General features: G+C 67.2%; 51 protein-coding genes (1 of these 51 only partly in view). 12 read left to right on the top strand and 39 right to left on the bottom strand.

The genetic code is table 11. The annotated features are described in order from the left end of the window. The 3 genes in view from QMX82_RS09365 to QMX82_RS09355 are tightly spaced (at most 46 nt apart) and all read right to left on the bottom strand, a layout consistent with a single transcriptional unit that may run on beyond the window. Positions 1 to 749 carry the 5' portion of a sugar ABC transporter substrate-binding protein gene (locus QMX82_RS09365; protein WP_282282640.1) on the bottom strand. 178 nt of this gene lie to the left of the window's left edge, so 749 of the gene's 927 nt are visible here — the first part of the coding sequence; the start codon lies at positions 747 to 749; its stop codon lies off the left edge, out of view. A gap of 46 nt (positions 750 to 795) precedes the next feature. Next, entirely contained in the window at positions 796 to 1584 is a 789-nt protein-coding gene (locus QMX82_RS09360) for a TIM barrel protein (protein WP_282282638.1), read from the bottom strand. Positions 1585 to 1588: 4 nt separating this feature from the next. After that, the gene (locus tag QMX82_RS09355; protein ID WP_187979605.1) at positions 1589 to 2605 is read right to left on the bottom strand and encodes a Gfo/Idh/MocA family oxidoreductase; all 1017 of its coding nucleotides are present in this window, start codon (positions 2603 to 2605) and stop codon (positions 1589 to 1591) included. A gap of 182 nt (positions 2606 to 2787) precedes the next feature. Between QMX82_RS09355 and QMX82_RS09350 the strand changes: the two genes are divergently transcribed. After that, on the top strand, positions 2788 to 4773 hold the full coding sequence (locus tag QMX82_RS09350; protein WP_282282632.1) for a sigma-54-dependent Fis family transcriptional regulator: 1986 nt from the start codon (positions 2788 to 2790) through the stop codon (positions 4771 to 4773). Positions 4774 to 4854: 81 nt separating this feature from the next. Here QMX82_RS09350 and QMX82_RS09345 read toward each other — a convergent pair whose 3' ends face one another. From QMX82_RS09345 to cydP, 7 genes are all read right to left on the bottom strand, one after another. After that, a complete protein-coding gene (locus QMX82_RS09345) occupies positions 4855 to 6816 on the bottom strand; it encodes a methyl-accepting chemotaxis protein (RefSeq protein ID WP_282282630.1) in 1962 nt (653 codons plus the stop codon). Positions 6817 to 7251: 435 nt separating this feature from the next. Then, positions 7252 to 9219, bottom strand: a complete 1968-nt coding sequence (locus tag QMX82_RS09340) for a methyl-accepting chemotaxis protein (RefSeq protein ID WP_282282628.1) — start codon at positions 9217 to 9219, stop codon at positions 7252 to 7254. 216 nt (positions 9220 to 9435) lie between these two features. Next, positions 9436 to 9732, bottom strand: a complete 297-nt coding sequence (locus tag QMX82_RS09335) for a cyd operon YbgE family protein (protein WP_282282658.1) — start codon at positions 9730 to 9732, stop codon at positions 9436 to 9438. After that, positions 9719 to 9835 (bottom strand): cytochrome bd-I oxidase subunit CydX, encoded by a 117-nt coding sequence (gene cydX / locus QMX82_RS09330; RefSeq protein ID WP_208691610.1) that lies wholly within the window; start codon positions 9833 to 9835, stop codon positions 9719 to 9721. The genes QMX82_RS09335 and cydX overlap by 14 nt, the downstream gene beginning before the upstream one ends. 25 nt (positions 9836 to 9860) lie before the next feature. Further along, positions 9861 to 11000 carry a cytochrome d ubiquinol oxidase subunit II gene (gene cydB / locus QMX82_RS09325; RefSeq protein ID WP_282282625.1) on the bottom strand — a complete coding sequence of 380 codons (1140 nt, stop codon included), beginning with the start codon at positions 10998 to 11000 and terminating at the stop codon, positions 9861 to 9863. A 10-nt stretch (positions 11001 to 11010) separates the two neighbouring features. Beyond that, the gene (locus QMX82_RS09320; protein WP_282282622.1) at positions 11011 to 12624 is read right to left on the bottom strand and encodes a cytochrome ubiquinol oxidase subunit I; all 1614 of its coding nucleotides are present in this window, start codon (positions 12622 to 12624) and stop codon (positions 11011 to 11013) included. A gap of 33 nt (positions 12625 to 12657) precedes the next feature. Next, a complete protein-coding gene (gene cydP / locus QMX82_RS09315; protein ID WP_017641416.1) occupies positions 12658 to 12801 on the bottom strand; it encodes a cytochrome oxidase putative small subunit CydP in 144 nt (47 codons plus the stop codon). A 260-nt stretch (positions 12802 to 13061) separates the two neighbouring features. On the opposite strand from cydP, the gene QMX82_RS09310 reads away from it, so the two are divergent. Further along, complete coding sequence (locus QMX82_RS09310) at positions 13062 to 13322, top strand: hypothetical protein (RefSeq protein WP_282282621.1); 261 nt, start codon at positions 13062 to 13064, stop codon at positions 13320 to 13322. Positions 13323 to 13378: 56 nt separating this feature from the next. Further along, positions 13379 to 14380: a dipeptidase gene (locus QMX82_RS09305; RefSeq protein WP_282282620.1), complete on the top strand. Its 1002-nt coding sequence runs from the start codon at positions 13379 to 13381 to the stop codon at positions 14378 to 14380. A gap of 33 nt (positions 14381 to 14413) precedes the next feature. Here the strand turns inward: QMX82_RS09305 and QMX82_RS09300 are convergent, their stop codons facing one another. The 6 genes from QMX82_RS09300 to QMX82_RS09275 all read right to left on the bottom strand — a co-directional run bounded on the left by QMX82_RS09300 (position 14414) and on the right by QMX82_RS09275 (position 23138). Beyond that, a complete protein-coding gene (locus tag QMX82_RS09300) occupies positions 14414 to 15601 on the bottom strand; it encodes an NAD(P)/FAD-dependent oxidoreductase (RefSeq protein WP_282282619.1) in 1188 nt (395 codons plus the stop codon). A 190-nt stretch (positions 15602 to 15791) separates the two neighbouring features. Then, positions 15792 to 18260 (bottom strand): PAS domain-containing protein, encoded by a 2469-nt coding sequence (locus QMX82_RS09295; protein ID WP_282282618.1) that lies wholly within the window; start codon positions 18258 to 18260, stop codon positions 15792 to 15794. A gap of 219 nt (positions 18261 to 18479) precedes the next feature. Next, complete coding sequence (locus QMX82_RS09290) at positions 18480 to 19928, bottom strand: amidase (protein ID WP_282282617.1); 1449 nt, start codon at positions 19926 to 19928, stop codon at positions 18480 to 18482. Between the two features lie 21 nt (positions 19929 to 19949). Beyond that, a complete protein-coding gene (locus QMX82_RS09285) occupies positions 19950 to 21167 on the bottom strand; it encodes an MFS transporter (RefSeq protein WP_282282616.1) in 1218 nt (405 codons plus the stop codon). A gap of 10 nt (positions 21168 to 21177) precedes the next feature. Beyond that, positions 21178 to 22104, bottom strand: a complete 927-nt coding sequence (locus QMX82_RS09280) for a SphA family protein (protein ID WP_282282615.1) — start codon at positions 22102 to 22104, stop codon at positions 21178 to 21180. 65 nt (positions 22105 to 22169) lie between these two features. Continuing rightward, positions 22170 to 23138, bottom strand: a complete 969-nt coding sequence (locus tag QMX82_RS09275; RefSeq protein WP_282282614.1) for a helix-turn-helix domain-containing protein — start codon at positions 23136 to 23138, stop codon at positions 22170 to 22172. Between the two features lie 180 nt (positions 23139 to 23318). Here QMX82_RS09275 and QMX82_RS09270 point away from each other — a divergent pair, with 180 nt between their 5' ends. Beyond that, entirely contained in the window at positions 23319 to 24311 is a 993-nt protein-coding gene (locus tag QMX82_RS09270; RefSeq protein ID WP_282282613.1) for a dienelactone hydrolase family protein, read from the top strand. A gap of 279 nt (positions 24312 to 24590) precedes the next feature. Then, positions 24591 to 25040, top strand: coding sequence for a DMT family transporter (locus tag QMX82_RS09265; protein ID WP_133860994.1), 450 nt, complete (start codon positions 24591 to 24593; stop codon positions 25038 to 25040). A gap of 127 nt (positions 25041 to 25167) precedes the next feature. On the opposite strand, the gene QMX82_RS09260 is transcribed toward QMX82_RS09265, so the two are convergent. The 6 genes from QMX82_RS09260 to QMX82_RS09235 all read right to left on the bottom strand — a co-directional run bounded on the left by QMX82_RS09260 (position 25168) and on the right by QMX82_RS09235 (position 30534). Beyond that, positions 25168 to 26070 carry an allantoinase PuuE gene (locus QMX82_RS09260; RefSeq protein ID WP_282282612.1) on the bottom strand — a complete coding sequence of 301 codons (903 nt, stop codon included), beginning with the start codon at positions 26068 to 26070 and terminating at the stop codon, positions 25168 to 25170. Positions 26071 to 26122: 52 nt separating this feature from the next. Then, entirely contained in the window at positions 26123 to 26992 is an 870-nt protein-coding gene (locus QMX82_RS09255) for a MurR/RpiR family transcriptional regulator (protein WP_158890436.1), read from the bottom strand. A 36-nt stretch (positions 26993 to 27028) separates the two neighbouring features. Then, positions 27029 to 28264: a cysteine desulfurase-like protein gene (locus QMX82_RS09250; RefSeq protein ID WP_282282611.1), complete on the bottom strand. Its 1236-nt coding sequence runs from the start codon at positions 28262 to 28264 to the stop codon at positions 27029 to 27031. Between the two features lie 20 nt (positions 28265 to 28284). Continuing rightward, the gene (locus QMX82_RS09245; RefSeq protein ID WP_133860990.1) at positions 28285 to 29019 is read right to left on the bottom strand and encodes an amino acid ABC transporter ATP-binding protein; all 735 of its coding nucleotides are present in this window, start codon (positions 29017 to 29019) and stop codon (positions 28285 to 28287) included. Then, positions 29016 to 29693 carry an amino acid ABC transporter permease gene (locus QMX82_RS09240; protein ID WP_133860989.1) on the bottom strand — a complete coding sequence of 226 codons (678 nt, stop codon included), beginning with the start codon at positions 29691 to 29693 and terminating at the stop codon, positions 29016 to 29018. The genes QMX82_RS09245 and QMX82_RS09240 overlap by 4 nt, the downstream gene beginning before the upstream one ends. A 64-nt stretch (positions 29694 to 29757) precedes the next feature. After that, entirely contained in the window at positions 29758 to 30534 is a 777-nt protein-coding gene (locus tag QMX82_RS09235) for a transporter substrate-binding domain-containing protein (RefSeq protein WP_133860988.1), read from the bottom strand. A 507-nt stretch (positions 30535 to 31041) separates the two neighbouring features. On the opposite strand from QMX82_RS09235, the gene QMX82_RS09230 reads away from it, so the two are divergent. Then, entirely contained in the window at positions 31042 to 32274 is a 1233-nt protein-coding gene (locus QMX82_RS09230) for a glutamate carboxypeptidase (protein ID WP_282282610.1), read from the top strand. A 64-nt stretch (positions 32275 to 32338) separates the two neighbouring features. On the opposite strand, the gene QMX82_RS09225 is transcribed toward QMX82_RS09230, so the two are convergent. After that, on the bottom strand, positions 32339 to 33301 hold the full coding sequence (locus tag QMX82_RS09225) for an endonuclease (protein WP_282282609.1): 963 nt from the start codon (positions 33299 to 33301) through the stop codon (positions 32339 to 32341). A 231-nt stretch (positions 33302 to 33532) separates the two neighbouring features. On the opposite strand from QMX82_RS09225, the gene QMX82_RS09220 reads away from it, so the two are divergent. Next, positions 33533 to 33727: a hypothetical protein gene (locus QMX82_RS09220; RefSeq protein ID WP_208691592.1), complete on the top strand. Its 195-nt coding sequence runs from the start codon at positions 33533 to 33535 to the stop codon at positions 33725 to 33727. Positions 33728 to 33866: 139 nt separating this feature from the next. On the opposite strand, the gene QMX82_RS09215 is transcribed toward QMX82_RS09220, so the two are convergent. The 5 genes from QMX82_RS09215 to QMX82_RS09195 all read right to left on the bottom strand — a co-directional run bounded on the left by QMX82_RS09215 (position 33867) and on the right by QMX82_RS09195 (position 38794). Further along, positions 33867 to 34121 (bottom strand): DUF2790 domain-containing protein, encoded by a 255-nt coding sequence (locus QMX82_RS09215; protein ID WP_282282608.1) that lies wholly within the window; start codon positions 34119 to 34121, stop codon positions 33867 to 33869. A gap of 165 nt (positions 34122 to 34286) precedes the next feature. Further along, entirely contained in the window at positions 34287 to 35459 is a 1173-nt protein-coding gene (locus QMX82_RS09210; protein ID WP_282282607.1) for an MFS transporter, read from the bottom strand. Positions 35460 to 35536: 77 nt separating this feature from the next. Continuing rightward, positions 35537 to 36025, bottom strand: a complete 489-nt coding sequence (locus tag QMX82_RS09205) for a DUF3237 domain-containing protein (protein ID WP_187979585.1) — start codon at positions 36023 to 36025, stop codon at positions 35537 to 35539. A 41-nt stretch (positions 36026 to 36066) separates the two neighbouring features. Beyond that, positions 36067 to 37401 (bottom strand): alginate export family protein, encoded by a 1335-nt coding sequence (locus QMX82_RS09200; protein ID WP_282282606.1) that lies wholly within the window; start codon positions 37399 to 37401, stop codon positions 36067 to 36069. Between the two features lie 130 nt (positions 37402 to 37531). Further along, positions 37532 to 38794 (bottom strand): serine hydrolase domain-containing protein, encoded by a 1263-nt coding sequence (locus QMX82_RS09195; RefSeq protein WP_442969378.1) that lies wholly within the window; start codon positions 38792 to 38794, stop codon positions 37532 to 37534. A 144-nt stretch (positions 38795 to 38938) separates the two neighbouring features. Between QMX82_RS09195 and QMX82_RS09190 the strand changes: the two genes are divergently transcribed. From QMX82_RS09190 to QMX82_RS09175, 4 genes are all read left to right on the top strand, one after another. Continuing rightward, positions 38939 to 39559 carry a TetR/AcrR family transcriptional regulator gene (locus QMX82_RS09190; RefSeq protein ID WP_208691587.1) on the top strand — a complete coding sequence of 207 codons (621 nt, stop codon included), beginning with the start codon at positions 38939 to 38941 and terminating at the stop codon, positions 39557 to 39559. Between the two features lie 385 nt (positions 39560 to 39944). Next, positions 39945 to 40295 carry a CidA/LrgA family protein gene (locus QMX82_RS09185; RefSeq protein ID WP_133860978.1) on the top strand — a complete coding sequence of 117 codons (351 nt, stop codon included), beginning with the start codon at positions 39945 to 39947 and terminating at the stop codon, positions 40293 to 40295. Next, the gene (locus tag QMX82_RS09180) at positions 40288 to 40971 is read left to right on the top strand and encodes an LrgB family protein (protein WP_187979580.1); all 684 of its coding nucleotides are present in this window, start codon (positions 40288 to 40290) and stop codon (positions 40969 to 40971) included. The genes QMX82_RS09185 and QMX82_RS09180 overlap by 8 nt, the downstream gene beginning before the upstream one ends. 188 nt (positions 40972 to 41159) lie before the next feature. Continuing rightward, entirely contained in the window at positions 41160 to 41381 is a 222-nt protein-coding gene (locus tag QMX82_RS09175; protein WP_133860976.1) for a hypothetical protein, read from the top strand. A 140-nt stretch (positions 41382 to 41521) separates the two neighbouring features. Here QMX82_RS09175 and QMX82_RS09170 read toward each other — a convergent pair whose 3' ends face one another. From QMX82_RS09170 to QMX82_RS09120, 11 genes are all read right to left on the bottom strand, one after another. Then, positions 41522 to 41767 (bottom strand): hypothetical protein, encoded by a 246-nt coding sequence (locus QMX82_RS09170; RefSeq protein WP_208691586.1) that lies wholly within the window; start codon positions 41765 to 41767, stop codon positions 41522 to 41524. A 396-nt stretch (positions 41768 to 42163) separates the two neighbouring features. Then, the gene (locus QMX82_RS09165) at positions 42164 to 43753 is read right to left on the bottom strand and encodes a gamma-glutamyltransferase family protein (RefSeq protein ID WP_282282591.1); all 1590 of its coding nucleotides are present in this window, start codon (positions 43751 to 43753) and stop codon (positions 42164 to 42166) included. Positions 43754 to 43764: 11 nt separating this feature from the next. Next, the gene (locus QMX82_RS09160) at positions 43765 to 44637 is read right to left on the bottom strand and encodes an ABC transporter permease (RefSeq protein ID WP_282282589.1); all 873 of its coding nucleotides are present in this window, start codon (positions 44635 to 44637) and stop codon (positions 43765 to 43767) included. Further along, positions 44634 to 45581 carry an ABC transporter permease gene (locus tag QMX82_RS09155; RefSeq protein ID WP_158890471.1) on the bottom strand — a complete coding sequence of 316 codons (948 nt, stop codon included), beginning with the start codon at positions 45579 to 45581 and terminating at the stop codon, positions 44634 to 44636. Before QMX82_RS09155 ends, QMX82_RS09160 begins: the two co-directional genes overlap by 4 nt. 2 nt (positions 45582 to 45583) lie before the next feature. After that, positions 45584 to 47086 (bottom strand): ABC transporter substrate-binding protein, encoded by a 1503-nt coding sequence (locus QMX82_RS09150; RefSeq protein ID WP_208691583.1) that lies wholly within the window; start codon positions 47084 to 47086, stop codon positions 45584 to 45586. Further along, positions 47083 to 48171: an ABC transporter ATP-binding protein gene (locus QMX82_RS09145; RefSeq protein ID WP_133860970.1), complete on the bottom strand. Its 1089-nt coding sequence runs from the start codon at positions 48169 to 48171 to the stop codon at positions 47083 to 47085. Before QMX82_RS09145 ends, QMX82_RS09150 begins: the two co-directional genes overlap by 4 nt. Next, positions 48168 to 49154, bottom strand: a complete 987-nt coding sequence (locus QMX82_RS09140) for an ABC transporter ATP-binding protein (RefSeq protein WP_133860969.1) — start codon at positions 49152 to 49154, stop codon at positions 48168 to 48170. The genes QMX82_RS09145 and QMX82_RS09140 overlap by 4 nt, the downstream gene beginning before the upstream one ends. Next, complete coding sequence (locus QMX82_RS09135; RefSeq protein ID WP_282282575.1) at positions 49151 to 49873, bottom strand: FadR/GntR family transcriptional regulator; 723 nt, start codon at positions 49871 to 49873, stop codon at positions 49151 to 49153. Before QMX82_RS09135 ends, QMX82_RS09140 begins: the two co-directional genes overlap by 4 nt. 554 nt (positions 49874 to 50427) lie before the next feature. Beyond that, positions 50428 to 51789, bottom strand: coding sequence for a CitMHS family transporter (locus tag QMX82_RS09130; RefSeq protein WP_282282573.1), 1362 nt, complete (start codon positions 51787 to 51789; stop codon positions 50428 to 50430). A gap of 86 nt (positions 51790 to 51875) precedes the next feature. Then, complete coding sequence (locus QMX82_RS09125; RefSeq protein WP_282282572.1) at positions 51876 to 52580, bottom strand: RraA family protein; 705 nt, start codon at positions 52578 to 52580, stop codon at positions 51876 to 51878. Further along, on the bottom strand, positions 52577 to 53473 hold the full coding sequence (locus tag QMX82_RS09120) for a DUF1932 domain-containing protein (RefSeq protein WP_282282570.1): 897 nt from the start codon (positions 53471 to 53473) through the stop codon (positions 52577 to 52579). Before QMX82_RS09120 ends, QMX82_RS09125 begins: the two co-directional genes overlap by 4 nt. Positions 53474 to 53687: 214 nt before the next feature. On the opposite strand from QMX82_RS09120, the gene QMX82_RS09115 reads away from it, so the two are divergent. Beyond that, positions 53688 to 55619: a sigma 54-interacting transcriptional regulator gene (locus tag QMX82_RS09115; RefSeq protein ID WP_282282568.1), complete on the top strand. Its 1932-nt coding sequence runs from the start codon at positions 53688 to 53690 to the stop codon at positions 55617 to 55619. Positions 55620 to 55896 lie beyond the last annotated feature (277 nt).

The following is a 55896-nucleotide window of genomic DNA, read 5'->3' as shown; positions in this document are numbered from 1 at the left end:
GCCGCCTGACCATCAGGTAGACCATCCACCCCCACCACCGGAACCTGACCCTTGCCCATTCCGGCCTGTTGCAGCGCCATGGCGGCGCCGATGGCCATCTCGTCGTTGTTGGCGACAATGGCGTCGAAATGGGTCCCGGCGGTCAGCCAGTTGCTGGTCAGGTCCATGCCCTTGCTGCGGTCCCAGTCCGCGTTCTGCTGGGCGATCACCTTGATGTCGGGATAGGCCTTGAGCGCTTCCTTGAGGCCTTCGGAGCGGCCGCGGGTGGCGTTCTGGGTCAGCTCGCCCATGATCAGGGCGATGCTGCCCTTGCCGTTCAGCTGCTTGGCGATGAACTGCCCCTGCAACTGCCCGGCCTGCAGGTCGTCCGAGGCCACGGCGACCACCCCGGCGGGCAGCTTGGGATCGTCCGGGCGCCGGTTGACGTACACCAGCGGAACCTTGGCCGTGGTGGCGGCGCGGGTAATGTTGACGGTGGCGGCGGTGTCCACCGGCAGCACGATCACGGCGTCCACGTTCTGCGCCAGGAAGCTCTGCACCTGGTTCAGCTGGCGAACGACGTCGCCCTGGGCATCCTCAAATTGCAGGCTGATCTTTTCCGCCTTGCCCGCCTCTTCCAGATTGCGGCGGACATAGGTCATGAAGTTGTCGTCGACCTTGGCGATGCTGACTCCGATACGGTAGTCGGCGAGGGCCAGGGGGGGCAGGGCGAAGGCGAAGGCGGCGCACAGCAGGTTGCGAAGCAGCATGTTCAGTTCCTCTTGTTGTTATGCGAGCGGAAGCATCTATCGGGGACTACAGGGTGAAGGCCGTTCTGAAGCGCTCCAACGCACGCTCGGTATCACCTTCGGCAGCCCAGCCTTCGAGGCCGACCACACCGCGATAGCCGAGCCCGGCGAGGGCCCGGGCAATGGCCGGGTAGTGAATCTCGCCGGTCCCCGGCTCACAACGCCCAGGGACATCGGCTACCTGGATTTCCCCGATCGCCGACCCGGCCCGACGGATCAGCTCGATCAGGTTCCCTTCGCCGATCTGGGCATGGTAGAGGTCCAGGTTGAGCCGCAGGTAGGGACTGGCGACCGCCTCGATCAGGGCCAGGGTGTCTTCGGCGCGGGCGAAGGGCACACCGGGATGGTCCACCGCGGTATTGAGGTTCTCCAGCAGGAAGACCCGGCCGGCGGACTCGCCCAGGCGGGCGATCTCGGCGAGGGTGTCGCGCGCCGCCAGCCAGTGGTGGCCACTCACCTCGGCCAGTGGCTTGACCGGCAGGCCGCGCGGGTCCAGGCCGGTGCCATGCAGATTGAGCGAAGGGCAGGCCAGGCGCTCGGCCACGGCCAGGGATTCCCGGGCACTGGCAAGCAGGGCGGCATGGCCTTCGGCGCTCACCAGGTCGCCTGAGACATAGCCGGTCATGGAGGTGAAGCGCGCGCCGGTGGCGGCCAGGGCGTCGATGTCGTGACGCGTCCAGTCCCAGATCTCCACGGCGAAGCCCAGGGCGTGCAGGCGGCGGACCCGCTCGACGAAGGGCAGATCGAGAAAGACCATTTCGGCGCTGACGGCCAGGATGAAGGGCGATGAGGTCATGGCTTCACTCCGCGACGGCGACCGGCTGGCCGGTCTGCACCGATTCGATGGCGGCCAGGGCGATGGCCAGCGCCGCCCGGGCATCGTGGCCGCCCACCGGCACCGGGGTGCCCTCGCGCACGGCATCGACGAAGGCGCGCAGTTCGGCCAGGTAGGCGTCGCGCAGCAACTCGGCGTCGGAGCGCTGGGTGGTCTGGCTGATGCCTTCGGCGCCGTAGCAGACCAGCTCGCTGGTCCGGGCGTCCCCGGCGGTCAGCATGCCCGCGCTGCCGAATACCTCGCCGCGCACGTCGTAGCCGTACACCGCCTGGAAGTTGGCCTCGGCGGTGGCAATGGCGCCGTTGTCGTAGCGAATAGTCACCACGGCGGTGTCCAGTAGGCCGCGGTCACGGAAATCGGGGCGCACCAGGGCGTCGGCCACCGCGTAGACCTGCACGGCGCGGGCGTCCGGATTGAAGAAGTTGAGGGTGTCGAAGTCGTGGATCAGGGTCTCGAGGAAGATGGTCCAGGGCTTCACCGCCGCCGGATTGTGCAGCGCCGGATCGCGGGTAAGGGAGCGCAGCAGTTGCGGTGTGCCGATCCGCCCCTGGACGATCAGCTCCCGAGCGCTGCGAAAGCTGTTGGCGAAACGCCGGTTGAAGCCCACCTGCAGGGCCACGCCAGCCTCCGCGCAGGCAGCGATGGCCCGGTCGGCCTCTTCCAGGGTCACGGCCATGGGTTTTTCGCAGAACACCGGCTTGCCGGCGCGGGCGGCGGCCACCACCAGCTCGGCATGGCTGCGGGCCGGGGCGACGATGACCACGGCCTCGACGGCGGGGTCTTCGATCAACGCCTGGGGGTCGGTGTGGATATGGGCGACGTCCAGGGTCTCGCCAAGCCGGGCAGCGGCGCCGGGCGCCGGATCGGCCAGGGCGACCAGCCGCGCGCCATGCAGGTGCCGAGCGAGGGCGGTGGCATGGAAGGTACCCATGCGACCGGTACCGATGAGGCCGAGGGCGAGGGAGGGGTTCGTCTGGGGCATGAGGCGTTCTCTTGTGGTTGTTATAGGCGTGGGCGATGCGCCCGACAGGGAGGGAGCAACCGCCATGCCAGGGCAGGAAAGGCAGCCAGGTCGCGGGCTGCAGGACTTGCCAGCCCGCATTTATGTCTATAAAAAAGACATGTCCAGCTGGACATGTCCAAAGGCTGGACGAGGAGCCGAAGATGCAGGAGCAGGTCGCCCCGAGCGAGCTGACGCGGGAATTGCAATTCGTCAGCGAGCTGCAGCGGCCGTCGGTCGCCGCAGGTGTTCAGCGCGAGCTGGATGCCGCCTGGACGGACTGCCTGGCGGGGGCCGCTGAACTGGTCCCGGTGCGGCCGGTGATCCGGGCGTCCTGGCTGCGCAGCCGCGCGGCGGGCATCGTCGCGGAGGAATTCCACTACGAGTTCGTCGAGTCGCAGGAGCTGGCCCGCCGGCTGCAGCGGCAGCGCGAGCTGCTGGACATCGCCGCGCCGGTCATGGCCGAGCTGTTGCGCTACAACCCGGACGGGCACCTCAACCTGGCGGATGCCGAGGGCGTGACCCTGGCCGCCTGCGGGCTGGATCTCACCCCGCTGGGCAGTCGTCTGCTGGAGTCGGTGCAGGGCACCAACTGCACCGGCCTGGCCCTGCGCGAGCAGCGGCTGGTGTTCGTCCTGGCGGGCGAGAATTTCAAGCGCGAGCTGCGCGAGCGGCGGATGCACTGCGCCTCGGCACCGGTCCGCGACACCCAGGGACGGCTGCTCGGCGCCCTGACCCTCACCGCGGCGGTGGGCAACTTCCACTGCCATACCCTGGGCACGGTCCAGGCCGCGGCCGATGCGATCTCCCGCCAGCTGGCGCTCACCGCGCTGCTGGACGAGCAGCAGCGGGTGCTGGAGGTCCTCAACGAAGGCGTCATCCTGCTCGATGACGACCGCTGCATCCGTAGCCTGAACGGCTATGCGCGGCGCCTGCTGCAGCTCGACGATCCACAGCGGGAGCGCCCCTTCGCCAGCCTCATCACCCAGGACACCGACCTCGACCTCTGGCTGGATCGTCGCTGGGAACGCCAGGACCGCGACCTCACCCTGTTGCTACCAGACGGCAGCGGTTTGCCGTGCCTGGCCTCCGCCGCGCCCATCGCCCAGGGCGGCTGGGTGCTGTCGCTGCGAGAGAACCGCCGCATCCGCGAGATCACCCGCCAGCTGCTGGGCACCCGGGCGCGTTACAGCTTCAACGATATCCAGGGTCGCTCGCCAGCCTTGCAGAACGCCTTGCGCGTGGCTCAGGCAGCCAGCCACAGCGAAGCCACGGTGCTGGTACTGGGAGAAAGCGGGGTAGGCAAGGAGCTATTCGCCCAGGCGATCCACAACGCCAGTGTCCGTCGCCATGGCCCCTTCGTTGCGGTGAACTGTGGCGCCATTCCACGCGACCTGGTGCAGAGCGAGCTGTTCGGCCATGTCGAGGGGGCCTTCACCGGGGCTGCGCGTGGCGGTGCGGCGGGAAAGTTCGAGCTGGCTGATGGTGGCACGCTGTTTCTCGACGAGATCGGTGACATGCCCCTGGAGGCCCAGGCAAGCCTGCTCCGGGTGCTGCAGGAGGGCGAGGTGACCCGGATCGGTGCCAAGAAGGCCCAGGCGGTGGACGTCCGCGTCATCGCGGCCACCCATCGCGATCTCGCCCAGGCCGTGACCGGCGGGAGCTTCCGTGAGGATGTCTTCTACCGCCTCAACGTGCTTCCCCTGCAGGTACCGCCATTGCGAGAGCGTCGCGAAGACATTCCGCTGCTGGTGGCTACTCTGCTCAAGGCGCTGAGCCGTCACCTGGAGCGACCGCCGCTGGCCATCGCGGACGAAGCGCTGACCTTGCTGCTGGCCCATAGCTGGCCCGGCAACGTGCGGGAGCTGGAGAATGTCATCGAGCGAGCGGTCAACCTGGCCCAGGGGCCGCTCATACAGCCGGGGGATCTGCCTCCCTCGTTGGTCGCCAACACGCTATCCACGGATACCGAGGGCGAGCGCCTCACCCCCCTTGAAACGGGTCAGCGGGACCTGATCCGTGCCACCTTGCAGCAGACCCGCGGCAACCTTCGTCAAACCGCGACCCAGCTCGGGATCTCGCGTGCCGGGCTCTATGTGAAGCTGCGCCGCTACGCCTTGAATCCGGCGGATTTCCGGCCAGGACGCTAAAGCCCGGCAGCACCCGACCGCAGCGCGCCAGGTGCTGGCGAGCGCGTTCCGGCCTGCCGCTCGCTGGCAGCCCCGGCAGCATCAGGCCACGTGGAAGCGACTCACCAGCGCTTGCTGCTGTTCGGCCAGGCGGGCCAGTTCGCGGCTGGTGACGGCGGTCTGCTCGGCACCGGCGCTGACCTGGATCACCAGCTCATGGATGTCGCTGACGTTGCGGCTGATCGTTTCGGCGACCTGGCTCTGCTGCTCGGTGGCCGAGGCGACCTGGATGGTGCGGTCGTTGATCAGGGTCACGCCTTCGGCGATCTCGCCCAGCAGTTCGCCGGCGCGCAGCATGTTGCCGGCGCCGGACTGCACCTGGCCGAGGGTTTCCTGCATGGCCTCGGCGGCGCGGTCGGCGCCGCGCTGCAGATGGCTGATCATCTGCTGGATGCTGCCGGTGGATTGCTGGGTCTTTTGCGCCAGGGAGCGCACCTCGTCGGCCACCACGGCGAAGCCCCGCCCGGCTTCACCTGCGCGGGCGGCTTCGATGGCCGCGTTCAGCGCGAGCAGGTTGGTCTGCTCGGCGATGCCGCGGATGACGTCCAGCACCAGGGAAATGGCGTCGCTCTCCTGCTTGAGTTCGACGATGATCTGCGCGGTACGCTCGGCCTGGCTCGACAATCCCTGCACCAGGCCGATGGTGGCCTGCAATTCGCGGCGACCCTGACGGGCGTTGGCCTCCACCTGGCGCGAGCCCTCGGCGGCTTCGCTGGTACTGCGGGCGACGTCCTTGACCGTGGCGCTCATCTCGGCGATGGCGGTGACCACCTGATCGGTACCCAGGCGCTGCTGGGCGACGTTCTGGCTGGTCTCGATGGCCACGGTCGAGGCCTCTTCGGCGGCGGTGGCAACCTGCAGGGTTGCCGCCCCGATCTCCTGGATGACCTGGCCGAGTTCCTGGCTCATCAGATTGAGGTGGCCGGTGATGGTGCCGAATTCGTCCCGGCCCTGGTAGGGGCAGCGGGCGCTGAGGTCGCGGGTCGCCAGGCGGGTGAGGGTGCCGTTGATCTGCTCGACCGCCTGCCTGATGGTGCGGATGACCAGCCACGCCAGCACCGAAACGGCCAGCAGCAATACCAGCATCAGCCCGAGGGTGGTGCGGAGATCGCGGCTGGCGCCGGCGCGGGCCAGTTCGGTGGTGGCGACGATGGCTGCGCCCAGCTTCGTTTCCAGCGTGCCCAGCTGATCGATGCGCCGGGTAGCCAGGTCGAACCAGGTGTCCGGCGGCACATTCAGCGGTCTACCCGGCGTCGTGAAGAGCGCACGTCGCTGTAACTGGGCCAGCTCCAGGGCACCGGGCTGCTGGAGGATGTTGTCGAACCGCTGGACGACCTCGGGTGCGGACCTCTGCCTGAAGGCGTCGGCGTAGGCGGTGAATTCGCCAAGATTGCGCGCGATCTGCACCAGTATCGGCAAGTCCAGCCGATTCCTGCTGAAGGCTATCCCCAGCAGCGCGCGCTCGCGGCCAGCCCGTTCCTTCAGTTCGACGAACAGATTCAGGGCATTCAGGGCCCGTTTGAGCGCCGGATCGTTAACCTCGGCTTCGAGCTTGCCGTTGTAGCCGATCAATGCCTGGATCATCTCGGTGTAGGCGGCACTGGACTGGGTCCCGCTGACCGTGAGGCCGTTCACCTTGGTGCGCACCCTGGGCAGGCCGTCGAGGAGCTTCAGCACGGGTTGCAGGGCGGTATCGTCGCCGGCCACGAGTCCGCGCAAGGCGTTTCGGGCCTGGTCGCTGGCCTGGCGATAGGTCCGCAGGTCGTCGCGCAGGGCCGTGCCGTCACTGCTGAGAAAGGCGCCGCTGGCGTCTCGTTCATGCTGCAGGCGGGTGATCAGGACGCTGACGCCCTGCGCCGTGGCGCTGGCGGTCACGGTGTGATCCAGGTTCTCCAGCATCTGGTAGCGCTGCGTGAGGAAGAGGCCGCAGATCAGCAGAAAACCGGTCAGGGGCAGGAGCAGGATGAGCAGCAGCTTGGTGCTCAGGGAGACGTTCTTCAGCATCGGTCAGTCCTTTGAGAGAAGACCATCGCGCCTGCTGGGACGCGACGGTTCAGTTCCAGAAGAGGTCACCGCGCAGGCATCGCCGGCTAAAAGGATCAGGTGATCAAGGTGGGCTGTCGACGCCAGAAACACCCGGGTCGCAGCGGCCTGCGGATGACCGCTAAAAACGCCTGCAAGTAGCGTGCTAGAGCGGTAGAAGGCTTAGGATGCCGGCGCGAATGGCGGCTGCGCCGCCGCAGACGACTGACGTCCGGATGGAGCGCGGTGAGCGAGGCGGAGCAGTGACGGGCAGGAAGGCAGCGGACGCCCAGCGGCAGGCGACTGGGCTGCGCGGAGAGGATGTCGCAGGACGGGAACGGCCGGCTGCAGCGCAGGGACGGCGGGGGAGGACCTGGATCGGTCCTCCGTTCTGGCGATCGAGGGCCCGGGTGGGCGTCAAGCCACCCGGAAGCGGCCGACCAGCGCCTGCTGCTGTTCGGCCAGGCGAGCCAGTTCGCGACTGGTGACGGCGGTCTGCTCGGCGCCGGCGCTGACCTGGATCACCAGGTCGTTGATGTCATTGACGTTGCGGCTGATCTCTTCGGCGACCTGACTCTGCTGCTCGGCGGCCGAGGCGACCTGGATGTTGCGGTCGTTGATCAGGATCACGCCCTCGGCGATCTCGCCCAGCAGCTCGCCGGCGCGGACCACGCTGCTGGCGCCGGTCTGTACCTGGCTGAGGGTCTCCTGCATGGCCTGGGTGGCGCGGTCGGAGCCGCTCTGCAGATGGCTGATCATCTGCTGGATGCTGCCGGTGGATTGCTGGGTCTTCTGCGCCAGGGAGCGTACCTCGTCGGCCACCACGGCGAAGCCCCGACCGGCTTCACCGGCGCGGGCCGCCTCGATGGCGGCGTTGAGGGCCAGCAGGTTGGTCTGCTCGGCGATGCCGCGGATCACGTCCAGCACCGAGGAGATGGCGTCGCTCTCGTGCTTGAGTTCGCCAATGATCTCCGAGGTCCGCTCGGCCTGCACTGACAGCCCCTGCACCAGGCCGATGGTGGCCTGCAATTCACGACGACCCTGGCGGGTGTTGCCCTCGACCTGCCGCGAGCCTTCGGCGGCTTCGGTGGTGCTGCGAGCGACGTCCTTGACCGTGGCGCTCATCTCGGCGATGGCGGTGGCGACCTGATCGGTGCCCAGGCGCTGCTGGGCCACATTCTGGCTGGTCTGGATGGCGACGGCCGAGGCCTCTTCGGCGGCGGTGGCGACCTGCACGGTGGCCGCGCCGATCTCCTGGATCACCTGGCCCAGCTCCTGGCTCATCAGGTTGAGGTTGCCGGTGATGGTGCCGAACTCGTCCTTGCCCTGATAGGCGCAGCGAGCGGTGAGGTCGCGGGTGGCAAGGCGGGTGAGGGTCGCGTTGACCTGCTCGACCGCCTGCTTGATGTTGCGGATGATCACCCAGGCGAGGGCCGAGACGGCCACCAGCACCAGCAGCACCAGACCGAGGGTGATCCAGAGGTCGCGACTGGCCTTGGCGCGGGCCTGCTCGGCCTGGGCGCCGACGCTGGCGCCGAGGTCCGCCTCGACCTTGCTCATCAGATCGATGCGCTGGGTGGCCAGGTTGAACCAGTCTTCCGGCTTGACGCCCAGGGCCTCGCCCAGGGGAACGGAGAAGGCCAGTTGCTGGAGGCGGCTGACTTCCTGGGCGCTGGGTTGCTTAAAGGTGTCGTCGAGCTGGCGGATGAAGTCAGGCGTGGCCTTGCGCTCGAAGGCGTCGGCATAGGCGGAGAATTCGCCGAGGTTGCGGGCGAAGCGCGACAGCAGACCGGCGTCGAAGCGATTCTGGTTGAAGGCCAGGCCCAGCAGCACGCGCTCGCGGCCGGCGCGCTCCTTCATCTCGACGAACAGGTTGAGGGCGCCCAGGGCGCGCAGGATGGCCGGATCGTCGACTCCGGCTTCCAGCGAATGGGTGTAGCCGATCAGCGTCTTGATCAGATCGGTATAGGCCGCACCGGACTGGGTGCTGTTGAGCGCCAGGCCGTCGACCCTGGTGCGCAGATCGGCCAGGCCGTCCAGGGCGCGCAGCAGGCTCTGGATAGCGGCATCGCTGCCGCTGCCGCTGGCCAGGGCCTTGAGCGCGCCATGGGCCTGGTCGCTGTCCTGGCGGAAGGTCTTGAGCTTGTCCTGCATGGACTTGCCGCCGCTGCCCAGGAAGACGCCGCTGGCGCCGCGTTCACGCTGCAGGCTGGTGACCACGGCGCTGATGCGCTGGGCCGTGGCACTGGCGGTCACGGTGTGCTCCATGTCCTTGAAGGTTTCGTAGCGATCGGCGGTGTAGAGGCCCGAGATCACCAGGAAGCCAGCCAGGGGCAGGAGCAGGATCAGCAGGAGCTTGGTACTTAAGGGGGCATTCCTGAGCATCGTGGACTTCTCTGAGGCGTTCAGCGGGTACGCCGGCGGCAAGCGAAGAGCCGGCGCGGGCAAGATCGATTCCGGTTATGTCGGCACCCGCAGGCGAACCTTGATAGTCAGATTATTCATCGGCGGGAGTGAAGCGGCGCGAGGCGCGCGGCCAGGCGGTACGGCGGCTGATGAAGACGGCGCCCGGCTAGACCGGGCGCTATCGTCAGACGTCAATCAGCCCAGTCGCGCCTGGAAGAGCAGGGCGTAGCCGAGCATCAGCAGCGGCCAGCCCAGCACCGGGCCGAACACCAGGCGCCAGAGCCACAGGCGTGGTACGAAGCCGACGCCATGGACCAGTCCGGCGGAGACGCCGAGCATGACCGCCATCAGCAAGGGATGGCTGTAGTGGCCGCTGGCATCGAGCATCAGCCCCGGATGGATCAACAGCAGCAGGGCCAGGGGCGCCGCCAGCAGCAGGGACAGCGTGCGCCCCAGCGGATGGACGCGGGGCAGGGCTTCAGCTTGCGGCATCGTCATGGACGTCCAGCTCCCGGGTGCTTTCCAGCCAGAGGGCGTTGATGATGCCGAAGCTCGCGGCGAGCAGGACGCCGAGGATCCAGGTGAAGTACCACATGGCAGGTCTCCTTGAGAGGGGCCGATCAGTAGAGCCCGTGGGGGTTGGCGTCGATGAAGCGGTCATCGACCTTGCCCCACATGCACACGTAGCTCCACAGGGTGTAGGCCAGGATGAGTGGCACGAAAATGGCCGCGGCGACGAACATGATGCCCAGCGTCTTGTGGCTGGAGACGGCGTCCCAGACGGTCAGGCTGGAGGCTGGGTCCAGGCTCGACGGCAGCACGAAGGGAAACAGCGCGCAGCCGGCGGTGGCGAGGGTGCCGACGATGGCCAGGGCCGTGCCGGTAAAGGCCAGGCCGGCCTGGCGCCAACTGCTGCCGAGCAGGGCCAGGACGCTGCCGAGCACGGCCACGACCGGGGCGATCAGGGTCAGCGGCTGGGTATGGTAATTGGCCAGCCAGCCCGGATTGCCGGCGGTCACCAGCTTGTGCAGCGGATTCAGGGCGCTGCCCGGATCGCCCTGGCTGACCAGCACATAGCCATCGAAGCCATAGGCCAGCCAGACACCGGCCAGGCCGAAGGTAGCGAGATGGAGCAGGGCGCTCAGGCCAGTGGCGCGACGGGCGCGCTCGCCCAGCGCCTGGTGGGTGCGCAGCATCAGCCAGCTGCCACCATGGGCGCAGAGCATGGCCAGGCTGACCAGGCCGCAGAGCAGGGCGAAGGGGTTGAGCAGGGCGAAGAAGCTGCCGCGGTAGGTGGACCTCAGGGTGTCGTCGAGCTGGAAGGGCAGGCCCTGGAAGAGGTTGCCGAAGGCCACGCCGAACACCAGCGCCGGGACCAGGCTGCCGGTGAACAGGCCCCAGTCCCAGGCGTTGCGCCAGCGGCTGTTGTCCAGCTTGCTGCGGTAGTCGAAGCCGACCGGGCGCAGGAACAGGGCGAAGAGCACCAGCAGCAGCGCCCAGTAGAGGCCGGAGAAGGCGGTGGCATAGACCATCGGCCAGGCGGCGAAGAGGGCGCCACCGGCGGTGATGAACCAGACCTGGTTGCCGTCCCAGTGCGGCGCGATGCTGTTGATGGCGGCGCGGCGCTCCTTGTCGGTCTTGCCGATCAGGGGCATCAGGATCATGGCGCCCATGTCGAAACCGTCGGTGAGGGCGAAGGCGATCAGCAGCACGCCGATCAGCACCCACCAGGTGAGCTTGAGCACTTCATAGTCGAACATGGCGGTCTCCTCAGACGTTGACCGGAGCGGCGGGCCTGGCCACGGCGGCCTGGCGCAGGGCGTCGCCTAACTGGGCAGCGCGTTCGTGGTAGTAGCGGCCACTGTGCAGGCTGCTCGGGCCGAGGCGAGCGAAGCGGATCATCAGGTACAGCTCCACGATCAGCAGGAGGGTGTAGAAGGTCACCAGGGCGCCGATGGAGCCGAGCAGATCGCCCGCGGCCAGGGTCGAGGCCGACAGGTGGGTGGGCAGCACCTCGCTGATGGTCCAGGGCTGGCGACCGTGCTCGGCGACCCACCAGCCGGTCTGGGTGGCGATCCAGGGCAGCGGCAGGCTGAACAGCGCCCACTTCAGCAGCCAGGGCTTCTTCAGCTCGTTGCGGCGGGTCGAGGCCCAGAAGGCGCAGATGAACAGCGCCAGCATCAGCACGCCGCTGGCGACCATGAGGCGAAAGGTCCAGAACAGGCTGGCGACGCCGGGAATGGTGTCCCGCGCGGCCTGGCGCACCTGCTCGGGGGTGGCGGTGGCGGGGTCGTTGACGTACTTCTTCAACAGCAGGCCATAGCCCAGGTCCTGCTTGTGGGCGTCGAAGGCGGCGCGGGTGGCGGCGGAATCGTCGCCGGCGCGCAGGCGTTCCAGCAGGGCGTAGGCCTGGGCGCCATTGCGGACGCGGGCCTCGTATTGGCTGACCAGGTCCTTGATGCCGGTGACCTGCTCGGTGGTGGAGCGGGTGGCGATCAGGCCCATCAGATAGGGGATCTTCACCGCATAGTCGGTGCGCATCTCCTGTTGATTGGGGATGCCGAACAGGGTGAAGGAGGCCGGCGCTGCCTCGGTGTCCCACTCGGCTTCGATGGCGGCCAGCTTGACCTTCTGCACCTCGCCCACGCGATAGCCGGATTCGTCGCCCAGCACGATCACCGAGATGACCGCGGCAGTACCGAAGGCGGCGGCCACGGCAAAGGAGCGCCGGGCAAAGCCGATGTCGCGACCCTTGAGCAGGTAGTAGCTGGAGATCGCCAGCACGAAGATGGCGCCGGTGACGTAGCCCGAGGCCACGGTGTGGACGAACTTCACCTGGGCCACGGGGTTGAGCAGCAGGGCGCCGAAGTCGACCAGCTCCATGCGCATGGTCACGTAGTTGAACTCGGCGCCGACCGGATTCTGCATCCAGCCATTGGCCACCAGGATCCACAGGGCGGACAGATTCGAGCCCAGGGCCACCAGCCAGGTGACCAGCAGGTGCTGACCCCTGGACAGGCGATCCCAGCCAAAGAAGAACAGCCCGATCAGGGTGGATTCCAGAAAGAAGGCCATCAGGCCCTCGATGGCCAGGGGCGCGCCGAAGATGTCGCCGACATAGTGGGAGTAGTAGGCCCAGTTGGTGCCGAACTGGAACTCCATGGTCAGGCCGGTGGTGACGCCCAGGGCGAAATTGATGCCGAACAGCTTGCCCCAGAACTGGGTCATGTCCTTGTAGACCTGTTTGCCGGTCATCACATAGACCGACTCCATGATCCCCAGGATCACCACCAGCCCCAGGGTCAGGGGCACGAAGATGAAGTGATACAGCGCGGTCATGCCGAATTGCAGGCGTGACAGGTCCACGACGGATTCCGAGATCATCCCGGCAATCTCCTCAAGCTAAAGGAAAGGGTGCTAGTCCAGCAGGTGGGCGCTGACCGCCTGGGTGGCGTCGGGCGGGACCGTGGGGGCGCTGAACCAGAGGCTCTTGATCACCATCAGCAGCGCCAGCTTGATCAGCAGAATGACCAAGAGTTCTTTGACCAGGCGTCCGTTCATGGCGACCTCGCGAGCCGTGGCGCCGCTCCGGGGCGGAGTGGCGGCTACCTGCAGGATGCGCCTGCTGGCCCTGGGCAGAACTGATCCAGATCAATTGGCCAGTGGCCAGCGCCTGGGGCAGGTTGTCGCAGCCGTTCAGGTCGGGTTCAGAGGGGTTAAGACAGCGTTAAGACGCCTGGGCGCAAGGTGGAGCCGTGACTGACGCCGGACCGCGTTCCGCGGCGACGCCAGCCCCCGTGTTCAAGACAGGAGAATCCACCATGAACGTCTTCAACAAGATGGCCGCACTCGCCCTGCTCAGCACCGCCAGCTACACCGCCATGGCTGCCGAGATCAACGAAAGACGCGCCCAGGCCGCGCCGCAGCCGGCCGTCGCCGAGGCGGACGTCAGCCGCAGCCAGAACGTGACCCCGGCGGGCTGGGACCAGGTGCTCGATCCCCATGCCTATGGCCAGGTCTCGGTGCGCTATCAGGCACGGCGCGTGGATCCGGCGCTGTTGCGGGGCGTGACGTTCGGCTAGCGGCCGGGTCCGCATGCTATGTTGAACCCCTCGAGACGGGTGGAGGAGAGACGAAGATGCAGACGCTCGCAGCCAGGGACGCGGGACTCAAGCCGCTACGCTGGGAGGCGCATGCCTGCCTGCCGCTGGTGCCGGGGCAGGACATGTCCGGCTTGAGTCGCTATCACGAGGCCGGCTTCCATCACGTGTCGATCAACGTCGGCATGGACATGACACCGTTCGCGACGGTGCTGCGCACCCTCGCCGGCTTTCGCGCCTGGCTCGCCCGGCATGACGCGCACTTCTGTCTCGTCGGCGCGGTGGCCGACCTGCAGCGTGCGCGCGAGCAAGGCAAGCTGGCGGTTTCCTTCGATCTCGAAGGCTCGACCATGCTGCTCGACGACCCGGCGATGGTCGGGCTGTATGCCTCCCTCGGGGTGCGCCAGATGCTGCTCGCCTACAATCGCGACAACGCCTGCGCCGGGGGCTGCCACGGCGCAGGCGGCGGTCTGACGGCGCTGGGTCGCGAGGTGGTGGCGGCCGGCAATGCGGCGGGCATCACCCTCGACTGCGCCCACGCCAGCGAGCGCGCCAGCCTGGAGATCATGGCGGTCTCGACGCGGCCGGTGATCTTTTCCCACACCAATATCAAGGCGCTGCATGACCATCCCCGGACGATCAGCGACGAGCAGATCCGTGCCTGTGCCGACCAGGATGGGGTGATCGGCCTGACCGGGCTAGGCATCTTTCTGGGTGATCCCGCGGCCTCGGTGGCCAGCTATGTCCGCCAGATCGACTACCTGGCGGAGCGGGTCGGGACCCGACATATCGGCATAGGATTGGATACCGAGCTGTGCCCGGCCGACCATGATCTTCACGCTGGCGTCGACGCTGAAGACTGGTGGCCCGCACGCCACTATGGACAGCCGCACGGTCATACCCAGCTGCAACCCGAGGCGCTGCCTGAACTGGTCAGCCAACTGGCGGGTCGGGGCTACACCACCGCTGACATAGACGCCATCCTGGGCGGGAATTTCCTGCGCATCGCGAGCCAGACCTGGCCGTCTGCGGTTGCCTGAGGCCAGGCGCAAGGCGCTTTTACGGCGCCTGGCCTAGACGTACTGCGCCGCCGCATAGCCGGAGGCCCAGGCCCACTGGAAGTTGAAACCGCCCAGATGGCCGGTGACGTCCAGTACCTCGCCGATGAAGTACAGGCCGGGTGACTTGAGCGACTCCAGGGTCTTGGACGAGACCTCGCGGGTGTCGACGCCGCCCAGGGTGACCTCGGCGGTGCGATAGCCCTCGGTGCCCGCCGGGACCAGTTGCCAGTCGTGCAGCCGCGCGGCGATGGCCTTGAGTTCGTCGGGCGTGTACTGCTTCAGGGGCTTGGACTGGAACCAGCTGTCGGCGAGCAGGGTGGCCATCTTCTTGGTGAACAGCTCGCCGAGCAGCGTCTTGAGTTCGCTGTTGGGGCGCGCCTGGCGCTGCTCGGTGAGCCACTGGGCCAGGTCGAGGTGGGGCAGCAGGTCGATGCTGAGGCTGTCGCCGGGTTGCCAGTAGGAGGAGATCTGCAGGATCGCCGGACCGCTGAGGCCGCGGTGGGTGAACAGCAGGTTCTCGACGAAGCTCTGGCCGTTGCAACTGATCCGGCAGTCTTCCACCGCCGTGCCGGACAGGGCGCTGCAGAATTCCTTGAGCTGCGGATCGGTGATCGTGAAGGGCACCAGGCCGGCGCGGGTCGGCAGCAACTGATGGCCGAACTGGCGGGCGACCTGATAACCGAAGCCGGTGGCGCCCAGGGTCGGGATGGACAGGCCACCGGTGGCGATCACCAGGGATTCGCCGCGCACCGGGCCCAGGCTGGTCTGCAGCTGATAGCCGCCCGGGTCGAGGCGGGTGATCTCCTGCACCGAGGTCTCCAGGCGAATGTCGACGCCGCCTCGCTCGCACTCGTCCAGCAGCAGGGCGAGGATGTCGCTGGCCTTGTTGTCGCAGAACAGCTGGCCGAGCTTCTTCTCGTGATAGGGCACGCCGTGCTTGGCCACCAGGGCGATGAAGTCCCACTGGGTATAGCGTGCCAGCGCCGACTTGCAGAAATGTGCGTTCTGCGAGAGGAAGTTGGCGGGTTCGCAATAGAGGTTGGTGAAGTTGCAGCGGCCGCCGCCGGACATGAGGATCTTCTTGCCGGCCTTGTTGGCGTGGTCGAGCACCAGGACCCGGCGCCCGCGCGCGGCGGCGCTCAGGGCGCACATCAAACCGGCCGCGCCGGCACCGATGATGATGACCTGGGTCTCGAACACTGTGACTCCTTACCGATAGAAAGAGGGCCACTGGCCCGCGGCGGCGCATGTTACCCGATCGTCAGGGTAGGGTGGGGGACCGCTGTCGGTCCGCGCCGGTCTGCCGTGGCGCCCGACCCTTGGCGGGCGCAGCGGTCTGTCCGCGGCGGTCGCTGCCAGAGGGCCGCGCAGCGGGGCATCCAGCCACGCGCTAGGTGGCCAGGTGCGACTCGCACTCGGCGAGGATCTCCTGCAGCCGGCGAGACAGGGCGTCCGCCGAGTAGGGCTTGTGGATCAGCTCGAAGCCCTGGGCGCCATGGGTCGCCAGCACGTGGCTGTAGCCGGAGGTCAGCAGGATCGGCAGGCTGCGATAGAGGCGTCTGATCTCGATGGCCAGTTCCAGCCCGCTCATGCCGGGCATGACGACATCCGAGAAGACCACGTCGAACCGGCCAGGCTGGTCGGCGAGCAGGGCGAGGGCGTGCTCGGCGGTCCCGGCCAGCACCGCGTGGTAGCCGAGATCGCCCAGCAGGTCGACGGCGAAGCTGCCGACCTCGAGATTGTCCTCGACCACCAGGACGGTGACCCCGCCGCCATCAGCGGCGGCTGCCGTGTCATCCAGGGGCGGTGGCTGTCCGGTAGCCGGCGCGACCGGCAGATAGAGGTGGAAGGTCGTGCCGCGACCAACCTCGCTGGTGACCCGTACCTCGCCACCGGACTGCTTGATGAAGCCGAACACCTGGCTCAGGCCGAGACCGGTGCCCTGGCCGACTCTCTTGGTGGTGAAGAAGGGCTCGAAGATCTGTTCCAGGTGCTCGCGGACGATGCCGCTGCCGTTATCCGTCAGGGCGACGGCCACGGCCGGGAGGGCCAGGGCGGGCTGGGTGGCCGTGGCCGGAATGCTGGCGACGGTGCTGACGCTGATGGTCAGGCGCCCCGCATCGCTCATGGCGTCCCGGGCGTTCACCGCGATGTTCACCAGGGCGGTATCGAACTGGCTGGGGTCGGCATAGACCAGGCAGGGGTCGTCGCCGACCTCGAGTGTGATGCCGACCTGCGAGCCGAGCAGGGTCTCCAGCATGTCGCTCATGGCCAGGACATTGTCCCGGGCGGAAAACACCTCGGGAGCCAGGGTCTGGCGACGGGCGAAGGCCAGCAGCTGTCCGGTCAATCTGGCGGCGCGATCCACGGTGGTGGAGATCGCCTCCAGGTAGCGTTCGCGGCGGGCGTCGCTGAGGTTGGGCCGCTTGAGCAGGTCGCAGGAGGTGCGGGCGACGGTGAGCAGGTTGTTGAAGTCATGGGCCACGCCGCCGGTGAGCTGGCCGATGGCTTCCATCTTCTGCGCCTGGCGCAGGGCGTCTTCGGCGGCCGCGAGATCCAGCGTCTGCTGGCGTTGCTGGGTCACGTCGCGCACGGTGGCGTAGATCAGTTCGCCATTGCGCTTGGCATTCCAGGAAAACCAGCGGTAGGACCCGTCGCGGTGACGATAGCGGTTTTCGAAGCTGGCCAGCGCGAGGCCCTGCTTGATATCCCGGAACGCCTGGCGCGTGGCGACGAGATCGTCATCGTGGACAAAGGCCACGAACGGCTGGGCCTTGAGTTCCGCGAGCGGCCAGCCCAGGGTCAGCTCCCAGGCCGGGTTTAGGTTGACGAAGAAGCCCTCGAGATCAGCCACGCACAGCGGATCGGTGGAGCGGTTCCAGATCTGATCGCGCTCGGCGGTGCGTTCCGAGATGCGTTGCTCCAGCTGGTCGTTGAGCGCCGCGATGGCCTCGGCCCGGGCCTGCTGCGCCTGTTGGGCGAGGATGCGACTGCTGATGTCGCGGGAGATGCAGACGATCTTCACCTCGCCGGTGCCGGCCACCGCGAAGGGCGAACAGGACACCTCCCACCAGCGCGACTCGCCGCGGGCGGTGGGGCAGAAGCCTTCGACCCGGGTGGTCTGGCCGGTAGCGGCACGCCTGACGGCGTGGCGGATCTTCGCGACTTCCGCGTCGGGCCAGAACGCGGCGTACTCGCAGCCCATGACCTGGTCGAAGGACTGCAACTGGTTGAGCTCCAGGCCCTGGTCATTCATGAATTCGATATGGCCCCCGGCGGAGAGGACCTTGACGCAATCCAGGCTGGCCTGGAGCAGGCTGCGGGAAAAGCCCTCGCTGTGCAGCACGTTGCGGGCGGCCACAAAGCGACGCTGGGCGCCGATCTCCAGCGCGATCATGCCGGCGAAGAGTTCGAAAGCGGACAGGATCTCGGGGCTGCTGGGTTTGGCCGGCTGCGGATCGATGGCGCAGAGGGTGCCGAAGAAGCTGCCATCCTCCAGCACGATGGGCACCGAGATGTAGCTACGCAAGCCGTATTGCCGGGGCGTGTGATGGTCGCGATAGAGCTCGTCCAGCGCCACGTCGTCGATCACCACCGGCTGGCGATGGTCGCGGATCTCGTCGCAGATGGTCGATTTGACTTTCAGCTCGCTACCGGGCTGCAGCCCGAAGCCGATGAGGTCCAGGGTGCTGCAGGCGATCCAGCGATCGTCGGTCACCCGGGCGACGGCAGCGAAGCCCATGCCCGTCATCCGGCAGACCACGTCCAGGATCTTGGGTACCGCGGCGATCTCGGCGATGAGATCGATGTCCTGGGCCAGGCCATACGAGGGGACTGGAGTCGAGGTGAGGATGCTCATCGGGTCGCTCGTACGGTGCCCTGCCCGGGCAACGGGAAAGATGGCGAGCGACAGGCTGAAGCCTCCAGCGCTTATGCCGGAGGGCTTCGTCACAGGCCGTGCGCGGCCAGTATAGCGACCATCCAAGCGAAGCGGGTGACAGGATGCCCGCCAGTTTGCGATGGGCATCTCCCTCTCTGATTTGAGGCCGCTGGCGGGCCTTGCCGTGCGGCCCGGGCCTCAGCGACTGCCCGCCAGCGGCGGCCGCCGTCCCGCCCAGGGCTGGGCGCGCTCCAGCTGGGCGGCCAGCGCCAGCAGGGTGCCTTCCTCGCCGAAGCGCGCGGCGAAGTGGCTGCCCAGCGGCAGGCCGTTGGGTGTCCACCAGAGCGGCACCGACATGGCTGGCTGGCCACTGGCGTTGAACAGGGCGGTGAAGGGCGAGTAGCTGTGGAAGGCGGCGATGGCCTCGGCCAGCGAGCGTTCCTGGTGGTCGCCATCCAGCTCGCCCAGGCGCGGCGGTTCGCGGGTCAGGGTGGGGGTGAGGATGACGTCATGGTCGCTGAGAAAGCGTGCCAGGGTCCGGCCCAGGGCATGCAGGCCTTCCACCGCGGCAGCGTAGCGGTGGGCGGGGATGTCGCCCCGTTCGCGCAGGATCACCCGGGTACGGGCGTCCAGCTCCTCGTCGCTGACCGGGGCACCGCGCATCGCGCCGAGCACCTGCAGGTAGTGACGGGTGCTGGGGCCGATGATGTCGAACACCTGGTCGAGAAAGCGGGGCAGGTCCACCGGCAGGGTCGTCGGCTCGACGTGGTGGCCAAGGCTTTCGCACAGCCGCGCGGTGTGGCGTACCGCGGCCAGGGCGTCGGGTCCGCTGGGCCAGGGCGCCAGGTGCTCGACCAGGGCGATGCGCAACGGACGCGGATCGCGTTCCAGCAGGCTGGCGAAGGGCGCATGCTGCGCCGGTGCCGCATAGGGCGCGCCCAGGTCGGCGCCAGCGGTGGCATCCAGCAGCAGGGCGTTGTCGCGCACCGACCGGCTCATGGCGTGGGGCGTGCCCATGCCGGCCCAGCCTTCGCCGACCATGGGCCCGGACGGCATCCGGCCGCGACTGGGCTTGAGGCCGAAGATCCCGCAGCAGGAGGCGGGTACCCGCAGCGAGCCGCCGCCGTCGTTGCCATGGGCGAAGGGCACCACCCGCGCGGCGACCAGGGCCGCCGCGCCGCCACTGGAGCCACCGGCGCTGTGGCCCGGATTCCAGGGATTGGCGGTGGCGCCGAAGCGGCGCGACTCGGTGCTGTAGGAGGTGCCGAATTCCGGCGAGGTGGTGGTGCCGACGAACAGGCAGCCGGCTTGGCGCAGGCGGCTGACCAGTTCACAGTCGAAATCCGGGCGCGCTTCGCCCAGGGCCAGGGAGCCATTGGTCATGCGGGCGCCGGCCAGGGGGGTGAAGAGGTCCTTGACCAGGGTCGGCACCCCGGCGAAGGGGGCCTCGACATCGAGCGGCGCCCGGGCCGCGGCGCGGGCCTGGTCATAGAGCCGCTCGCTCACGGCGTTGAGGCTGGGCTCCACGGTATCCAGGCGCTCGATGACCGCTTCGAGCAATTCGCTCGCCGTGATCTCGCGCTGCCGCAGCAGCGTCGCCAGGCCGTGGCCGTCCTGGGTGTCCAGCAGGGATTGCAGGCTGTGCATGGAAAGATCCTCGATCAGAATTCAGGAAGCGCGCGACGGCGCAGGCAGGGCGGCCTTGCGCCGCAGCAGGGCGACGGCCGCCCAGGCCAGCGCGGCCACCAGGGCGGCGCTGGCGAGGGCACGGATGGCCAGGTGCAGATCGCCGGCGAAGGGCAGGAGTACCGCCACCACCAGGGGACTGGCGAACTGACCCAGGTAGAGGCAGCCGGTGTAGCCGCCCATGCCGCGGCCCCGGGCCCGGGCGCTCAGGGCGCCCATCACCGGTGCCATGGTGTTGGGCACCAGCATGCCGACGCCCAGGCCGTGGACGGTCACCGCCACCAGCACGGCGTCGTAGCTGCGGGCGTTCACCAGCAGCCAGAGGCCGCTGCCCATGCAGGCCAGCAGCACGGCGTTGCAGCCGGCCAGGCCCCACCGGCGGCGCAGCAGCGGCCAGAGCAGCGGGCCGCCCAGGGTCGCCAGCAGCCCCAGGCCCGCCGAGGCGCCGATCAGGGTGCTGGAGGTGATGCCCAGTTGCACCAGCAGCAGCGGACTCTGGATGGGCACCACCACGCTGAGCACCATGCCGGCGAAGACCAGCAGGTAGTTGACGATCAGGGGCAGCGGCGCACTGTGCTGGGGGCTTTCGTCGGCGCCGATGGTGACCTGGGCGCGGCTTGGTTCCCACAGCAGCCGCAGCATGAAGGGCACCAGCAGCAGCGGCAGCAGATAGAGGTAGAAGGGCGTGCGCCAGGAGTGCTCGCCCAGGGCGCCGCCAACCACATAGAACAGCGAGCCCACCAGGCTGATGGCGATGACCTGGCCATTGACGTAGGCCAGCCGCCGGCTGCCCTGCCAGTAGTCGGCGATCAGGGTCACGCAACAGGTCATCACCGCCGCCTCGGCCAAACCGAAGACCAGGCGGGTGAGGGTGATGGCCGGCAACGATTGCAGCAGCGCCGGCAGCATGCCGAGCAGGGCATAGCAGAAGGTGGCGATGATCAGCAGCCGCTTGCGCCCCAGGCGGTCGGCCAGCCAGCCGGCCAGGGGCGCGAAGAGGGCGATGGCCAGGGCCGGCCCGGTCATCGCCAGGGGGATCAGCAGGTCGGCGCGGGGTTCGATGGGACCGAATTCGGCGCCCAGCTTGGGGATGATCGGCGCGACCATCACCGAACCCATGATGGTCAGGCTGCTGCCGAGCAGGAGTACGGCGCCCTGGCGCCGGCCGGGGGTAGGGCGGGAGTAGGCGGTGGCGGTCATGGACGGATCCTCAGAAGCTGTGGGAGAGCCGCACGGCGAAGGCGTAGCCCTCGGCGCGGTTGCGGGCGTCGACTTCCTTGTAGAGGTGCACCCAGACCGGTGGCAGGCCGGGCTGGAAGAAGCTCAGCGCCGGTCCCAGCGCCAGCACCCGGGCGCGATTGCCGCGGGTAAGACCGGGGGCGTCGTCGTCGGTGAGCTGGCGGTAGTAGTAGCCGCCCAGGCCCGCGGTCCAGGGACCGAAGTGCTGACCCACGGCAAATTCGTGACGGTATTCCGTGCCGCTGCGGTAGTCGGTGGCGGGGTTACGGCTGTTGAAGTCGGTCTGGAAGCTGGACGACACCTCGAAGCCCGAATCGCTGATGTAGCTCAGGTTGAGCATCGGTGAGACGGTCCAGTGGTGGGTGCCCGGATTGACCAGCCGATTCTTGTCGTAGTCCCCGGTGGGCGCCTGCACCTGTAACCAGAAGTTCACCCCCAGGTTGCGCGAGGGCTCCCACTGCAGGATCAGCGGAATGACCTGGATGTCGGCCTGGCGGAAGAGCGTGGCGCTGTCGGCAAACACCGGCACGCCGTTGGCCTTGACGGTGAGGTCCGCGTCCATCCTGAAGAAGGGCTGGACCCCGCCGAAGCCATAGCGAGCGCCCAGGACGCGGGTATCGGTCATCTTCAGGTAGGCCAGGCCCAGGGAGAGGACGTCGATGGAAAAGTCATTGCCGTTGTCGCGACCGTGGCTGTCGCGGATGGCGGTGGCGCGATAGAAGTTGCTGCGCAGGCCCAGGGTGCCGTGGGGCGTCGGCGGCGGGGTGAAGCCGGCGCCGAAGTCGTAGACGCCGAAGGCGGTGGTGGGCGAGCCGCTTTCGGTGGCCTGGCTGGCGGCGGTCAGCCCCAGGGCGGCGAGGCCGACGGCAAGGGCGTGGAGCGGGCGGGTAACGTTCATGGAGTTCCCTCTTCTTATTGGCCACCTGAGCCTGAGGGAAAGCCGTTATCCGCCGTTAGCCAGATTCAGCACTTCTGCATGGCGGTCTTGAGGGTGGCGGAGGGCAACTGGCCGAACAGCCGCTGGTAGTCGCGGGCGAAGCGGCTGAGGTGACAGAAACCCCACCGGGCGGCGACGTCCTGCACCGATTCGGCTGCTCCCCGGCGCAGGGCGCGATGGGCCGCATTGAGACGCAGGGTGCGCAGGTAGGCGACCGGGTTGAGGCCCAGCGTTTCCTGGAAGCAGTACTGCAGCTTGCGCCGACTGGCACCGACGCGATTGCACAGTTCGAGGATGCTGGGCGGCTGGTCCGGATGCGCCAGGGCGTATTCCCGCGCCCGGCGGATCACCCGCAGGCGCGCGCTGGGGGCCAGTTCGTGGGGTTCCCCCGTATCGAGCAGGTCGAGCAGGTGCAGCAGCAGGGTGTCGCGCAGGGCGATACGCGCGGCCGGCTGCGCGAGCCAGGTCAGGCTCCCCGACTCGGGCGCGAAGAGCGCCTGGGCCAGCCGCGCCAGCGCCAGGTAGGCGCCCCCTGCCGGCAGCCGATAGCAGCCGGACAGGTCGCGCACGTCGAGAGCGCTGTGCTGGCAGGCCAGCAGGCGCGCCATCTCGGCTTCCTGCAGATTGATGCAGAGCAGATCGAGATTGGCCGGGGTACGCAGCTCCGGCAGATTGTCGCCACGCGCCACCAGCAGCTGGGCCTCGTGCAGGGTATGGCCGCCGCAGTGCAGGGCGCCGGCGTCCCGCATGGGCAGGCTGAAGGTCAGGGTGTTCCCCTGGGCCTCGCCGCTCTTGAGCATGGCCTGGTTGGAGCGATCCCGCAGCAGGCTGAGGTCGTCCAGCCAGAGATCGCTGAGTTCGCCGTGAAAGCGACCTGCCGACAGCTGATCGTATTGCATGCGCCAGCCCTCGACGCAGAGCGCATGCTCGTCGATGTCACCGGTATACCGATGCCGGATGCGCGGCGGTAACGCGAAGGAGCCGTCTTGGTGCATTTGGGAAACCTTTTGGATCGCAAGGGGCCGTTGGCACGGGAGCTACAAGTTTCGTACCTCAAGGTCGGTTCAGGCGGCAAGGTTGCCAATTTCGGCTAGTGCGGGTTCTGCTCACCGCCTCTCCGGCAGGGCGCCGCCAATTGGCTACCCTGAGAGGACCCCACAAGAAGGATGTAACCAATGCGCTACCTGCCCGCCGGATCTTTGCGCCCCGCGCTCGCGGCCCTTGCCTGCCTTGCCAGTGCCACCGTCGGTGCGACCACCTCGCCGGCAACCGATATTCCCGCTCGGCAAGAGGTGCTGACCTTCACCTCGCTGACCCTGAGCGATCAGCAATTCCTGACGGGGGACAAGGGCGGCACCGAGGTGCTGCTCGGTGGCGTGCTGTCGCTGCCGCCAGGCAAGGGCAAGGTCCCGGTGGTCATCCTTCAGCATGGCTCGGGCGGGGTGGGTGCCAACATCACCTATTGGCAGCGGCAGTTCAATCAGGTCGGTATCGCCACCTTCGCCGTGGATGGCTTCTCGGGCCGGGGCATCACCAGCACCCCCAGCGACCAGGCCCAGCTGGGGCGGCTCAATTTCGTCCTGGATGACTATCGCGCCGGCGCCCTGCTCGCGCGGCACGCGCGCATCGATCCAGGCAAGATCCTGCTCATGGGCTTTTCCCGCGGCGGGCAGGCTTCGCTCTATGCCGCCCTGGAGCGCTTCGACCGACGCTGGAAAAGCCAGGATTTCCAGTTCGCCGGCTACCTGTCGTTCTATCCCGACTGCTCGATCACCTTTCGCGAGCAGGACCAGGTCGTCGCCAAGCCGCTGCGGGTCTACCACGGCCTGGCCGACAACTACGATCCCTATTCCCGCTGCGAGGGCTATTTCGCGACGCTCAAGCAACAGGGCGCCGACCTCGGGGTGCATACCTATCCCCATGCCGAGCATGGCTTCGACAGCCCCTATGCCTGGAGTCCGGTGGTGGTCGCGCAGGGGAGCCAGACCGTGCGTGACTGCCGGATCGCCGAGAACGCCAGGGGCGAGTTGATCAACCAGCAGACCGGCAAGGTCTTTTCCTACCAGGACAGCTGCGTCGTGCTGGGGCCCAGGGTCGGGCCTGATGCGGAGGCGACCCGCCAGGCCACCCGGGATGTGTTGGAGGAGGTCAAGGCCATCGTCAAATAGGCCTGCCCCGGCGCGGCCGGGGTCTCGAGCAGGAGTACCCGGGCGGAGGAGGGCGCAGGACCGCACCGGGACTCGCGCGAAGCGCCTGACGGAACCGGCATCGATCCAGTCGGCGGGTCAGGCCCGCTGGTCGAAAAGGCGGCCAATATCCCGGGGTAGAGCCTTCAGGCACGAGCGAGACGGCACTTTTACAAGATGTGTCCAGTCGTAACTCAGGCCTCGCCCGGCCACTGAATCGGCCTCGCGCCTCCTCCATGCTCCGCTCCGAGACGACTCCTGATGAATACTGCGAACTGGGCTTATATCCTTATCGTCGTTGCCGGATTCCTGCAGGCTGCCGGTGCGGCCATGAACGGCTCGCTCAACAAGGCGCTGGTCAATCCCTGGCTGGCGACCTCGGTGTCCTTCGTGATGGTCACCTTCGTCGCGATCGGGCTGTTCATCTGTATGCCCAGGCCGCTGCCCTCGGTGAGCCAGCTCGGCGACATGCCCTGGTGGGCGCCCCTGGGTGGCATCGCCGGCGCGGTAGCGGTATTCGCCGGTCTGCTGTTCATCCAGCGCCTCGGCGCGGCGCCGGTGAACGGCGTCACCATCACCGCCAACCTCATCGCCAGCCTGGCCATCGATCACTTCGGCCTGTTTTCCATGGAGCAGCATGCGGTCAACGGCTGGCGACTGCTGGGCGCGCTCCTGATGATCGCCGGGGTCGTCCTGATCGCGCGGTTCTGAAGCGGCACCCCGCTAATCCCTGGCACGCGGCGGTCCCCCTGTACTCGGGACGGCTGTCGTCATCACGTCTGGACGGTGACGACAGCGCGGAGACCGCCAAGGCGCCTCCAGACGCGCCGGGATCAGGCTAGCCGTCAGCCCTTTCCAGCCAGGCGCGGGCGATCTCTTCGCGGGTCGCGAACCACACCCCCTCGGACTGCCTGGCGTATTCGATGAATTTCTTGATCGCCCGGACCCGGCCGGGGCGGCCGATCATGCGCGGGTGCAGGCCGATCGACATCATCCGTGGTCCGGTCGCGGAGTCCTCGTAGAGGACCTCGAAGCTTTCCTTCATGTATTCGAAGAAGTCCGAGGCCTGGGACAGACCGGGCGAGTTCCAGTAGCGGAAATCATTGACGTCGGCGGTGTAGGGCACGACGAGATGGCGCCTGCCCTCGACCTCGACGAAATAGGGAACGTCGTCGTTGTAGGCGTCGGAGTCGTAGAGGAAGCCGCCTTCCTCGGCCACCAGCCGGCGGGTGTGGATGCTGGCGCCATAGCGGCAATACCAGCCGACCGGCCGCTTGCCACAGGTGCGCTCGAAGGATTCGACGGCGAGGCGGATGTGCTCACGCTCTTCCTCCTCGCTCAGGCGAAAGACTTCTTCCCAGCGATAACCATGGCTGCAGATCTCGTGGCCACCGGCAACGGCCGCCTTGGCAACCTCGGGATTCTGTTCGAAGGCCACCGCACAGGCATGGAAGGTCGCGCGCACCGCCTGTTCGTCGAGGATATCGAGGATCCGCCAGATGCCGACGCGGGAGCCGTATTCGTACATGGATTCCATCGCCAGATTGCGGGTGCCGGCGGGGATGGCGTAGCTGCCCCATTCGGTCATCGACTCCTGGTCCGGATCGCCCATGGCGAGCGAGCGCTCGGAGCCTTCCTCGTAGTTGATCACCAGGCTGATGGCCAGACGGGCGCCGTTGGGCCAGGTACCTTGCGGGCGTTGTCTTCCATAACCCACCAAATCGCGTGCAGGTGACAGCATCGGGGTCTACTCCTGAAGTGCTAGTTGTGAACTACAAGGTGAGCGCAGGGGCTCAGCAGTCGATGTCCTTCAGTCGTTCATGATCGAAGGTGCCATCGGTATCGCCCTGGCTGAAGGCGAGCCCCATGGCCAGGGTCTGGGCGATGCAGAAGGAGGCGGTGAGGGAGCGAAAGCCGAGCAGCTCCGCATCGTTGACCTCTATGACCGTCTCCGCCATCTTGCCGATCGGACTCAGCACGGTGTCGGTGATGGCCACCAGCGTCACACCCGCCTCGCGCGCCTGCCGGCAGGCCTCGACGGTATCCCTGGCGTAGGGCGGAAAACTCACGGCGATCAGCAGATCGTCATGGGCGATGGCGCTGACCTGTTCCGGCAGGGTGCCGCCACCGCCGCTGATCTGCACGGCGCGGCGGCCCACCCGGCTCAGGGCGTAGCTCAGGTAGGCGGCCACCGGGAAGGCCCGGCGCAGGCCGATGACGAAGGTGGTGCGCGCGACCTGCAGGTGGGCGATGGCGGCTTCGATGTTGGCCTGCTGGTCGCCTTCCGCCAGGTGTTCCAGGGACACGATGTTGGCCTGGCTGAATTCCCGCAGGATGGCGCCGACGTCGCTGGGATCGTCCAGCAGCTTTTCCCCGCCGTAATGCCGGATGCGCTCGCTGTGGGTATCGGCGGCCTGTTGCAGCGGCGCGCGAAACAGCCGCTGCAGATCCTTGAAGCCGGCGAAGCCCAGCGCCTGGGCCAGGCGGATGTAGGCCGTCGGGGCGATGTTGGAGCGCCGGCCCAGCTCGGCGACCGTGCTGAGGGCGATCTCGTGCGGATTGTCGATGAGGAAGCGGGCCGCGTCGCGCAGCCGCTCCGACAGGTGTTCGTGCTGGGCGGCTAGGCAGTCGCGCAGCTCCGCAAGGGTTTCCGGTAAGGCCATGAAAAACGCTCGGCAGAGGGAAAGGAGAGGCGCCGGTCAGCGCAATTCGGTGATTGCCTGATCCAGCGCGGTGATGAGGCGGTCGATCTCTTCGAGGGTGTTGTAGTGCGCCAGGGACACCCGTACCACCCCGCCCAGGGGCGCCAGGCCCAGCGCCTCGATCAGGCGCCGCGCATAGAAGTCGCCAAAGCGGATGCCGATGCGCTGCTCGTCGACCTTGAGCACCACGGCTTCCGAGCGCACGCCTTCCACCACGAAGCTGATGGTGGGTACGCGCGCCTGGACGCTGGTCTTGCCGATGACCCGAACCCCGGGGCGCTGGCGCAGAAAGCCCAGCAGTCGCTCGGCGAGGACATCTTCCTGGATCTCGAAGGCGTCGAATGCTGCCTGCATCCGCTCGCGCTCGCTACCCTGGACGCCAAGCCGGGCGCCGATGTCGAGCAGATAGTCGGAGATGCCGATGCAGCCGAAGGACAGCTCGTAGTTGACGTTGCCGGGCTGCAGTTTGTACGGCACCACGTCCTGGCCGATGAAGAAGTGGTTGAGGCTGGGAAATTCCAGCAGCAGGTCGCGACGGCCCCAGAGCACGGCGAAGTGCGGGCCGAAGGTCTTGTAGAAGCTGTAGACATAGAAATCGGCGCCGCTGGCCTGCACATCGACCAGCCGGTGCGGCGCATAGGCCACCGCGTCCACGCACAGCTGCGCGCCCACCGCATGGACGCGGCGGGCGATCTCGGCGACGGGATTGATCGAGCCAAGGATGTTGGAGGCGTGGGTCACGGCCACATAGCGGGTCTTGTCGCCGAGCAGCGCCTGCAGGTCGTCCAGTTCCAGTTCGAGGCTGTCGGGATCGACCTGCCAGACGCGCAGGGTGGCGCCACGGTCTTCGCAGAGCCGGACCCAGGGGCCGATGTTGGCTTCGTGGTCGCAGTTGGTGACGATGATTTCATCACCGGGCGCGATCGAGGGTGCGATGGCGCGGCAGAGTATCTGCAGCAGGTGGGTGGTCGAGCCGCCCATGATGACTTCGTCGGGATGGGCCGCGTTGATCAGCTGCATGACCGAACGACGCGCCTGCATCACGCGCTCGCCGGCCGCGACCGAGGGCGGGTAGGAGGCGCCCAGCTGGACGCTGCTGTTGAGCAGATAGTCGGCCACCCGCTCGGCGACCCCTTGCAACACCAGGGAACCGCCGGCGTTGTCCATGAAGACGTAGTCGTCGGCCAGACCGGGAAACTGCTTGCGAACGTATGCGATATCGAGGGAATTCACGCGACTCTCTCCAGCCAGGATCAGTGGTGCAGGATGGCCTGCAGGAAGGCCCGGGTGCGGGGTTCCTGAGGGGCGGTAAAGAAGGGTTCCGGGGTGTTCTGTTCGACGATGCGACCGCTCTCCATGAAGATCACCCGATCGGCGACGCGCCGGGCGAAGCCCATCTCATGGGTCACCACGACCATGGTGACGCCGGAGCGGGCCAGGTTCTGCATGACGTCGAGCACCTCGCCGACCATCTCCGGGTCCAGCGCCGAGGTGGGCTCGTCGAAGAGGATGGCGCGGGGCTCCATGGCCATGGTGCGGGCGATGGCGACCCGTTGCTGTTGGCCACCGGACAACTGGCTCGGGTACTTGTGGGCGTGATCGCCCATGCCGACCTTGACCAGCAGATCCCGCGCGCGGGCATGAACCTCGCGCCGGTGCAGGCCGCGTACCCGGATCGGCGCCAGCGACACGTTGTCGAGGACACTCAGGTGCGGATAGAGGTTGAAGCTCTGGAAGACCATGCCCACTTCGCTGCGGATACCGGCGAGGCGCGGTCCGTTCTCGACCCTTTCGCCCGCCACGCGGATATGGCCCTGCTGGTAATTTTCCAGCAGGTTGATGCAGCGGATCAGCGTCGACTTGCCGGAGCCGGACGGGCCGAGGATGACCACCACCTCGCCTTCCTCGACCTGCAGGTTGATGTCGCTCAGCGCCTGGAAATTGCCGTAGTACTTGTCGAGGTGTTCGATGTCGATCAGGGTGCTCATGCGGTCTTGCCTCCCGCGCCATTGCGTCTTTCGACCCAGCTGACCAGTTGCACCATGGGCAACAGCAGCAGCAGATAGAGCAGGGCGGCGCCCACTAGCGGGGTCGGGTTGGCCGCCAGGGCCTGGGCCTGGGTCGCCTGCTTGAGCAGGTCGGGCATCGCCACCACCGAGGCGAGGGCGGTGTCCTTCATGACGTTGATGCAGTTGCTGGTCATGGGCGGCAGCACGATGCGGATCGCCTGGGGCAACACGACGTCGCGCATGGTGTTGAAGAAGCTCATGCCCTGGGCGGCCGACGCCTCGAACTGACCGCGGGGAATGGCTTCGATGCCCGAGCGAAAGATCTCGGCGCTGTAGGCGCAGGACACGAGGGAAAGCGCGCTGGCCGCTGCCGCGAAGGAAGACAGGCGGATACCGACGAAGGGCAGCGCGTAATAGATCAGGACCAGCAGGACCAGCAGCGGGATGGACCTCATGATGTCGATGTAGATCCGCGCCAGCAGCCGCACCGGCGCGTAGGAATACAGACGCAGCAGGGCCAGCAACAGCCCGCCGACTAGACCCAGGACGATACTCACGAGGCCCAGCAGAACGGTCACGCCCAGGCCCCGAATCATCAGGGGCAGCGATTCGACCAGCACGTTCCAGTTGAAGAAGGTTTGCAGAAGATCCATGGGATACCTCGGTCACGGCCCGGGGCGAACGAACCTCGCCCCGGGCCTGCAGCAGCGGCAGGGCTTACTTGGGCGCGGCGGAGACCTTCAGGGTGCTCGACTCCTTGGCGGCCTCGGTACCGAACCACTGTTTGTGGATGGCGCCCAGGGTGCCGTCTTCCTTCATCTTGCTGATGATGTCGTTGACCTGGTCGCTCATGGGCCAGCCCTTGGCGTGCATCAGCGAATAGCGTTCACCCGTGGGAATGCGGGCGACGATGGTGAATTGCGGCTTGTCCTTGATGTAGTAGAGGACGGCGGGGATATCGCTCAGGTAGCCATCGATGCGCCCGGAGCCCAGGTCCAGCATGGCCGGTGACAGTCCCTCGTAACGCGAGACGTCGGCGAACCTGTACTCGTTCTGGTGCTGGCCGATCCACATGTCGCCGGTGGAGCCGGTATCGACACCGACGACCTTGCCCTTCATGTCCTCGAGGCTCTTCACCTTGGATTTGGTCAGGGCGGTCAGCGACTGGTCGCTGTCGAAGTAGGGTTGAGCGAAGGCGACCGATTCCAGGCGCTTGGGCGTGATGGTGATGGACGAGATCGCGATGTCGACGCGTTTCGATTGCACCGCGCTGAACAGCCCGTTGAAGGGAATGTTGACGAAATCCACGCTCTTGCCGGCCCGCTTCGCCACTTCCTTCACCACATCGACTTCGAAGCCGACGAAGTCGCCCTTGGCGTCCTGAAACTCCCAGGGCACGTTGCCGACGTTGGCCCCCACCGTCCAGTCGGCTGACCAGGCGGGCAGGGCTACTGCGGCGGTCATGAGCAAGCCCAACGCTATCTTCGCTTTCATCTTCACTCCCTATTTTCCGGTGCTTTCAGTGGCTTTTCCTTACAACGTCGAATCGAGAGTAAGGCAGTGAATTATTTTATTCAATGATAAATTTTATTGGATTTTTTGCTCCAAAATCGTGCGAAGGATTGCCGCCGAAGCCACCTTGGCGGAGTTGCGGACGGGGCTGCACGGCGGGAACGCCGGGGAAAGGTCGGCGCCAGACGCCTTGGGCCCGCGCGGCAGTCCGTGCCTGAAAATGAGGCACGGGGCCTCCGGCTCGGGGCCGCGCCGGGGCGCTGGGCATGCCGTCCGGCCGCTGGGCTTTGCGGCGGCGGGCCGGCAGCGCACCCCTTTGGCCCGAGGGGCCACCCACTAGCCGACGAAGCCCGAAATAGCCCAGGTCCTCTCGCGACAACCGCTGGACCCTCTACGCGGGACGGCCGGGAAAATGCTCCGGTTTCCCCTATGTGCTTGTTGCGACTACAGTTGTCTGACTAATCCAATAAGGCCAACAAGGAAAGTCCGATGTCCGCTCCGTTCTTGCGTACCACCCTCGCTGCCGTTCTCACCTGCTGTATCGCCCTGCCCGCCGGTGCCGCGCTCGACGCGCGCATCCAGACCGCCGCGGAACAGGCCAAGGCGCCGACGCTCACGTTGCTGGAGCAACTGGTGAATATCGACTCGGGGTCCGGCTACGCGCCCGGCCTCACCGAAGTGGGCAAGCTCGTCAGCGCGGAATTGCAGAAACTCGGCGCCACGGTGCAAGAGGTGCCCAACACCGCGCCGGATCTGAGCAAGCACCTGGTCGCCACGCTCAAGGGCAGCGGCAAGGCGAAGATTCTCCTGCTGGCGCACATGGACACGGTGTTCAAGGAGGGCACGGCCAAGGCCCGGCCGTATCGCACCGATGAAAAGCGCGCCTATGGTCCGGGCGTGTCCGACGACAAGGGCGGCATCGTGGTCGCCCTGGCGGCGCTGGAGATCCTCAAGAAGCTCGACTTCAAGGACTACGGGCAGATCACCCTGCTGCTGGACGCCAGTGAGGAAACCGGCTCCCAGGCCGCCACCGAGCTGATCGCCAGCACCGCCAAGCAGCATGACGTGACGCTGAATCTGGAGCCGGGTCGGCCGGCCGATGGCCTGGTGGTGTGGCGCAAGGGCAGCGCCACCGCCGTGGTGGAGGTCAAGGGCAAATCGTCCCATGCCGGCGTGTCTCCGGAGCTGGGGCGCAACGCCGCCACCGAGGTCGCGCACCAGGTGCTGCAGCTGGGCAACCTGGGCGATGCGGAGAAGAAGACCTCGGTCAACTTCACCGTGATCGAGGCGGGCGAGCGCATCAACGTGATTCCCGATCACGCCGTCGCCAAGGCCGACGTCCGCGCTGCGCTGCCCGAAGAATTCGATCGGGTGGAAAAGGACCTGGCGCGGATCGCCGCCAACAAGCAGATCCCCGACACCGAGGTGACCACCCGGCTGGAGCGTGGTCTGCCGCCGATGCCGCAGACCGCGGCGAGCGATCGGCTGCTGGCCATGGCCCAGGGCATCTATGGCGAGCTGGGCCGCACCCTGACCGTCGAGGGCAGCGGTGGCGCCGCGGATGCCAGCATCGCCGCCGGTGCCGGCGTGCCCACCCTGGACGGCTTCGGCATCGTCGGCGGCAAGCTGCACACGCCCGAGGAATACGTGGAACTGGCCAGCGTGACGCCGCGTATCTATCTGCTCACGCGGATGCTGGTGGAGCTGTCCAAGGCGCAGTGACCGTCCGGCGTACCCGCTGCCGACCCGGTCGGTCAGCGGGTACGGGTGGCAAACAGCCGTCGGCTCAACCCGAGCAGTTGCCCGCCTTGTTGAAGCCTGCGGCCTTCGCCTCGGCTTCGGAGGCGAACTTGACCTGGTTCTTCGGCGCGACCTGGGCGTAGCTCGGGCAGCCTTGCGGCAGGTGATAGACGTGGCTGTTGCGGTTGCCGATGATCTTGCCCTGGCTGGCCGCGGCGGGGCTATCTCTCCTGACCGGTGCTGACGGCGCTGGCTTGGCTGCCGGCAGGGGGCTGACGATGCCGTCGCCAACCGGTCTGTAGCCCAGCGTCCAGTGTCGCTCGCCGGACACGAAGGGGTTGCCATGGCCCATCACCGCGGCGATGCGGCTGTCCCGTTCGCGCTCCCAGGCGGTGACCGGTTGCTGCTTGTCCCAGGCCATCAGCAGTTGCTGCTGCTGGCGCGACATGTTCAGGCCGTAGCGATCGAACATATAGAAGGTGACCCGGGCGACCAGGCCCTTGACCTCGTCGCGCGGTTCGGCGGCGCGTTCCTGGAAGTCGACCTTGGTCGTGCACCGGCCGTATTGCGGCTGCACGCCTTGGGCCATGCCGTAGTTGAAATTGGCCCGGTCACCATTCACCTCGCCCACGGCGGGGTAGAGGTTGAACAGGTCGGCCTCCATGGCGCGGAACACCGGGTCATCCGCCACGCAGTGTTCCCGTCCGCCGTTCTGCCAGCACTGGCGCTGATGACCGAAGGTCCAGGCCGGCACGATGTGCTCCCACTCGGTGCGTTCGCCGCGGGTTTCCTGCTTGCGCGCCTGGAAGCCGCAGGAGGCGGCATCGAGCCGTCCCCCGGACTTGCCGACCCACTCCCACTTGCAGCCGCAATAGAGGTCGCCCTGGGCGCTGGTGTTCTGATCGAAATAGACTTTTTGTCTGGCGATTACCTTGGCCTCGACAAAGGTGTCGGGCGCTGCGGCGAGTGCGGAGGAGGCCACCAGTGTGGCCAGGAGAAGCGAAAGCAAAAGGCGCATGTATCTTCACAGCTCGATTAGGGCGCCGAATTGTATAGCTTTTGCCTCGCTGATAGCGGGTGCAGGGTGCGGAAGTCTCGGGGGAGACGCTCTAGCTCGGGGGGCTGGACAACCTCAGGTCGAAACGCATCTTTCAGCAACAATGAGATTCGCTGAGATTTGTGAACCAAATCTCAAAAACTTGTCTGATGACGCAGTCTGTACGTCTGTCCGGAGTTTTCTATGAATGGCCCCACCCCTTGCTGTGATCTGGGCGGTATGAGCACCTTGGTGCTGGAAGATGAGCTGGTCGAGCGCAAGACGCGGCTGGCCGAGGCCCAGGCCGATGTCCAGCGCCCGTTCCTGTCCTATGCGGACGACCACGCCTGCATCGCCGTGCTGGAGCGGGCGCTGGCCAAGGCCTATCGATTTTTCTAGCGGTCAGTCCGCCGATCCGTTGCCTTCTCCGCCAGCCCGATATCCCTGGGTTCCGGGGGCAGAAGGGGACGGTACAGAAGGCCCCTCGGCCAGCGCGACGGTGGCCGCCGCGCGCTGGCACGGGGGGGCTAACACCGCCTCAATTCTGGTTGTAGCAGCCATTGCCGGACACCAGATAGTCCAGCTCATGCTCCCGGCCGGCGTGATCCAGATAGTCGAGGCGGGCCGGCACGATCCCGCACTGGGCGTCCAGGTCGGTCTGGCTGATGACCTTGACGACGTCGAGCGGGACGAAGAAACCGGGCTGGTCATGGATCAGGGCGGGATGGTCGGGAGCGGCCAGGGCGGAGCCGGTGGCGAGCAGACCGAAAAGACCGAGCAGGAGCGCTTTCATGGAGAGTCCTCTTGAAGGGGTGGGTAGCGAGTCGCTGACCGGGCCACTCTAGGAGGACAGGGGGGACGCCAGGCTGACCGGGTGATGACAAATCGGTCATGGAGGTTGTCGCCTGGCCGCACGGCAGGCCGTGATAGTGGCGGCCCCCTAGCATGCGGCCAACGCTCAGACCGAGCAGTCCAGCGCCTTGCCCGGCACCTGGCGGCGTCCCCAGGACAGCATGACGAGTACCAGGACGCAGCCGACCAGGATGGCGCCCGCCGACAGCACGAAGAGACTGCGCCGGTCGTTGCCTTCGATGAGCAGACTCAGCAGGGTCGGCGCCGCGGCGGCCGAGGCGACCTGCACCACGCCGACCAGCTTGGTCAGGCGCCCGCTCGGATCATGGGTCACGACCGAGGACATGTAGTAGGACAGCGCCAGGTTCCAGCCGAAGTTCATCAGGAACACCGCGAGCATGAGATCCGCCGCCGTGTGGATGCGCGTGGCCAGCAGGTAGATGGCGCCGAGCACGGCCAGGGAGCCGGTGAGGATCATCGGCACGCGGCCCAGATGGCGCCCGGCCACGCTGGGCAGGGCCGCACCGGGCAAGCCGCCGAGCAGGCCGATGCTGATCGCCCAGCCGATGTCCACCGGTGCCACCCCGGCGTCGCGGGCGATGCCTTCGACGAAGCCCCACAGCGAGTAGATCGACAGCTGCAGGAACAGCATGCCGAGCAGCGAGCAGACGCCGATCACCGTCAGACCGGACCGCAGCGGTGCGGGGGAGACCTGTCGCTCTTCCGGGCTCTGCCTGGCCGGCAGGCAGAGACTCAGCAGACAGACCAGGGCGAACCAGGCGGCCAGGTAGTAGATCGCCCCCGCGAAACCCTGCCACTCAGCGATGATCGGCATGAGCACCGCGCTGCTGGCGAACAGGGCGGTCTGCACGAACAGCAGGATGCCGAAGGACCTGTCCTGGCCCGGCATGCTGCCCAGCCAGTAGATGGCATAGGAGTAGAGCACCCCCGAGCAGAGCCCCGAGAGGCCGCGCAAGGCCAGCAGCGGATCAAGGGTGGTGACGCTGGCGGTCGCGGCGTTGGCGAACAGCAGCAGCAGGGCCGTGCTCAGGGCCAGGGTGCGCGGCCCGAGGAAGCGGATCATCGGCAGGTACAGCAGCGTCCCGACGATGGAGCCGCACATCTCGACGGACAGGGTCCAGCTCTGCTGCGCCAGGGTCAGGTCGAGGCGTTCGGTCAGCAGTCCGATGAAGATCGGCTGCACGCCGATGACGAGAATCGAGGCGGCGGCGATGGCGATGCACGCGGCGCGCACCAGGGTTTGCTTGGCAATGGTCATGGTCGTTTACCTGCCGGCTCGGCCACCACGTGGCCTGCCGCTTCAGTAGAAAGCCTGGCTGTGAGAGGGGTGGCCGGTCAGGTGAGGCGATAGCAGTGGATGGCCACCTGGTCGGCGGCGGGATAGCCCACCTTGCCGATCATCACGCTGCGGGTCAGCCAGTCGAGTCTGCCGCTCGCCACCTGGAAGCGCGGTGTGCAACTGCAGTGATAGTCCTCCTCGGCGATCGGCCAGAGGCCCTGGGCGACCTGCGCCTGTCCCCTGTCGCTGAGGGTGATGAGGCCGGTGTTGTGGATGTTGATCCATTCGCCCTGGTCGCTGCGCAGGCTGTAGCGCGCGTCCAGCTCGCCCACGCCGTCGCTGCGCAGCAGATAGAAATCCGCGCCGCCGGCGATCACTTCGCCGCGTACGTTCACGCCCTCGAAATGCCCGCCGGTGATTCGATAGTTGCTGCGCTGGCCATCGGTGCAGGCGCCCAGGCCATCGGCCGGGTCGATGAGCACCTGCAGGCTCAGCACCCATTCCAGCGTTGGCACGGCGATCCCGGTTGGTGTCTTGGTATTCATCACGCTCTCCTGTGCCCCACGGGGGCTGTGGTGACTGGTGGTCAGTAGCGATAGGTGAAATACAGCTCGAGGGCGCTGAAGCGATCGTTGTCGCCGAACGCCTGGCGGGCGGCCGACCTGGCCTGCACCCAGTTGTACGAGAGCGAGCCGTAGAACTGCCGGTTGGGCGTCCAGTCGAGGTACACCGCGGTCTCGTCGGCGAAGCGCCGATCGCTGACCGCGGCGCCGCGGAAGTTGGCCTGGTCGAGCCAGAACTGGTAGTGGATGACGCCCAGGGTGAGGGTGTCGCTGAGCCGGTTCTTCAGCGAGAACTGCTGGACGCGCTCGTTGCTGTTGAACAGCAGGTAGTTGCCCACCACGTCGCCGATCAGCCAGGTACTCCAGTCGGTGAAACCCTTGCTCAGCGGGTCCCAGGCCTTCTGGCGGCTGTCGGTCGGGTTGTCGTCGCCGGAAAAGACGGCGTAGCGATAGCCGAGGGTGGGCGTGAAGGGCAGGTCCTGGAACTGGTAGTCGGCCTGGGCGTACCAGGCCCTGGCGTCGTAGCTTAGGGCGCCGTCACCACCACGTTGCACCGCGTATTCGCCATTCAAGGTGAGATTCGGCAGGCCCGGCAGGTGACCGCGCAGGGCCCGCAGGTTGTATACCCGCATGCCGTCGCGGCGTGCCGCGGTGCTGTTGTTGCTGGCCAGGGTATCGACCGTCATGGCCAGGGCGCCGAGGGTCACCTGGCCGTCGAGGTCGTAATCCAGGTTGGCGCCGCTCAGGCGGAAATCGCCATAGTGATCGTCGGTGCGCAGGGTGAAGGCCTGTGCCTGGGCCGGGCCATGCCCCCACGCCAGGATCGCCGAGTCGCGGAAGGCGGTGCGCGGACCGAGCCAGTAGGCGCCATCGCCGAACAGATCGAGATTGCCGTCCATGACGATGAAGCCGGTGCCGACCATGAAGTTCTGGCGGCCGGCGGTGAATTTCCAGTCACCTGCCTGTACCCCGGCGTAGCCTTCTTCCGGGGCGAAGCGGCCATCGGAGCTGCGGGTGAAGCCACCGGCATCGCCGTCGCCAAGGGTGGCGGCGCCGACCACCGAGCCGCCGGCGAGCAGGTGGAGCCTGTCGCTGAGCGAATAGTCGAGGGTGACGCCAGGTTTGACGTAGAACTCCTGCCAGGCAATGCGGCTGCCGTCGTTCCTGCCGCTGCGGGCATCCACGCGACTGGCGCCGAAATTGACGCCCCGGGTGGTGATGGAACCGGCGCCCGCCGTCAGGTTGAACTCGCCTTTGAGGTTTTCGTTTTCGAATGGATAGCCCGCCAGGGCCGGCTGGCTGGCCAGCGGCAGGCCGAGCGCCAGCAGCACGCCGGAAAGGCGCTTGGTTGTGCACATAGAGAGCTCCTGAATATTTTTTTTCTTGTATTACAGGGCAGTGAAGGGTGGCCAAGGCGACCACCGAATACCTGGCGCAGCAGGTGGGAGCGCTGGCGGGCCGGCGCTCGTCGATCTCGTTAGGGATGGATCAGCCGCGCAGTTGGGCGGCGATGGCGCGCAGCAGCCGTACGGTATCGATGTCCAGTTCGGTGACCGCTTCGGGTAGCGAGGATTGCTTGACGATCACCACCTCGGCGGCGCGGTCGACGAACAGGTACTGGCCGTGGATACCGCTGGCCATGATGGCCGGACTATGATCGTTGAAGACATACCACTGGCTGCGGTAGGAGGCACCCGGGGTCCAGTCGGCGAAGTCCTGGTGCACGCCATAGAGAGCCGGATCCCCGCCCGCCGCGATGGCCTCCACGACCGCCGGGTCGATGACCTGCTGGCCGTCGACCCGACCGCCGTTGGCCAGCATCAGGCCGAAGCGGCCCATGTCGCGCAAGGTGGCGTTGAAGCCGGCACCGGCGACGCTGCGACCCCAGGGATCGGCCATGAAGTAGGCGTCGCGCTCGCAGCCGAGGTGCTGCCAGATCCGTTGCAACTGTTCGGCGCAGCCCAGGCCGCTGGCGCGCTCCATCACCCAGGCCAGGACCTCGGTGGTGGCGGTCACGTAATGGAAGAGGCCGCCGTGCTCGCACCTTTTGCGCAATGACGGCAGGTACTGGTACAGGGATTCGTACTGGGCGTAGTCGGGCGGGGCCGGTTTGAAGCCACAGGCATAGCCATATTGCGAGCTTGCCGAGGTGGGATCGTCGTAGAGCTCGGTGTAGTGGACGCCCACGGCCATGTCGAGCAACTGGCGGACGCTGGCGTCGCCGAAGGCGCTGCCGGCCAGTTCCGGCACATGATGCTGGGTCAGCGCCTGGGCATCGAGCACACCGTCGTGGATGAGTTGCTCGCCGAGCACCCCGATCAGCGACTTGGTGACCGAGAACATGATGTGGCGGTCGGTGGCGACCTGGCCGTTGAAGTAGCGCTCGTACACCACGCGGCCCTGGTGCAGCACCAGAAAGCCGTCGGTCTTGCTGGCGCGCAGATGGTCGAGGGCGCTGACGCTGCGGCCGCAGCTGCTTTGGAACCTCAGCGCTTCGAGGGCCACGGGCGCATGGGCCAGCACCCTGTCCGATCGCGGCCCGGCAGCCACCTCGATGGTGGGGCGCAGGCGCGCCAGGTTGCGAAAGCCCCAGCGATTGAACGGCGGTGACATCCAGTTGGCCCAGGTCACGCGCTGGTCCGGCTCGGCCGGAAAACCCTGCATCAGTACGGGCTCTTGTTCTTGTTGGTCGTACATCTCGCTGACTCCCCGATTCCGGGAAACCAGGGAGCGGTCGAGGCTCTGGTTCATCAGACTCATCCTGGCAGTGGCCCTGCGTAGAGCAGGTACGGGAAAATAATTAACCCTGTTAATTTCTTTAGTCAATAAAATATTTTTCATACCCAAGCCCGGCCAGCTATTCTCCTTCGCACCCCAAGGGAATCAGGAGCGACGGTGAGCGGCCTACGCGAACGTCAGAAGGAATTACGCCGCACCGCCATCTCGGCCGCGGCGGTCATGCTGTTCCAGCGTCAGGGCTTTCGCGAGACCACCGTCGAGCAGATCGCCCGCGAGGCCGGCGTCTCGGCGCCCACGGTGTTCAAGTATTTCGGCAGCAAGCACGAGATCATCCTGGAAATGATCAAGGAGTCCGATCGCCGGGCCCTGATCGACGTGCGCCGGCACATCCGCGACGTCGCGGACCCCGTCGAGGCGCTCTGCCATCTGGAGCACCTGCTCGTCAGCTACGCCCTGGACGTCCTGCCCGCCGCCCTCTGGCGCGAATTGCTGCCGCTGGTACTGGTGGGGGGCGACAGCGGGCTGCCCCAGGCCTATCGGCAGATGAACCGCGGCCTGCAGGGCGAGATCGCCGGTGTGCTGCGCGAGCTGCAGACCGCCGGCAAGCTGCGCGCCGATCTGGACGTGGAGCTGGCGGCCTTCCTGCTCAACGACTATTCGCATCTGCAATTGCTGCGCCTGACGGCCAGTGACGAGATGGATCGCGAAGGCCACGCGGCCACCGTGCGCAACACCACCCGCCTGATCTTCGAGGGCATGCGCGCGGTACCGGCGTGAGGCGCTAGCGGCTGCATCAGCCTTGGCTGTCTTCCCGGGCCGGCTGGCGTCTCGACAGGTCTCGCTCAGGGAGCGTGGCGGGATAGCCGGCGAGGCGATTGCGAGGTCAGGGGGAAGGCGAAGCGGATCGCGGCGCCAACCCAACAGTGAGCCGAACAGGGTGGGTATCTTTCGCTGAGCTCGGCATGGACTTGCCCAGCCATTTTCAGATGCGCCTATAGTGAGGCCGCGCGTAGTTGGGCACGTCAGACAGCCTGACCGGCAGTGATCACCGCTCCTGCGGAAGGGGCGACAGCCAACGGACCGGTCCGTTGGCGCGGGCCTGGCATGGCTGCGCGGTCGGATAGTGCGGGCTGTTTGGAATAACAAGGCATTCGGGGTGGTTATGAACGTAACGGGTTTCCTGACACTGGTGGGTTGCTACCTGCTTGGCACCTATATGACGAACTTCATCGGCGGTATTCCGGCCAGTGTCATAGGGATCATCGTGCTTTTCGCCCTGCTGATCCTGCTGCGCAGGGTGCCCGAAGGGGTGGAGAAGATGGCGGGCAATCTGCTTGGTTATCTGCCCCTGATGCTCGTGGTGCCGGCGGTTGGCATCGTCGATTTCAGCGGCCTCGAGACCTCGGTGTGGTTGCGCCTGGTGCTGGTCATCGCCCTGTCCCTGCTGGTCACCGTACCCCTGTGTGGCTGGCTGCTGCAGTACCTGATCGGTAGAAGCAAAGACCATGTCTGACCCGGCCCTCGCTTCCCTGCTGGCCCTGTCCCTGACGCTCGCGGCCTATCAGCTGGCGCTCGTGCTGCAACAGCGCCTGCGCCTGGTCATGCTGCAACCGGTGCTGATCACCACCGCCATCGTCGCGACCGTGCTCTTGATCGGCGGGATTCCCTACGACAGGTATCGAAGCGCCAGCGGCCTGCTCTCGATGCTGCTCGGACCCACCACCGTGGGCCTGGCCGTTCCGCTCTACAAGAACGTCCAGCGCGTGACGGCACTCTGCACGCCGCTGCTGATAACCCTCACGGTTGGCGGCGTGGTAGGTGTTTCCCTGACCCTGGCCCTGGGCTGGCTGTTCGGCCTGCCGGAGACACTGCTGATGAGTCTGCTGCCGAAGTCGGTGACCATGCCGATCGCCTTGCCCCTGGCGGATCATTTCGGTGGCGTCGCGCCACTGACCGCGGTGATCGTGATGCTGACCGGCGTCATCAGCACCACGCTGGCCCTGCCACTGCTCAAGGTCTTCAAGGTCGAGGATCCCGCGGCCCGCGGTCTGACCCTCGGCATGAACGGCCATGCCATAGGCACCGCCCATGCCTTGCGGGAAAGCCAGGAGACGGCGGCGTTCTCGGCGCTGGGCATGATCCTGCTCGGGATCGTTACCGCTCTGGTGCTGCCGCTGGTGCTCGGTTGAGCGCCAGTGCCGCCAGGAGCGGGTCGACCGGAAGCCCTGAGTCGACGAGCTCGGAGTGCTGCCAACTGCCGCTCAGTCATCATTATCGACACTTCATGCGATAACCGTTATGTGAATAACGCCCGCGCGAAAGATGATAGCACTAGGCCAGCCGGCGATCGGCAGCCGTGCTTACAGGGACAGATGTCATGGGCATGGAAGACAAGGAATTTCAGACCACCCTCCAGCAACTCGGTCAGCTGAATCTGGACCGGATCATGGAGCAGGCTCGCGTTGATCGAGACTTCATGAATCGCGTGGTGACCGTGCTGGAAGAGTGTGGGGTGGACGATCGTACCGACGAGGAAAATTCCCTGCTCGAATGGGCCCGTGCCTTCCAGCGCCTGCCGGGTAAGGACGCCGGCCGCTAGGCGTCTGCGTGCTGGCCCGGTTTCCGCAGCCAGCCGTCCTGGTCTGCCGACGCTCTCTGTCGATTGCCGTGCACCGCACTGCCTGGTATCCCGAACACCGGGCAGGGCGGCGGCGCGCTGAGGCAGAAAGGTCCGGCGGATCAGCGCTGATCGGTGGCGTCGTGAGCGCTGCTTCCTGCGACCGGGTCCAGCGGCAGGGGCGCCAGCAGGGCCGTCTCGGCCACCATGTCGGCAACCCGCTCATTGAGATCCTGCACGGCCTGCAGGACAGCGCGGACGTCCGGATCGTCGCAGTCCACCGTGCCCAGCCGCCTGGCGTTTTCCTGTAGCTGGCGATGCAGGCCAAGCAGCGCCTCGCGGGCGTGGCTCTGGGGATCAGGGTGCATAAGGGGCTCGGGCTCGACTCGGGATTGATGGCTTCGAGCCACTATGTCGTGGCTTTTTTGATATCGCAATAAACATTAATGCGATATCACTGCGGGGCGACGAGTGGTGGCGCCGCTTAGGCGAGGCGGCTGCTGAGGCCGAGCGCCCGGGGAGGCGGGCTACGGCTTTGCAGCTGATCCGCTGCCGATGGCAGTGGAAGGCGTATCTGAGTCTCCACGAGAGGGTTGGATGCGTGTTCGAAGATCTCCAGCCCCGAGGTGCCACGCCTGAGCCTGAGGGGGCGCCAAAAGGCGCAGCTGCGCCTTTTCCAGCACGCGGTCTCCCGGGAGCGGAGCTTCAAGCTACGGCTGAGTAGCCTGAGGCGCTCCGTATCGCCGACCGCGTCGCCCTTGCCTTCAGTAACCCGCCACCAGGCCGTCCTTGCGCGGATCGGAGCCGCCCACGTAGCCACCGGCCACGCGCTGAATGATCTGGGCACCGCCAAAGGCGAACACGCCGGAGGGCTCTTCCACGGTCACCTCGTGGCCCAGGGCCTGCAGCGCCGCCAGGGTGGCCGGATCCAGGCTACTTTCCACCGCGACCCGGCGGCCGCCTTCGAGGCGCCAGCGCGGTGCGTCGGCGGCGGCCTGGGGATTCTGCCGGTACTTGAGGATGCGCAGCATCAGCTGCAGGTGCCCCTGGGCCTGCATCGGGCCGCCCATCAGGCCGAAGGCCATCAGCGGGGTGCCGTCGGCATTCATGGCGAAGCCGGGGATGATGGTGTGGAAGGGCCGCTTGCCTGGCGCCACGCTGTTGACGTGATCCGGCGCCAGGGTGAAGCCGGCGCCGCGATTCTGCAGGCTGATGCCGGTGCCCGGCACCACCACGCCTGAACCGAAGCCCATGTAGTTGGACTGGATGAAGGAAATCATCATGCCGCTGTCGTCGGCCGCGGACAGGCAGACGGTACCGCCGGGGCGCGGGGCGCCATAGCCGGGATCGCCGGCACGTGGCCCGAGCAACCCGGCGCGCTCGCGCAGGTAGGCCGGGTCCAGCAGGTGCTCGGCCTGGATGCGCATGTGCGCGGAGTCGGTGACGTGCTGGTAGAGATCGGCCAGCCCCAGCTTCATGGCCTCGATCGACCGGTGCAGGGTGGCGGGGCTGTCCACGGGATCAGCGCCGATGCCGGCGGCCTCCAGGATACCCAGGCCGGCGAGGGTGGCGATGCCCTGGCCATTGGGCGGCAACTCGTGCACCACGGCGCCGGCGAAGGGCACCGAGAGGGTCTCGATCCAGTCGGCCCGGTGGGCGCGCAGGTCTTCCTCGTCCAGCACCGCGCCGTGTTCGCGGGCATGACGGGCCATGGCCTGGGCCAGTTCGCCCTGGTAGAAGGTGGCGCCTTCGCTTTCGGCGATCGCCTCCAGGGTCCGCGCATGATCGGGCAGGCGCACCAGGGTGCCGGCGCGGGGTACGCCGTTGGCCAGGAAGCAGGCGGCGAAACCGGGTTGGTCCTTGAGCTGCTCGGCGCCGCGCCGCCAGAGTTCGGCGATCACCGGGGTGAGCAGGAAACCGTCGCGGGCATAGTGGATCGCCGGGCCGGCGAGGGTGGTCAGCGGCAGCTTGCCGTAGCGCTTGGCCAGGGCGACCCAGGCGGAGACGGCGCCGGGCACCGTGACCGCGCCCCAGCCGCGGGCCGGCATGGCGCTCTGGCCGGCGAAGAATTCCGGGGTCCAGCCCCGCGGCGCGCGACCGGAGGCGTTGAGGCCCTGCACCTTCTCGCCATCCCAGACGATGGCGAAGGCGTCACTGCCGATGCCGCAGCCGGTGGGTTCCACCACGGTGAGCACCATGGCGGCGGCCACCGCGGCGTCCACCGCGTTGCCGCCGCGGCGCAGCATCTCCACCCCGGCCTGGGCGGCCAGCGGCTGCGAGCAGGCCACCAGGTTGCGGCCCATGACCGGTGAGCGAGCCGAGGAATAGGGGTTGTGATAGTCCAGATCGGGCATGGCGAAGGGTCTCATTGGTGACGAGGATCGAGGGCGTCGCGCAGGCCGTCGCCCAGCAGGTTGAAGCCGAGGACGGTGAGGTAGATGCAGACGCCCGGGGCAATGGACATCCAGGGCGCCTGCTCCATGAAGTTCTTGGCGGTGTTGAGCATGGAACCCCAGGAAGGCATCGGCGGTTGCTGGCCGAGGCCGAGAAACGACAGGCTGGCCTCGGCGAGGATGGCGGCGGCGATGGTCAGGGTGGCCTGGACCACCAGCGGCGAGAGGATGTTGGGCAGGACGTAGCGCCAGAGAATCCAGCGATCCGGCAGGCCGATGGCGCGGGCCCCTTCCAGATAGTCCTCGTGGCGGATGGCGAGCACCTGACCACGGGTCAGCCGGGCGAACACCGGCATGGCGGACAGCCCGATGGCGATCATGGCATTGCCCAGGCTCGGGCCGAGAAAGGCGCCCAGGGCGATGGCCAGGACCAGGAAGGGACAGGACAGCAGCGCCTCCAGCAGGCGCGAGATCAGGGCGTCCAGCCAGCCGCCGAAATAGCCGGCCACCAGGCCCAGGGGGACGCCCACCAGCAGGGCGATGGCCACCGAGACCACCCCGGCCAGCAGGGAGCTGCGCGCGCCCCACAGCAGGCGCGAGAGCAGGTCGCGCCCGAGTTCGTCGGTGCCCAGCCAGTTCAGCGCCGAGGGCGCCTTGCGTACCGCCAGGAAGCTGGTCTTGAGCGGGTCGAAGGGGGCCAGCCAGGGCGCCAGCAGGGCGGCCAGGGCGAAGGTCAGGATCAGCACGGCGCCGAGCAGCGCGCCGCGATTGGCGCTGAACTTGCGCCAGAAGGGCGAGCGCGCGGGCCGCAGCGTGGCCGGGTGGGGCAGGGTAAGGGCATTCATGCGGCTTGCCTCAGGCGCGGATTGATCAGGCGGTAGAGCAGGTCGGCCAACAGGTTGAGCAACACGAAGCCCACCGCCACGCAGAGCACCACCCCCTGGACCACCGCGTAGTCGCGGTTGAACACGGCGTCGACGATCATCTTGCCGAAGCCGGGGATGCTGAAGACCTGCTCGGTGAGCACCGCGCCGCCGAGCAGTTCGCCGAACAGCAGGGTGGTGAGGGTGACGATGGGCATCAGCGCATTGCGCAGGGCATGGCGCAGGATCACCACCCGCTCGCGCAGGCCCTTGGCCCGGGCGGTGCGCACGTAGTCGGCGCGCAGCACCTCCAGCATGGCTGCCCGGGTATGGCGCATCAGGGTGCCGGAGAGGCCGGCGCCCAGCACGAAGGCTGGCAGGACCAGGGTGCGCAGGTTGCGCAGCGGGTCTTCGTGGAAGGGCACGAAGCCGGAGGCGGGCAGCCACTGCAACTTCACCGCGAACAGCAGGATCAGCAGGATGCCGAGCCAGAAGTGCGGGATGGAGATGCCGGACAGGGCCACCAGGTTGGCACCGTAGTCGACCGCCGTGCCACGGCGTACCGCGGCGAGGATGCCGGTGGGGATACCGATGAGCAGGGCGATGACGATGGCCAGCAGCGACAGCTCCAGGGTCACCGGCAGCTTTTCGGCGATCAGCGCCGTCACCGGCTGGTCGGTGCGCAGCGAGATGCCCAGGTCACCCTGCAGCACCCCGCCCATCCAGTGCAGGTACTGCACCGGCACGGGGTCGTTCAGCCGGTATTTCTCGCGCAGGAATTCCAGCACCTGCGGGTCGCGCTCCTCGCCGGCCATGGCCAGCACCGGATCGCCCGGCAGCAGTTGCTGCAGGGTGAAGACGAACAGCGACACCAGCAAGAGGGTCGGCAGGGCACTCAGCAGGCCACGCAGGAAGAGACGCAGCATGGCTATTGTCCGCGGGTGACGCCGGCCAGGCGAATCAGGCCGTCGGGGTTGGGGATGAAGCCCTTGAGGTCGGCGCGGGTGGCGATGATGCGCGGATCGAAATAGAGATAGAACACCGGCAGCTCCTCGCGCAGCAGGGTCAGGGCCTGGGCATAGAGCGCCTGGCGCTGCGTCTGGTCATTGGTGGTGCGGGCCTGGTCGAGCAGTTGATCCAGCGCCGCGTTGCAGTAGTGGCCGTCGTTCTGATTGCCCTTGCAGGTGACGAATTGATGCACGTTGCCATCCGGATCGGGGCGGCCGGACCAGGCGCTCAGGCCGAGCTGGAAGTTGCCGGCATGCTGTTCCGCCAGCAGGGTGGCGTATTCGGTGGCGACCAGGTTGACCTCGAAGCCGGCCTCGGCGGCCATGGCCTGGATCAACTGACCCACCTGCTGGGCGATGGGGTTGTTGGCGATCTTGAGTTCGACCTTGACCGGCAGGGCGACTCCGGCCGCCTTGAGCAGCGCCTGGCTGCGCGCCACGTCGCGGGCCGGCACCGCGAAGGCCTTGTCGTAGTAGGGGCTGCTCTGCGGGAAGGGCTGCACGCTGGGCGCATAGAGCCCCTCGAACACCACCTGATTGAGCGCCTCGCGATCCAGCGCCAGGTCGAAGGCCTGACGCACGCGCTTGTCCCCGGCAAAGGGATTCTTCGCCCGGTCGCCGTTGGCCATGTTCACCATGAGCTGCATGTAGCCCAGGCCCGGGGTGTTGTAGAGGGTGAAGCCGGCCTGGCCCTGCAGGCCCTTGACGTCGGTGGGCGCGACCCGCTCGACGATGTCCAGGTCGCCCGAGCGCAGGTTGGCCAGGCGTACCGAGGTGTCGGGAATGGGCAGGAAGATCAGCCGGTCGAAGTGATAGGCGCTGGCGTTCCAGTACTGCGGAAAACGCTCCAGCACGATGCGGTCCTGCTGCACCCGCTGCACGAAACGATAGGGGCCGGAGCAGACCGGCTTGCTGCCCACGTCGCCCGTGGACGCCTTGGGCGCGAGCATCATGCCGGCACGGTCGGAGAGCTGGGCGAGCAGGGTGGCATCAGGTTGCTTGAGGTGGATGCGCACGGTCTGGGGATCGACCACCTCCACGGTATCCACCGAGGCCAGTTCGCTCTTGCGCAGCGAGTCGGGCAGGCTGCGGGCACGGTCCAGGTTGAATTTCACCGCGGCGGCGTCGAAGGCCTCGCCGTCATGGAAGGTCACGCCCGGGCGCAGGTGCAGCGTCAGGCTGCGGTTGTCGTCGCCCCACTGCCAGGCGGTGGCCAGCTGGGGCACCAGCTCCAGCTGTGGCGAGACATCCACCAGCTTGTCGCACAGGGCGGTGTAGACCAGTCGCCCGGAATAGGTCCGCGAGCGATGCGGATCGAGCACGTCGGGATCGTCCTGGATACCGATGCGCAGGGTGGTCTCGGCCAGGGCGGAGCTGCCGGCCAGGAGCAGAAGGGTGGCGCAGAGCCAGGCGGAGACTTTCATGGGGTGGACTCCAGAAGGGACTGATGACGGTTGAACAGGGCCAGGCGGCGCGTGAAGGCCGCGCTGGTGGCGATCAGCGGCGGCGGTGAGGCGCCCGCACCCGCGATCTCGCGCCAGAAATGGCAGGCCACCTGGCCTGCCCCGGCAGCGGGTTCCAGCATTGGCTTGGCCTCGCGGCAGAGGGGCCGGGCGTGGGGGCAGCGGGTGTGGAAGCGGCAACCACTGGGCGGCGCCGTGGGACTGGGCAAATCGCCGCCGAGCAGGGTGCGCGGTCGCCGCGCCCGTGGATGGCTCACCGGCACCGCGGCCAGCAGCGCCTGGGTATAGGGATGCAGGGGCGTCTCGAACAGCGTCTCCACCGGCGCCAGCTCGACGATCTCGCCCAGGTACATCACCGCCACCCGGTCGCTCATGTGGCGGATCACCCCCAGGCCATGGGCGACGATGATCAGGGTCAGGCCGAAGCGCGCCTTGAGGTCTTCCAGGAGGTTCACCACCTGCGCCTGTACCGAGACGTCCAGTGCCGAGACCGGCTCATCGCCGAGCAGCAGGCGCGGTTCGGCGGCCAGGGCACGGGCGATGCCGATGCGCTGGCGCTGGCCGCCGGAGAATTCATGGGGATAGCGCCCGGCCAGTTCCGGCGCCAGGCCCACCGTGCGCAGCAGCTCGGCCACGCGCTCGGCGCGCTGACCGCGATCCAGCGGCTTGTGCAGCCACAGCGGTTCGCCAACGATGTCGGCCACGCTCATGCGCGGATTCAACGAGGCGAAGGGGTCCTGGAAGATGATCTGCAACTCCTGGCGCACCTGGCGCAGCGCCGTCGGACTGAGATTGCCCAGGTTGCGGCCCTCGTAGATGACGTCGCCAGCGGTAGGGGCGAGCAGGTTGAGCAGCAGGCGGCCGAGGGTCGACTTGCCCGAACCGGATTCGCCCACCAGCGCCAGGGTCTCGCCGCGCCGCACGGCGAAGGACACATCGCTGACCGCCTGGACCGGTGGGCGCGGGCGTTGCAGGAAACCGCCCTGGCCGCCGAAGTGCTTGGTCAGGCCGATGGCTTCGAGAATGGGGCGTTCGACCGCTTTCATGCGCTGGTCTCCAGGTGCTGTTCCAGGGGCGCGCGGAGGCAGGCCACCTGCTGGCCCGGAGCGAGCTCCAGCAGGGGCGGCGGGGCCAGGCGACAGGCGTCGAGGACGAAGGGGCAGCGGCTGGCGAAGCGGCAGCCGGCCGGCATCTCGGCGGGCGTCGGCACCCGGCCGGCGATGGTCGCCAGCCGGCCCGTGCGCGGCCCCAGCGAGGGCATGGAGCCCATCAGGCCGAGGGTATAGGGGTGCTGCGGATCGTCGAACAACTGGGCGACCGGACCGGACTCGACCACCCGGCCGGCGTACATCACCGCCATCTCGTCGGCGACCTCGGCCACCACGCCGAGGTCGTGGGTGATGAGGATCATGGCGCTGCCGGTCTCGGCCTGCAGACTGGCGATGAGTTCGAGGATCTGCGCCTGGATGGTCACGTCGAGCGCCGTGGTGGGTTCATCGGCGATGATCAGCGCCGGATCGTTGGCCAGCGCCATGGCGATCATCACCCGCTGACGCATGCCGCCGGAAAGTTCGTGGGGATAGGCCGCCAGCCGCTGCGCCGCCGCTGGCACCCGTACCTTCTCCAGCATCTCCAGGGCGCGCTGCCGGGCAGCCGACTGACTGCCACCTCTATGGCGCAGCACCGTCTCCATCAGCTGTGCGCCGACGGTGAAGGCCGGATTCAGCGAGGTCATGGGTTCCTGGAACACCATGGCCAGGCGATCGCCCCGCAAGTCACTGCGGCGTGCCTCGGGCATGCCCAGCAAATCCTCACCCATGAAGCTGGCCTGGCGGGCGCGGACCTGAGCACCGGCCGGCAGCAGCCCCATCAGGGCCATGGAGGTCACGCTCTTGCCACAGCCGGATTCACCCACCAGGGCCAGGGTGCGGCCTGGCTGCACGGTAAAGCTCAGGCCCTCCACCACGGCCGCCGGAGCGCCCGGAAAGCGCACGCTGAGGTCGTCCACCACCAGCACCGGGGCGCTCATAGGGCCGGCTCCAGGGTCTGCTGCAGCACGCTGTCCAGGGCCAGCTGCAAGGCGCGCAGGTGGGCGCGCATCACCGCCGCGGCGCGGACCGGATCGCGGGCGTCCAGGGCTTCCACCAGGGCCTGGTGGTCATCGTGATAGGCCAGCAGGCGCTGGGCGTTGCGGGCGCGATGGCGCAGGTCGCGCCAGGTCGGGTCCAGGCGGATGGCGTCGAGCATCTCGAAGAGGTCCAGCAACAGGCGATTGCCGGCGGCCTCGGCGATGCTGCGGTGGAAGGCGCTGTCCCACAGCTCGATGGCGTCGGCGTCCTCGCTGCTGCCCAGGCGCTCGAAGGCGGTGCGTTCGGCCATGCGACGGATCAGGGCGCGCTGTTCGCCACTGGCACGCTGGGCGGCCAGGGCGGCGAGATTCGGCTCCAGGTGCAGGCGCGCCTCCATCACCTCGCTGAAGTTGGTGCGCGCGGAGAGTTGGGTGAGGGTGAGGGCCGCGCAGGGCGGTGTGGGGCCCACGTAGGTGCCCTTGCCCTGGCGGCGCCAGACCTGGCCCTCGGCTTCGAGCACCGCCAGGGCGCGGCGGATGGAGCGGCGGCTGACCCCGAATTCGCCGGCCAGCTCGCGCTCCGGCGGCAAGGGCTTGTCGGGTACGCTGCTCTGCTGGGCAACCAGGTTGCGCAAGGCATCCAGGGCCAGGCGGGCGCTGTCATCGGTATGGATCTGCATCGAACCTTTGCCTCTTAGGTCTGGGCTGTCTCCCGAGGCGAAGCGTGCTGCCAGTGCCATCGCCGGGGAGATCCGGATACTGGAGACGGGTGCAAGGCGGATGCCATTTGAAATTGGTTCGGGGGTTCTTTCGGCGCGAGGCTCTGGGGCGATGCCTCGATTCCGCTCGCGGACCGCACCCGTGGCATTGGTTCACGCTTGGGCGAACCTTTGGCTGCCTGGTCAAAAGGCGCTGCGCCAGGATGGAGCCGGGTTGCACCGCGGCGGCGCGTCTGGATGTCACTCAGCGCCTGCCCCTGATACAGCGCCGGCCACAGGGAAAAGTGTGCGGGAAGAACGTGGACGTCAGTGCCCAAGTTGGCCGAGGGGAGGTCGACAAGGAACTCGGAAGGACTGAATGTCTCGCCACTGCGCATGGCTGGCCGAATGCCGAGATGATTGACTCGGCATTCGACGGGGTGCGCTTCCACGCCTGGCCCGACACCACCCGCTGGGACCTTGCAGTTCGCCTGCCCAGATGACGGCCGACTGCTGAAGCCCGGGGCGCCAGGGAGTCAGCCGATGGGCAGTTCACCGGTCACGATGGCGGTGACGATGAACAGGCCGAACATCGGTAGCGACCACTTGAAGAATTCCTTCTGGTACTCGCCAAAGGTCATTTCCGTACGGTTCATCAGCAGGAACAGCCAGGCGACTGTCGGACTCGCATAACGCAGGGCCTGCCCCATGAAGGAGGCCACGCCGATCTCGGTGGGGGTGATGCCGAACTGATAGGCGATGGGCGCCACCACCGGCAGGATGCCGAAGTAGTAGGCGTCCACCGGCAGCGCATAGCAGGCGATGGCGCCGAGGAAGGCGAAGGCCAGCGCCGTGTGGCTGCCCATGGACTCGGGAATCAGCCCGGCGATGCTGGTGGCCACCGCGGCGGCCATGCCGCTGCCGTTGAAGATGCCGAGGAAACAGCCCGCCGCCAGAATGATGGACGCGACGGCGATGGCATCACCGCCATTGGCCGTGATGCGCTCGCGCTGTTCGGTGGCACTGTAGTTCACCGCCAGGGCGATGGCGGTTCCCAGCATGAAGACGATGGCGCCGCTGGCCCAGCCGGCCAGCAGCGTGACCAGCATGCTCACGGTCAGCGCCAGGTTGAACAGGAAGAGGCGGGGTCGCTTGAATTCCCGGTCGTTCTCCTGGATGACGGTGACCATGTCCTCGATCTGCTGCGGCGTGACGATGGCGCGTTCGCCGGGGATGTAGCCGAGCCGCTCGCGTTCCTTGCGGCCCATCAGATAGGCCATGCAGAACACATAGACGAAGGACACGCCCAGGATCGGCAGAATCGCCACGAAGAGGGTGTTCACCTCCACGTTCAACACCGCGGCGGCGCGTGCCAGCGGGCCGCCCCAGGGCAGGCAGTTGCCCAGGCCGCAGGGCAGGATGATGAGCATGGCCAGGTTCGACAGCTTCAGCCCCATCTGCTTGTAGAGCGGCAGGAAGGCGCTGGTGATGATCAGGATGGTGGTGGTGCCATCGCCGTCCAGGGTCACCACCGAGGAGGTGAAGGCCGTCACCAGGATGATCTTCAGCGGATCGCCATTGGCCTTGCGGATGAGATAGGTGCACAGCGGATCGAACAGCCCCACGTTCATCATCAGGCTGAAGTAGAGGATGGCGAAGAGGATCATCACCGTGGGGTTGACCGTGCCCAGTGCCACCTTGCCGCTTGGGCTGGTGGAATAGAACAGGCCTTCGCGAATCCAGGTGACCAGGGATTCGAAGGGGACGCCGTTGGCGATGCAGGCCAGGGCGCCAGCGGCCAGGGAGACCACGATCAGGCCGGTGAAGGGTGACAGCTTCTGCCGGATGACCAGGAACAGAAAGGCGATGATCAGCGCATAGCCGAGAAAGGTCAGCATTCGGAGCAACTCCCAGTCTTATTGTTATCGGGACGCGAAAGGAGTGGAACGGGAGGAGCCCTGGTGATGGGCTCCCGAGGCGACGGTCAGCGCTTTTCCAGGAGCGCGGTCACCCAGTCTGGCGCCAGCGGCGGCAGGGGCTCACCCTGGGCACGACAGCGGGCATAGTCGGCGATGACCCTGCGGCGTTGCGCCTCGTAGGCGTCCTTCTGCTCCGCGGCTTCGAGCACCTCCAGCAGGCGGGCGCGGGGCACCACGGTGATGCCGTCGTAGTCGCCGAAGACCAGATCGCCCGGCGCGACCTCGACGCCCGCGCACTGGACTGGCACGTTGATCCGACCAGGGCCGTGCTTGGCCGGGCTGCGCTGCATGAAGCCCTTGGCGTAGATCGGGATGTCCAGCTCCGCCAGCGGACGCCGGTCGCGCACGCAGCCGTCGACCACCAGACCGGCGAGGCCGACCGCCTGGGCCGCCCCGGCCATCAGGTCACCGAGGTAGGCACGCTCCCGGTTCGCCTTGCCGGCCACCACCAGCACGTAGCCGGGTTGCCCCTGGTAGATGGCGACATGGATGGGAAAGTTGTCGCCATCCTCGGTGTCCACGGTACAGGCGGTGCCCAGCAGGAGCTTGTCCGGGTCCAATGGCAGCAGCTCGGCGTCCATGCAGCCGCTGCGGGGAATGCCCAGGCTCTGCATGCCATCGCACAGCTGCGCCGGGCTGAGGGCGCGGAAGCGCTCGAGCAGCGCGGCGGGAATGAGTTCGGGTAGCGGCAGGTACTGATCGGTGTTCATCGCGACGACTCCTGTAGGGCGCGGGTGAAATGGGCGATGGCGGTGCGGTAGTCCAGCTCGCTGCCACCGGGGCCGAGTTCGGCGTTCCAGTCCTGCTGCGCCAGTTTCAGCAGTTGATCGCGGGTCGCGATGGACATGCTGGCCTCGACGCCCACCGCCTGCAGGGTCGCCACGACGTCGTCCAGTTCGGCGGCGCGGCGCTTGGCGTGGATGAGCGTGCGGGCGGTGAAGGTGTCGGCCAGTTGCGTTACCGTCTTGCCATCGAGGGACTCGCCGAGGGAGGCGACCAGGGTGTCGAGCACTCCGAAGCGCTCGGCCGCCTGAAAGGATTCGAGGAACAGTTGCGGCAGTCCCTTCATCACCACGCTCTTGAGCATCTTGATGGCCGAGGCGGCGCCGGGCTCGGCGTCCAGTACGGTGAGGCGCATGCCGCAAGGGGTGAGGGCGGCGGCGAAGGCCGGCGCCGCGCTGCCGGCCAGCAGCATCGGGACGCGGTGATGGTTGCCCGGCACGGTGCCCATCACGGCGCAATCGCAAAAGCCCACACCGGCGGCCCGTGGCAGGCGCTCGATGCGCTGCTTGACCGCAGGGGCCGCGGAGTTCAGGTCCAGGTAGTCCTGGCCTGCCGTCAGCAGCGGCAGGATGCGCTCAGCCAGGGCCAGGGCGCTGCTCGCGCTGGTGAGGCAGAGTACGAAGCGTGCTGCCTGGCAGGCCTGCTCCGGGCTGTCGAACAGTTCCACCCCGGCCTGGGCAGCGCGCTGCCGGATCAGCGGACCTGCCTTGGCGTCGTCGCGATAGGCGTCGTAGGCGCCCAGCTGCAATCCTTCCGTGGCGCCCAGGCCGAGGGCCAGGTGATAGGCGGCCTCGCCGAAGCCTATGAAGACCATTTTCATTGCCAGCTACCTTCTTGATGTTGTTTGCCAGTAGCGGCGCAAGGCGTGTGCCAGATCACCCAGCAGGGTCAGGTCGAATTGAAAAAACTCATTCTGATCAATTGGATAGGTTGGTCCTGACGCTTTCCTGGCCGAATGCTGCGAAGCGAAAGTCATGGCGCAAGCGTGCAAAAGCTTTCAAGCTGGTGAAAGGCCTGAAACAAGCAGAACGTCTATGAATGCCGAGCCAAGTCCCCCCGTGTCCGGCCGGATCGCCGTCATCGCACCCTCGCGCACCCTTACCCTGGCCATGGAAGCGCTGCTCTCTCGGCGCGGTTTGGTGCTGCCCGTGGTGGAAGCCGTACAGGGCGACGCCCTGCGTATCGCCCAGCACCTGCTGGACCAGGGCGCGGTGGTCCTGATCAGCCGTGGCAAAACGGCCCACCGCCTGCGGGAGCACTTCCGGGTGCCGGTGGTGGAGCTCAGGCACACCTTCTTCGATTGCATCAATGCCTATCGCCAGGCATTGCGCATTTCGCCCCGCGTGGCCTTTCTCGCCACTTCGGACGGCTACGCGCGGATTCTCGCCAAATCCCACGCCTTCATGCCCGATGCCCACATCTGCGTGATAGACCCGCTCGCCAGCAGCCGGGAGATCGACGCCCGCCTGGACGAGCTACAGGCGCAGGGCATCGAGGTGACCATCGGCGGGCTGTCCTTCGCCGATGCCGTCACCACCCGCGGTCTGCATTTCGTGATGTCGGATACCGATGGCGACGCCGCCGCCGAAGCCCTCGACGAAGCTCTCCACCTGCTTCGGATCGAGGACGAACGCCGTGGGCAGCGCCAGGAACTGCAGCGTCGCTACGAGATGATCCAGGCGATCCTCGACTGCGTGTCCGAAGGCATCTTCAGCGTCGACGGCGCAGGCCGGGTGACACGCCTGAACCAGGTCGCGCAGTCCTACATGGGAGATCTCGCCTGTGGCGATCCCATCCTCGACCTGCCCATCGGGCGCTACTTCGAACCGGCCTTGCAGCAGGGCAGGGCGGTCCGCGGGGCCTTGCTGGACATCGGCCGCCATTCCCTGACGCTGAGCATCGCGCCCATCGAGCTGGATGGCCAGGTTATCGGTGCGGTCGCCACCCTGCAGAAACAGACGGACATCAAGACCCTCGAGCGCAAGATGCGGCGAGCGCTCGCCGGCCAGCACCTGGCGCGGCGCACCTTCGCCGACATCGTCGGCAGCAGCCCCGCCCTGCAGCGGGCGAAGCGGCTGGCCCAGGCCTACGCCAGTGCCGACAGCACCCTGATCATCGAAGGCGAGACCGGTACCGGCAAGGAACTCTTCGCCCAGAGCATCCACAATGCCTCGGCGCGCCGCCATGGCCCCTTCGTGGCCATCAATTGCGCTGCCTTCGCCCCCGGGGTGCTGGAAAGCGAGCTGTTCGGCTACGTCCGGGGCGCCTTCACCGGGGCGTCCAGCGAGGGCCGCACCGGTGTCTTCGAGCTGGCCCACACCGGCACGCTGTTCCTCGACGAGGTCAGCGAAACCTCCGCGGAAATCCAGCTCAAACTGCTGCGCACCCTGCAGGAGCGCCAGGTCGTCCGCATCGGTGACGACAAGGTCACGCCGGTGGACATCCGCATCATCACGGCCAGCAACAAGCCCTTGCTGGGGCAGGTCGGCAAAGGGCTGTTTCGCGAAGATTGCTACTACCGGCTCTGCGTCCTGCGCCTGACGCTGCCCCCGTTGCGCGAGCGGCGTGGCGATCTGCCCGAATTGCTGGATCGGCTCCTGGCCGATCCCTCCGCCGCGACCCGGGCGCTCACCCAGACCCTGCTGACTCGACTCGCCGACTATGCGTGGCCAGGCAACGTGCGCCAGCTTGCCAATTTGGTCGAGCGCCTGGGCGTCTTGCTCTCCTGCGACCTACCCGCCGACGAGTTGCTTGACGAACTGCTCGGTGACCTGCCCCAGACCGAGTTGTCGCCGTTACCCGATGAGCGCGCGATCCTGCATGCGGCCCTCTGCGCGGTGGGCGGGAATCGCAAGCAGGCCGCGGCCCGGCTCGGCATCAGCACGGCGACCCTCTGGCGGCGGATGCGCCGGTACCTGGATGAGGACCCTACCTGTTTCGATGGCAGTCGCTACAGCGAACGCTGAGAAAACATGGATCCTGTGCCGGCAATGTATCCAAGCCCGCTGAGGTTGGGGGTCGCATTACCATGCTCGGCGGCGAGCACTGTTCAGGTAGCGAGCGCGGATGGTCATGGCTGCCGAGATCAAAGGGTGCGGGTACTGCGGATCCTGATGTCCTTCTGGCACGCGACTGCTTTCATGGCGCTTCGCTTCAGCATTCTGGGGGGGGGGCAGTGATCGGGGCAAGCCATACGTTCGACTCGACTGTTAATTCGTTTGAAGCATTTAGGTGGCTTTCCAC

Origin of the sequence: Pseudomonas sp. PS02302 (genome assembly GCF_029959585.1) — a bacterium.
Classification (GTDB): domain Bacteria; phylum Pseudomonadota; class Gammaproteobacteria; order Pseudomonadales; family Pseudomonadaceae; genus Chryseomonas; species Chryseomonas aestiva.
Note: the sequence above shows the minus strand (reverse complement) of the source record. Positions and strands in the feature narration are given on the sequence as shown.

What these genes read in the sequence shown, in the direction of transcription:
- QMX82_RS09360 (WP_282282638.1), bottom strand. Translation starts at nt 1,584, where the DNA reads ATGACCTCATCGCCCTTCATCCTGGCCGTCAGCGCCGAAATGGTCTTT.
- QMX82_RS09355 (WP_187979605.1), bottom strand. Translation starts at nt 2,605, where the DNA reads ATGCCCCAGACGAACCCCTCCCTCGCCCTCGGCCTCATCGGTACCGGT.
- QMX82_RS09350 (WP_282282632.1), top strand. Translation starts at nt 2,788, where the DNA reads ATGCAGGAGCAGGTCGCCCCGAGCGAGCTGACGCGGGAATTGCAATTC.
- QMX82_RS09345 (WP_282282630.1), bottom strand. Translation starts at nt 6,816, where the DNA reads ATGCTGAAGAACGTCTCCCTGAGCACCAAGCTGCTGCTCATCCTGCTC.
- QMX82_RS09340 (WP_282282628.1), bottom strand. Translation starts at nt 9,219, where the DNA reads ATGCTCAGGAATGCCCCCTTAAGTACCAAGCTCCTGCTGATCCTGCTC.
- QMX82_RS09335 (WP_282282658.1), bottom strand. Translation starts at nt 9,732, where the DNA reads ATGCCGCAAGCTGAAGCCCTGCCCCGCGTCCATCCGCTGGGGCGCACG.
- cydX (WP_208691610.1), bottom strand. Translation starts at nt 9,835, where the DNA reads ATGTGGTACTTCACCTGGATCCTCGGCGTCCTGCTCGCCGCGAGCTTC.
- cydB (WP_282282625.1), bottom strand. Translation starts at nt 11,000, where the DNA reads ATGTTCGACTATGAAGTGCTCAAGCTCACCTGGTGGGTGCTGATCGGC.
- QMX82_RS09320 (WP_282282622.1), bottom strand. Translation starts at nt 12,624, where the DNA reads ATGATCTCGGAATCCGTCGTGGACCTGTCACGCCTGCAATTCGGCATG.
- cydP (WP_017641416.1), bottom strand. Translation starts at nt 12,801, where the DNA reads ATGAACGGACGCCTGGTCAAAGAACTCTTGGTCATTCTGCTGATCAAG.
- QMX82_RS09310 (WP_282282621.1), top strand. Translation starts at nt 13,062, where the DNA reads ATGAACGTCTTCAACAAGATGGCCGCACTCGCCCTGCTCAGCACCGCC.
- QMX82_RS09305 (WP_282282620.1), top strand. Translation starts at nt 13,379, where the DNA reads ATGCAGACGCTCGCAGCCAGGGACGCGGGACTCAAGCCGCTACGCTGG.
- QMX82_RS09295 (WP_282282618.1), bottom strand. Translation starts at nt 18,260, where the DNA reads ATGAGCATCCTCACCTCGACTCCAGTCCCCTCGTATGGCCTGGCCCAG.
- QMX82_RS09290 (WP_282282617.1), bottom strand. Translation starts at nt 19,928, where the DNA reads ATGCACAGCCTGCAATCCCTGCTGGACACCCAGGACGGCCACGGCCTG.
- QMX82_RS09285 (WP_282282616.1), bottom strand. Translation starts at nt 21,167, where the DNA reads ATGACCGCCACCGCCTACTCCCGCCCTACCCCCGGCCGGCGCCAGGGC.
- QMX82_RS09280 (WP_282282615.1), bottom strand. Translation starts at nt 22,104, where the DNA reads ATGAACGTTACCCGCCCGCTCCACGCCCTTGCCGTCGGCCTCGCCGCC.
- QMX82_RS09275 (WP_282282614.1), bottom strand. Translation starts at nt 23,138, where the DNA reads ATGCACCAAGACGGCTCCTTCGCGTTACCGCCGCGCATCCGGCATCGG.
- QMX82_RS09270 (WP_282282613.1), top strand. Translation starts at nt 23,319, where the DNA reads ATGCGCTACCTGCCCGCCGGATCTTTGCGCCCCGCGCTCGCGGCCCTT.
- QMX82_RS09265 (WP_133860994.1), top strand. Translation starts at nt 24,591, where the DNA reads ATGAATACTGCGAACTGGGCTTATATCCTTATCGTCGTTGCCGGATTC.
- QMX82_RS09260 (WP_282282612.1), bottom strand. Translation starts at nt 26,070, where the DNA reads ATGCTGTCACCTGCACGCGATTTGGTGGGTTATGGAAGACAACGCCCG.
- QMX82_RS09255 (WP_158890436.1), bottom strand. Translation starts at nt 26,992, where the DNA reads ATGGCCTTACCGGAAACCCTTGCGGAGCTGCGCGACTGCCTAGCCGCC.
- QMX82_RS09245 (WP_133860990.1), bottom strand. Translation starts at nt 29,019, where the DNA reads ATGAGCACCCTGATCGACATCGAACACCTCGACAAGTACTACGGCAAT.
- QMX82_RS09240 (WP_133860989.1), bottom strand. Translation starts at nt 29,693, where the DNA reads ATGGATCTTCTGCAAACCTTCTTCAACTGGAACGTGCTGGTCGAATCG.
- QMX82_RS09235 (WP_133860988.1), bottom strand. Translation starts at nt 30,534, where the DNA reads ATGAAAGCGAAGATAGCGTTGGGCTTGCTCATGACCGCCGCAGTAGCC.
- QMX82_RS09230 (WP_282282610.1), top strand. Translation starts at nt 31,042, where the DNA reads ATGTCCGCTCCGTTCTTGCGTACCACCCTCGCTGCCGTTCTCACCTGC.
- QMX82_RS09220 (WP_208691592.1), top strand. Translation starts at nt 33,533, where the DNA reads ATGAATGGCCCCACCCCTTGCTGTGATCTGGGCGGTATGAGCACCTTG.
- QMX82_RS09215 (WP_282282608.1), bottom strand. Translation starts at nt 34,121, where the DNA reads ATGAAAGCGCTCCTGCTCGGTCTTTTCGGTCTGCTCGCCACCGGCTCC.
- QMX82_RS09210 (WP_282282607.1), bottom strand. Translation starts at nt 35,459, where the DNA reads ATGACCATTGCCAAGCAAACCCTGGTGCGCGCCGCGTGCATCGCCATC.
- QMX82_RS09205 (WP_187979585.1), bottom strand. Translation starts at nt 36,025, where the DNA reads ATGAATACCAAGACACCAACCGGGATCGCCGTGCCAACGCTGGAATGG.
- QMX82_RS09200 (WP_282282606.1), bottom strand. Translation starts at nt 37,401, where the DNA reads ATGTGCACAACCAAGCGCCTTTCCGGCGTGCTGCTGGCGCTCGGCCTG.
- QMX82_RS09195 (WP_442969378.1), bottom strand. Translation starts at nt 38,794, where the DNA reads ATGAACCAGAGCCTCGACCGCTCCCTGGTTTCCCGGAATCGGGGAGTC.
- QMX82_RS09185 (WP_133860978.1), top strand. Translation starts at nt 39,945, where the DNA reads ATGAACGTAACGGGTTTCCTGACACTGGTGGGTTGCTACCTGCTTGGC.
- QMX82_RS09180 (WP_187979580.1), top strand. Translation starts at nt 40,288, where the DNA reads ATGTCTGACCCGGCCCTCGCTTCCCTGCTGGCCCTGTCCCTGACGCTC.
- QMX82_RS09175 (WP_133860976.1), top strand. Translation starts at nt 41,160, where the DNA reads ATGGGCATGGAAGACAAGGAATTTCAGACCACCCTCCAGCAACTCGGT.
- QMX82_RS09170 (WP_208691586.1), bottom strand. Translation starts at nt 41,767, where the DNA reads ATGCACCCTGATCCCCAGAGCCACGCCCGCGAGGCGCTGCTTGGCCTG.
- QMX82_RS09165 (WP_282282591.1), bottom strand. Translation starts at nt 43,753, where the DNA reads ATGCCCGATCTGGACTATCACAACCCCTATTCCTCGGCTCGCTCACCG.
- QMX82_RS09160 (WP_282282589.1), bottom strand. Translation starts at nt 44,637, where the DNA reads ATGAATGCCCTTACCCTGCCCCACCCGGCCACGCTGCGGCCCGCGCGC.
- QMX82_RS09155 (WP_158890471.1), bottom strand. Translation starts at nt 45,581, where the DNA reads ATGCTGCGTCTCTTCCTGCGTGGCCTGCTGAGTGCCCTGCCGACCCTC.
- QMX82_RS09150 (WP_208691583.1), bottom strand. Translation starts at nt 47,086, where the DNA reads ATGAAAGTCTCCGCCTGGCTCTGCGCCACCCTTCTGCTCCTGGCCGGC.
- QMX82_RS09145 (WP_133860970.1), bottom strand. Translation starts at nt 48,171, where the DNA reads ATGAAAGCGGTCGAACGCCCCATTCTCGAAGCCATCGGCCTGACCAAG.
- QMX82_RS09140 (WP_133860969.1), bottom strand. Translation starts at nt 49,154, where the DNA reads ATGAGCGCCCCGGTGCTGGTGGTGGACGACCTCAGCGTGCGCTTTCCG.
- QMX82_RS09135 (WP_282282575.1), bottom strand. Translation starts at nt 49,873, where the DNA reads ATGCAGATCCATACCGATGACAGCGCCCGCCTGGCCCTGGATGCCTTG.
- QMX82_RS09130 (WP_282282573.1), bottom strand. Translation starts at nt 51,789, where the DNA reads ATGCTGACCTTTCTCGGCTATGCGCTGATCATCGCCTTTCTGTTCCTG.
- QMX82_RS09125 (WP_282282572.1), bottom strand. Translation starts at nt 52,580, where the DNA reads ATGAACACCGATCAGTACCTGCCGCTACCCGAACTCATTCCCGCCGCG.
- QMX82_RS09120 (WP_282282570.1), bottom strand. Translation starts at nt 53,473, where the DNA reads ATGAAAATGGTCTTCATAGGCTTCGGCGAGGCCGCCTATCACCTGGCC.
- QMX82_RS09115 (WP_282282568.1), top strand. Translation starts at nt 53,688, where the DNA reads ATGAATGCCGAGCCAAGTCCCCCCGTGTCCGGCCGGATCGCCGTCATC.